Here is a 57238-nt window from a genome sequence, read left to right on the forward strand (position 1 = left end):
TTTGTTCGAGCCAGCCGAATGCAGAAACTTCTTCAAAGCTGCCGGATATGAGGCCAATTAATCGCGACACGCTTTAGCACCGGCGAGGGAATGCCCTTGAAGCGACGGGCGACCATCAGGGCAACGCCATAGGATAGCGAGGCGCCGATCAGTGCGAACTTCGCCCAGGCCGGGCCGCCAAGGCCGGCAAGCAGGCCGGGGCCGATCATGACGGCCGTGCCGGCGACGCCAAGCGCGATGCCGGCCAGCTTGTTCCACGACAGCTTTTCATCCGATGTCAGGGTGTTGGCGAGGATCAGCGTCCAGAACGGCGTTGTGGCGTTGAGCACCGAGGCAACGCCGGCGCCAAGCTCCGTCTGTCCGGCGAAGATCAGCGAGAAGGGAACGACATTGTTGGTGAGCGCCAGCAGGAAGAGCAGGCCGGCGTGGGGAAGAGCGAGGCGGAAGGACGGACCACGCAGGCCGAGATAGATTTGGAGTGCCAGTGCGGCGATGGCGACGCGGAACAGCACCAGCACCAGCGGATGAAGCTCCGCAACCGCGATGCGGGCGAAGAAGAACGAGCCGCCCCAGATGGCGCCGAGCAGCAGCAGTTGCGCCCAGTCCTTGAGCGCCATCGGTCCACGCGGTGCCGTTGCTGCCATCGCCATGTGATTCGTCCTCCTCAAAGGCGGCTCGAATGCCGGCCAGTCAGGCAGAAGCCATATCGGGATCGGCGACAAGGGCCACCCGAAAGCTGACCGGCAGCCAGCCTTCCCGGCAAAAGGCTATTGCCGCACCGTTTGGGGTGCGAGACATAGAATTGTTTCAATGCAGCACCGCGCGTTTCCAGAGACGCGCAAAGGACGCTGCAAAATTCATTCCTGGCGATGATCCTTTCCGAAAGTCGAAATTGGCTTTCAGGGTCATGCGCTAGCCGCTAGCTTGGATTAATTGTGCGCAGCCGAAGTCGAGGATTCGTCCATGCAGCGATTCGAGAATGCCCGCGAGGCGGCACTGGCGCTTCGCCCGGACGATCCGGTCTATTGCTTCCGCCCGCAGGTGCTGAAGGCCGATGCTAGGCAGTTCATGGGCATGTTCCCCGGCAAGACCGCCTATGCGGTCAAGACCAATGGCGAGCAGATCGTGCTGAAGACGCTGGTCGAAGCCGGCGTCAACGCCTTCGATGTCGCTTCACCCGGCGAGTTCGCCGCCGTGCGCGCCGTCTCGCCCGATGCCGAGATGCTCTACATGCACCCGGTCAAGGCGCAGTCGGACATCAAGCTGGCGCTGGAGAAATACGGCATCCGTGTCATCTCGCTCGACCATGAGGACGAGATCACCAAGCTGACCCGGGTGGTGCGGGCGCTGGATATCGACCCGGGCGCGATCAGCGTGTTCGTGCGGGTGCAGACCAAAGGTCACGCCGCCTATGAACTGTCGAAGAAATTCGGCGCCGGGCCGGCTTATGCGGTCGAACTCGCCGAGCGGCTGAACCGCACTGGCTACAGGGTCGGCCTCTGTTTCCATGTCGGCAGCCAGATCGAGGATCCCGACACCTATGAGCGGGCATTGGCCTCGGCCGACTGGGTGCGCAACCGGCTGACATTCGACATTGCCGGGCTGGACGTCGGCGGCGGGTTTCCGGCCGAATACGGACATGATCCGAACCGCAAGCAGATCGAGATGCCGTCGCTTGGCCAGATCATGTCGCGGCTGTCCGGCGACCTGAAGGAATACCAGTTCGACCAGATGCCGCTGGTGGCGGAGCCGGGCAGGGTGATCGTGGCGCGCTGCCTGTCGCTGATCGTGCGGGTGCTGCTGCGGAAGGGCAAGCGGCTCTACATCAATGACGGCATATGGGCGTCGCTGTCCGATTCCTGGACCGGCAAGATCACGCTGCCGGCCCGCTTCATTCCCGATCCCGCGATCCGCACGCGCAATGGCGACGAGAACACCATCGTGCCGTTCAAGGTGTGCGGCGCGACCTGCGATTCCGTCGACATCCTGTCCAGGCCGTTCTGGCTTCCCGAAACCGTCGATACCGGGGACTGGATCGAGATCGGCCATATCGGCGCCTACTCGCTGTCGCTCAGGACCCGCTTCAACGGCTTTTATCCCGATACATTCGTCGAGATCACGACGCCCTTCGACGAGGGCGACGCGCCGCAGGGATTCGCCAGCCTGGAGACGATGGCGGACTAGGAACAAGAAGTCAGTGGAGAGCAGTCGGTAGTCAGCAGGGAATTCTATATTCCGCTACTCGCTCTCTTCACAGCTTCGCCAACATCTCCGGCGTCGGCCAACCATCCACCGGCAGGCCGAGCCGCATCTGTTCCTTGCGGATGGCTTCGCGGGTGTTGGTGCCCAGGATGCCGTCGACGGTGCCGACATCGTAACCCCTGGCCTCAAGCTTGGTCTGCAGCGCCTTCATCTGCTCGTTGTTGAGGCCCGGTTCAGGATTGCGCGGGTCAAGCGGTGGCGCGCCGGCGAGCCGCGCGGCGAGGTTGGCCGCGGTCAGCGCGTAGGTGAAGGACTGGTTCCATTCGAGATAGACGTCGAAATTGTCGTAGGTGAGGAAGGCCGGGCCCTTGCGGCCCATGGGCAGCGCCAGGCCGGCTTTCAGGCCCTTGTCAGCCAGTGGCGAACCGTCCGGGTTGGTGACACCCCACTGCGCCCACTGTGTCAGCGGCAATTTGTTGCTGCGGCCGGTCTGGTCCCACGGCATCTCGTCGGGCACGCGCACTTCCTGGATCCAGGGCTCGTCGCGCTTCCAGCCGCGCGACAGCACCTTGTTGCCCGTGGTCATGATCACGTCCGGCACGGAGCCGCGCAGGTCGATCTTGCCGTCGCCGTCGCCGTCGACGCCGCGCGCGAGATAGTCGGACGGCAGGATCTGCGTCTGGCCGATCTCGCCGGCCCAGGCACCGGTGACGTCGGCCGGCAGCACGCCGCGATCGATCAGTTCCAGGAGCGGCACCAGTTGCTGGCGGAAGAGCTGTGGGCGGCGGCAGTCATGCGACAGCGTCACCAGTGCGCTCAGCGTATGGAAATCGCCCTGCACGGCGCCGAAATCCGTTTCAAGCGCCCAAAAGGCGGTGATGACAGGCGCCTGGACGCCAAACTGCTGGTCGGCGCGGGCGAAGATATCGGCGTATTTCTTCATGTTCGCCGCACCTTGCTTCAGCCGGTAGGCCGAGATCATGCGGTTGGAAAATTGGATGAAGGTTTGCGTGAAGACACCCTGCGCGCGGTCGCGCGCCAGGGCCCTCGGGTCAAAGTCGGCGTCCTCCAGCGCGTCGAGGCCGACAGCGCCGACACCGGCCGCCTTGGCTTCGGCGGCGACACCCTGCTTCCAGGTTTCGAAATCGCCGCCGCATTCCTGCGCCATCGCCGGCAAGGCCGTGGCGCACAGGAACAGCGCCGCGAGGGCTTGGGAACGCAGTCGCATCGGCTTCCTTTCGAAACGAAGAGGGCATTGTCGTGCCCGGCTGGAAGCCCAACGCCTTGGGTTACCAGCGGTTGCACTCTTTTGCCGCTGGCTGTGTCGAAAAGCAGGCGGCGGGCCCGGTGTCAACGGTCTTCTGCCGCAGCCCCTGTTCCAGGTGGCTGCGCTGCCATTGCCATGGTATCAACGGGTGTTCTGCCGCAACCACTTGTTCCATGCGGCTTCCGAGCCGTTGAAGACATTGATGTCGGACTTGCCGGTCATGCCGGGAACGATGCCGGTTCCGGTGTACTGCCAGAATGTGAAGGGGTGGCTGCCATATTTCTCGCGCGGGTGGCCGGCAACGGAGCGCAGCCAGTAGGGATAGCCGCGGAAGCTCGAGAGTTCGTTGTCGTCGAAGAAATCGACCGAGGTGTAGATGATCGGCTTCTTGCCGTAATGCCGCTCGACCATTTCGAGGAAGGTGGTCATTTCCGCGCGTACCGTGGCCGGGTCGGGGCGCAGGCGGCAGGTCGGCGATTTCGGGTTCCATTCCATGTCTAGCACCGGCGGCATGGCCGAGCGGTCGACAGGCACGTTCTGGATAAACCAGCGTGCCTGCTGGGCAGCGGGCGTGCAGAAATAGAAGAAATGGTAGGCTGCGCGGGGAACACCGGCAGCTCTTGTGCGTGCCCAGTGCTCGCTGAAATACTCATCGAAGCGGTCGCCGCCTTCGGTCGCCTTGATGAAGGCAAAGGAGATGCCGCTCGCCTTGGCCGTCGGCCAGTCTACCGAGGTCTGGTACTTGGAGACGTCGGTGCCGTGGACGGCATAGTTCCAGGGCGCGCCGCTGTCCCATTCATGTGGCTTGGAATCGGCAAAGCGCGGCGCGCGCACGGGCACCGTCGGGCTGCCCGAAGCGGACGGCGACAGCGGCGAGAGATCGTCCACGGTCGAGCAGGCGCCAAGCAGCGTCAGCATGAAAAGGACGGCAAGACGGCGCATCGCAACTTCCAGGCCGGAATCAGCCGGTCGCTGATGGGGTCGTGCACCGATGGCCGAAGTTGGTCTGGCCCCTCCAGGCGATCGCCCCACAGCATCGCCTGATAAGTGATTTCATGCATGTCGTTGTCCCAAAGCCGCTGCGCAGTTTTGGGCAACATGCATCATGTGATCGCCGATCATGGTTGATAATCGGTTGACGGCGCTCGACAAGAGCCCCGATTTTGCGGAAGCAATGGCGGCAATTCGATGACATAAGGGGCCGGGCGAAAGCCTGGGAGGAAGCGGATGCGGATCGTGGTCAAGATCGTCAAATGGCTGCTTGGCCTGGTTGTGCTGGCGGTTGCAGCGCTGTTTGCCTGGCTCTACATCGCACCGCCCGAACTGATCCGCGTCGGCTCGGGCTATTCGGCCAAGATCGTCTGCTCCAACGTCTTCATCGCCGGGCGGGACGCCAACGAGGTGTTGGCCGTCGACGTGCAGGCGCCCGGCCACCCGCTGCTGCGGCTGATGCGGGTCTCGGTCGACAAGAACCGGGGGACGGTCTCGGCCGGGCTGCTCGGCTTCCTCGGCGAAAGCGAGGCGGTTGCCCGCGACGGGCTCGGCTGCGCCTCGGTTCCTGACGGCGATGTCGGCAAGGCACGGCGCACGGCGGTCCATGCCGGACCCGCGGCGACAAGTCAGGATGCGTTATGGCCCGGGGGCGAGCGGGTCGATGCCTCTCAGAACCCCGATGTTACGAAGATCGTCGCGGATGACGCCATGGCCGGCATCGGCATGCGCGCGATTGTCGTGCTCAAGAACGGTCGCGTTGTCGCGGAGCGCTATGGTGACGGCTTTTCGGCCAAGACGCCGTTGCTCGGCTGGTCGATGACCAAGACGGTCAACGCCGCCATCATCGGCACGCTGGTCAAGGACGGCAAGATGGCGGTCGACAACAAGGGCCTTTTCGCGCCCTGGAAAGCCGACGGCCGCGCCGCGATCACCCTTGCCGACATGATGGCGATGTCGAGCGGCCTGGAGTTCAACGAGGACTATGGCGACGTCGCCGATGTCACGCGCATGCTCTATCTCGAACCCGACATGGCGGGTTTTGCCGAATCCAAGCCGCTCAGCGGCGAGGTCGGCAAGGTGTTTTCCTATTCCAGCGGCACGGCGGTGATGCTGTCGCGCCTCTGGCAGGACGCGATCGGCGACAAGGCCAAGGCATTGATGTGGCCACGCACCGCACTGTTCGAGCCGCTCGGCATGCACAGTGCGGTTTTAGAGACCGACGAGCAGGGCACTTTCGTCGGCTCGTCCTATCTCTACGCCACGGCGCGTGACTGGGCACGTTTCGGCCAGTTCCTGCTGCAAGGCGGGGTGTGGAACGGCAACCAGGTGCTGCCGGCCGGCTTCGTCGACTGGATGCGCGAGCCGGCACCGGCTTCGAAAGTCTATGGCAAGGGCCAGTTGTGGATCGAGGCGCCGGGCGACGAGGAAAACCCCGGCGCAGGCGTCGCCGCCGGTCTGCCCAAGGACACCTACTGGATGGAAGGACATGACGGGCAGACGGTCGCCATCATTCCCTCGGAGCAATTGGTGGTGGTGCGGCTGGGGTTGACGCCGGCGAAGCTCAATTATCGCCCGCAAGCGATGGTTGGGGCGCTGGTTAAGGCGCTGCACTAAGGGCTATTTGCCCGAACCAAGCACCGCTAGCCACGCGTAACCACGATAAAGCGTGCGAAAACGAAAGGTTGCGCCGGTACGCTGGGATTCCGAATCCAGGACGTTGCGCAAGGTCGCGCGCGGCGTGACGTGGAATTTCCGCAGCCAGCCGCGCAGCAGGGCCCGAAACCAGCGCGGCAGGCCTTCCTGCTGGCCGAAATCGACGATGTGCAGCGAACCGCCTGGCGCAAGCGCCGCAAGTGCCGCCGACACCGTCTTTTCCCAGCCCGGAATCATCGAGAGCGAATAGGACACGAAGACGCGGTCGAACCGTTCTGTGCGGAAAAGTGTCTTCGCATCGAAATCGGTGGCATCGCCGCGTGCCAGGCTGACCTTGGCCGAGAGACCTTCGCGGGCAACAGCTGTGCCGGCCGTCTCCAGCATTTCGGCCGAAATATCGAGGCCGAAGAACCGGGCGTTGGGATAGGCGCGGGCAGCAAGGATGATGTTGCGGCCGGTGCCGCAGCCGAGTTCCAGCACCGTGCCACCCGGCGGCACGTCCAGCCCCGCGATCAGCCGGTCGCGGCCGAGCAGGTAGTATTTGCGGGTCAGGTCGTAGATGTGGCGCTGCCAGCGGTAGACGCCGTCCATCAGTTCGGCGTGGCTGGCCGGCAGTTCCGTTGTGCTCATGCCGCGCGCTTCACATAGAGGTGGAAGCCGCCATAGATGGCGGAACGGTCGCGGGCCGAGAATTCGCGCGACGCTTCGTTCTGATAGTCCCATTGGTCGAGCAGCGAGGTCGAGACGCGCCCGGGCAGCAGGCTGGGCTCGGCGGCGGTGCGGAAGATGACGCGAGCCCCGGTGGAGGCGGTGCGGGTGATCTCCGACCACAGCGCGTTGAGCTGGTCGTCGGTCATCCAGTCCTGCGCGTCGAGCAGGATGAAGCGGTCGACGGCGCCGGCATCCTTGCCCGCAAGGAATTCGATCAGGTTGGCGTGGTGGATGGCGACGCGGTCGATGTTGCCGCGGATGGTTTCGTAGTTGCGCTTTTCCAGATAGGCGGGCAAAGCGGCCTCGCCAGGCTCGGGATAGCGGCGGGCAAAGGCTTGCCAGGCGAAATAATTGTTTTCCAAGGGGAAATCGCAGGCGAGCTTTTCCAGGCGGGCCTTCAGCACGCTGGCCATGGTGCCGTCGCCGGAGGTGATCAGCGAATCATACTGCGCCGGCGGGATGCCGAGACCGAACAGCGAGGCTTTTCGCGAGGTCGCCCATTTCAGGAGCTTCTTGTCGAAGACCGGCGCCAGTTCCTCATTGAAGAAGCGGCGCTGTTCGCCGATATTCCTGGCTTCCATCATGCGGGCTGGATTGACGCCGAAAAATTTCGCCGTGCGGTGGCCCATGGCGATGAACAGACCGAGCAGGCCGGTCTGGTAGAAATTGCGGTCGAAAACGCCGATGCGCCTGTTGCCGCGCCAGTTGCGGCGCTCCCAGTAGTGGCGGCTTACGGGATCGAGATGCGGAGCGATAAAGCGGTCGTAGGCTTCGGAATTGTGGCTTGTGTCAGTCGCACCGAAAAACCGGAACAGGTCCCCCTGAGAAGGCAGATGGCGAACCGCCTCCAGCTTCATGCGGTTCAGCGCTATGTGGGCGGCGTTGAGGTCGACGGCGTCGATTTGCGCCGGCGAGCGGGTGAGATAGGCCAATATGTTGCAGCCGCCCGAGGCGATGGTGACGACGCGGTGGCCCTGGCCAAGCTGCATCGCATCCATGTCGACGTCGGGGTCTTCCCAGATCTGCGGATAGACGAGGCCGGAGAACAGCAACGCGAACAGCCGCTCGGAGATGCCGGCTTTGGAAAGCGGCCGGTTCTGGTAGACGGCTTTTCCGACTTCCTTGCCGCGGCGAAAAACCAGATCCGAGGAGACGTCCGTCATGGCAAGGTGATTCCCCATTTGCTTTGGCGCAAGCGGGTAACCCAGGGTCATGACAGGCCGGTGACAGCCTGTTGACGGCTTCTTTACAGCTTCTCGAACCCGCCTGGCGTCGGCGTCGTCACGATGACGGCCTCGCCGGCGTCGAGCACGGTCTGGTCGCAAGCCTTCAGCACGTCCACCGTGCCATCGTTGCGGCGCACCTTGGTCGAGCCGACCTCGCCGTCGTCGCCGCCGTCCAGACCTTGCGGCGGGCGGTTGCGATGCGAGGACAGGATCGCGCATTCCATCTTCTCGAGGAAGCGGATGGTGCGTCTGGTGCCGTCGCCGGCATTCCATCTGCCCTTGCCGCCGGAACCCTCGCGGATATGGAAATCCTCCAGCATCACGGGGAAGCGCAGTTCGAGCACCTCCGGGTCGGTGAGGCGCGAATTGGTCATGTGGGTGTGGACGCCAGAGGTGCCGGCGAAGCCGCGGCCGGAATTCATGTGGCCGGCCGGCGAGCCGGAACAGATCGTCTCGTAATACTGGTAAGTCTTGTTGCCGAAAGTCAGGTTGTTCATCGTGCCTTGCGCGTTGGCCATCGCGCCCATGGCGCCGAACAACGCGTTGGTGACGTGCTGCGAGGTCTCGACATTGCCGGCGACGACGGCGGCAGGGTAGGCGGGCTTCAGCATGCAGCCATCGGGAATGACGATGTTGATCGGCCTGAGGCAGCCGGCATTCATCGGGATCATGTCCTCGACCATGACGCGGAAGGCGTAGAGCACGGCGGCCCGGGCGACCGGCTCAGGCGCGTTGAAGTTGTTCTTCATGACAGGTGACGTGCCGGTGAAGTCGACGGTCGCCTCGCGTTTTTGCCGGTCGACCGATATCTTGACCTTGATCACCTGGCCGGTGTCCGTGGGATATTCATAGTCGGAGGTATCCGGCAGCCGCTCCAGCACGCGGCGCACGCTTTCGGCGGCGTTGTCCTGGACATGGCCCATGTAAGCCTCGACGACGTCGAGGCCGAAATGCGCGACCATCTTGCGCAGCTCCGCCACGCCTTTCTCGTTGGCGGCGATTTGTGCCTTCAGGTCGGCGATATTCTGGTGCGGGTTGCGGGCAGGATAACGATGATCGGTGAGCAGCGTATGCAGCTCCTTCTCGCGGAATTTTCCGCGATCGACGATGCGGAAATTGTCGAACAAGACGCCCTCCTCGTCGACCGTGGTGGCGAGCGGCGTCATAGAGCCGGGGGCGGTGCCGCCGATATCGGCATGGTGGCCGCGCGAGGCAGCCCAGAAGAGGATGTTTTCCTGTGCATCGTCGAACACCGGCGTCACCACCGTGATGTCAGGCAGATGCGTGCCGCCATTATAGGGGGCGTTCAAGGCAAAGACGTCGCCGGCGTGAATGTCGCCGGAGTTCAGCCGGATGATGGTTTCGACCGAGCGATCCATCGATCCCAGATGCACGGGCATATGCGGCGCATTGGCGACCAGCGCCCCGGTGTGGTCGAAGACGGCGCAAGAAAAATCCAGCCTTTCCTTGATGTTGACGGAATAGGCGGTGTTCTGCAGCGTCACGCCCATTTGCTCAGCGATCGACATGAAGAGGTTGTTGAAGACCTCGAGCATCACCGGATCGGCTTGCGTGCCGAGTGCGGCGGCGCGCGCCTTTCTTTCCGTGCGGCGTATGACGACGTGGTTGAGGGTGGTGATTTCGGCCTGCCAGCCTGGTTCGACGACGATGGTCTGGTTCGGTTCGATGATGAGAGCGGGACCTGCGACCAGATTGGAAGGGCGAAGGTTTTCGCGACGATGGACGCCGGCTTCATGCCACCGTCCTTCGGTGTAGATGCGCCGCGTTCCAGAAGCGCCAGCTTCAATCCTCGCAGATCCTGCGGGCGCATGGGCTTCGGCGCTGCTCTCGCCGATTTCGCTGCCTTCGACGCCGACCGTTTCGACGATCATCGGCTTGTCGTCATAGACGAAGCCGAATTGCGCCTTGTGCGCAATTTCGAAATCGCGCCTGGCCTGGAAGATCGAGTCTGTCTCGAAATTCACCGGCAGTGCCGTGTCGGTGCCGTCATAGCGGATATGCAGCACCGGCCTGGTGGCAATTGTATTCTCGGCGATGCCTTGCGCCGTCAGCTCCGCGACCACTGCTTTCTTCAAAGTGGCGATGAGGCCGCCTATCTCCATTCTGGATTCCTCGGCGAGCGGCTTCAGCAGCGCCTGCTGGCGTGAGGCAAAGACCGAGGCTAGGCCGATGCCGTAGGCCGAAAGCAGGCCCGAGAAGGGATGGATCAGCACGGCCTCCATGCCGAGTGCGTCCGCGACCAGGCAGGCGTGCTGACCGCCGGCGCCGCCGAAGCAGTTCAGCAGATATTCGGTGACGTCGTAGCCTCGCTGCACGGAAATTTTCTTGATCGCATTGGCCATGTTCTCGACCGCGATCGTGACGAAGCCTTCGGCGACCGCTTCGGGCGGCCGGCCGTCGCCGATCTCGGCGGCCAGTGCCGCGAATTTTGTGCGCACCGATTCCAGGTCGAGCGGCTCGTCCTGGCCGGGGCCGAAGATCGAGGGGAAGAAATCGGGCTGCAGCTTGCCGAGCATGACATTGGCGTCGGTAACCGCCAGCGGGCCGCCGCGCCGGTAGGCAGCGGGCCCCGGATTGGCGCCCGCGGAGTCCGGTCCGACACGGAAGCGGCCGGCCTCGTAATGCAGGATCGAGCCGCCGCCGGCGGCGACGGTGTGGATGCGCATCATGGGGGCGCGGACGCGCACGCCGGCGACCTCGGTGTCGAAGGCACGTTCATACTCACCGTCATAGTGGGCGACGTCGGTGGACGTGCCGCCCATGTCGAAGCCGATGACCTTGTCGGAACCGGCAAGCTTCGCCGTCTCGACCATGCCGACGACGCCGCCCGCCGGACCCGACAGCAGCGCGTCCTTGCCCTGGAACATGTCGGCGGCGGTGAGCCCGCCAGAGGACATCATGAACATCAGGCGAGGGGATTCGTCGTGGCCTCCCGCCGCACCCAGTTCTCCCGCCACCCTTTGCACATAGCGGGACAGGATCGGCGACAGATAGGCGTCGACCACGGCGGTGTCGCCGCGGCCGACCAGCTTGATCAGCGGCGAGACCTCGTGGCTGACCGAGACCTGGCCAAAACCAAGCTTGCGGCAGACCCTTGCCACCGCCTTCTCGTGATCGGGATATTTCCAGGCATGCATGAATACGATTGCAACAGCATCGATGCCGTCGGCTTTCGCCTGCTCGATCGCCGGCCGGCAGGCGGCGATATCGAGCAGCCGTTCGACGCAGCCATCGGCGAGCACGCGCTCGTCGACCTCGATAACGCGCTCATAGAGCTGCTCGGGAAGAATGATCTCCTTGGCGAAGATGTCGGGCCGCGCCTGATATGCGATCCTGAGCGCATCGCGAAACCCCTTGGTGATAAGCAACAACACACGGTCGCCCTTGCGCTCCAGAAGTGCGTTGGTGGCCACCGTGGTTCCCATCTTGATGTCGCCGATCAGATCGGACGGGATGGCGGCGCCCGCTTCAAGACCGAGCAGGCCGCGGATGCCCTGGACGGCGGCATCGGTATAGGCTTCCGGGTTTTCCGACAAAAGCTTGCGCGGATGCAGTGCACCTTGGGGGTCACAGCCGATGATATCGGTGAAGGTGCCGCCGCGATCGATCCAGAAATCCCATTTCGCGGTCATGCGTCTGTCTCCGGTATTCCGTTTCCGGCGTCGTTGTTAATGCGCCCAAGCGCCGGCAGCAATGTCGCCTGGTTAGCATCGATGTTACGGATGGAAACGCAACGTTACGAAACCGATGCCCGCCCGGGGCATTTCTCTTTCGAGCGTTCACCGAAACGTGAGCGTTTGTTGAAGGAGAGATGTTATGAAAAAGCTCGTTCTTGCTTCCCTGTCCGCCCTTGCCCTGCTGGGCGTCGCGGCCTGCAGCGACAGCGGCACCGACAACACCACCACGCAGAGCACCAATCCGCCGGCTACGGAGCAGCCGATGAAACCTGCGGCCCCGGCCGATAATTCGACCAAGCCCGCCGAGCCGGCTCCGGCAGCGCCCGCTCCTGCACCCGCACAGTAGGTTGTAAGCAGCAGTAACCATCTTACGAGGAAGGCCGGCTTCATGCCGGCCTTCCCTATGGGATGGGACCGGCTTGGGAGCGGCAATCGCCTTTCGTTCACGTGCCCGGGAGCGGCCGTTATTGGCTTGATAGCGGGGACCGGTTGGCTTTATGAAGCTGGCCATGTCGATTTGGGACCGCCTCGGCGACTTCATCACGCGGGTTTCGTCTTCGACCACGTCTGGCGTAGCCGACGTGGTTGAGGCTGTACGTACGGTTTTCTCCGGCGACGCCGACCTGCGTCGCCGCGTCGCCTTCTCGGTGGCGATGATCGCGCTTTCGGCCAAGATGGCCAAGGCCGACGGCATCGTCACCCAGGATGAGGTGCGCGCCTTCCAGGAAATCTTCGAGGTGCCGCCGAAAGAGACGCGCAATGTTGCGCGGCTGTTCGATCTCGCCCAGCGCGACGTGGCCGGTTTCGAAATCTATGCCGAGCGCATGGCGCAGATGTGCGGCTCCGGGCACTCCAATTGCGTGATGCTGGAAGACATACTCGACGGCCTGTTCCACATCGCCAAGGCCGATGGGCTGGTGCATGAGCGCGAAGGTATGTTCCTGCACCGTATCGCCGAGATCTTCCGCATCGACGAAGCGCATTACGAATCGATCTTGGCCCGGCACGTCAATCTTGGCGCCGGCGATCCTTATGTCGTGCTCGGCATCGAGCGCGGCCAGCCGTTCGAGGAGGTCAGGAAACGCTATCGCAAGCTGGTGTCGGACAACCATCCGGACCGGTTGATCGCGCGTGGGTTGCCGCAGGAATTCATCAAGATCGCGACGACGCGGATCGCGGCGATCAACGCCGCCTACGAGATGATCGAACGGGGCCTGCGGCACGCATGAGCGGCTTCCTGCCCGACGAGCCTAGCGCCGAGGTCAGGGTATCGCCGAATTTCGGGCCGAGGCGTGACACGCTGACGCCTGACATGATCGTGCTGCACTATACCGGCATGGCGACCGGTGCCGGGGCCGAAGCCTGGCTGTGCGATCCGGCGAGTGACGTCTCGTCGCACTACCTTGTCCATGAGAATGGCCACATCGTGCAGATGGTCCGGGAAAGCGATCGCGCCTGGCACGCCGGCCAGAGTTCCTGGTTCGGACGCACCGACATCAATTCCTGCTCGGTCGGCATTGAAATCGTCAACCCCGGCCATTCGCTGGGCTATCCCGGCTTTCCGCAGCGCCAGATCAATGCGGTGATCGGGCTGTGCAAAAGTATTGCCGCGCGGCATGCGATCGCCGCCGAGCGGGTGCTGGCGCATTCCGACGTGGCGCCCGGTCGCAAGATCGATCCGGGCGAGAAGTTTCCATGGGCCGCGCTGTTCAAGGCCGGCGTGGGCCATCTCGTGCCAGCCGCTCCCGTCAGGCGCGGAGCCGCCTTGAAGCCTGGCGACCGCGGTGTCGATGTCGAGACACTGCAGTCGATGCTGTCGCTCTATGGTTATGGTGTCGACATATCAGGCATTTTCGACGATCGGACCAGGAGCGTTGTCGAGGCCTTCCAACGGCATTTCCGGCCGCGGCGGGTCGACGGGCTTGCCGACGGCTCGACGATGCGCACGCTGCAGAAGCTGCTCGCTTCCGTCAAGAATTGACCCAAGGTCAAGAACCGACCCAAGTAATCCTTCCCATCCTTAAAGTTACAACCTGTCACCGAAAGTGACTTGCGGCGCCTTCATTGACGCCAAATCGGGCTTCAAAGGGCTGTTCGTACAGTTTGTCGGACGTCCAGCCCCCCAGGTGTTCCGATATTGATCAAGCGATGCCACGTGAAAATCTTCGCGTGGTCCCAACAAAACAGGATCACATGCAGAAATTGACGGTTTTAACGGCAGCTCTTGCTGCCGGCGTAATGAGTTTTGCCTTCAGCGCGGCCGACGCCGCGCCGTTAAGCCCACGAGCCGATCAGGGGCTCGTCGCGACGTCCGCCAAAGGCAAGGCCATCTCGGCCAAAAGCAAAAGGAATGCGAAGGCGGCAACCAAGCAGGCTTCCGCGAAAGTGGAAAAGGCAAGCCGGGCCAAGGCCAGGAAATCCCCTGCCAAAAAGCAGCCGAAACGCGGCCGCAAAACCGTGGACATGTCGACGACCGCGTCGATCGATCCCAGGAATGTCGCCGTGGCGACCGGGGCGGTGGCGAGCGGCGGCCAGTATTCCGCGATTGTCGCCCGCTACGCGGCCAGCTATGGGGTTCCGGTGTCGCTGGCCCACGCCGTGATCAAGATCGAGAGCAATTTCCAGCCGAACATGGTCGGCGGCGCCGGCGAGATCGGCCTGATGCAGATCAAGCCGGCAACCGCGCGGATGATGGGTTACAGCGGGTCGGCCAAGGGCCTGTTCGATCCCGACACCAACATCAAATACGGTATGAAGTATCTCGCCATGGCGCGCGACCTCGGCGGCGGCACGACCTGCGGCACGATCCTGAAATACAATGCGGGCCATGGCGCCACGCGGATGAACCCGGTTTCGGCGGCTTACTGCAGCAAGGTCAAGGTCCAGTTGGCGGCTGTCGGCGCGCCGGCTTGACAAGAACCGGTCACCACGGGCTTTTTCGGTTGCGTTTTGCGGTGTGAACCCCTTTATACGCCCTGCCAGCTGGCCGGGCGGCCGCACCCGCAAACGCCGAAAGGCCGCGGGTGAGGAAAGTCCGGGCTCCATGGAGACACGGTGCCGGTTAATGGCCGGCGGGGGCGACCCCAGGGAAAGTGCCACAGAAAGCAAACCGCCCCGACTTTGTCGGGGTAAGGGTGAAAGGGTGGGGTAAGAGCCCACCGCGCGACTGGCAACAGGAGCGGCACGGTAAACCCCACCGGGAGCAAGACCGAATAGGGACGGTGCGGGGGGAAACCCTCGAGGGCTGTTTCCGGCTCACCGTCCGGGTAGGTTGCGTGAGGCGCATGGCAACGTGCGCCCAAGATGAATGGCCGCCACGTTCTCGCGCCGCAAGGCGCGAGGGCCATACAAAACCCGGCTTACAGGCCAGCTGGCAGCTTTCTCAAGGAGCAAGCATTAACCTTTCGATATCAGAAGGTTGCGCCCTCGGGTGCAGCCTCTGATTCAAGGGCGCGGCGCTGCTTTGCCCTACCACAGGAGACAGGGGCTTTCCGCCGGGTTCCTTGAAACTGGTACGATTAAATCGTACCATCATGGTTCATCATCGGGAGCCTACCATGGGTCAAGTCGACAAACGCAGCATCACGCTGTCGCCGGAACTGGCGCAGGCGGTCGATGATGTGGTCGCGGCGGGAGAATATGCCTCTGCGAGCGAGGTCATCCGTGACGCGCTGAGGCAATGGAAGGACCGCCGCGACCTGATGGGCTACACGGTCGAGGAATTGCGCAAGCTGGTGCAGGAGGGGATCGACAGCGGGCCTGGTCGGTTTGTTTCGATGGATGAAATCAAGGCGGAGGCCCGCAGGCGTCTGCGATCTGACGATGCGGCATGAAGTTGCTGCCTGTCGACCGCAGCGCTCGTGCAGAAGAGGATTTGGTTGCGATCTGGCTTCATATTGCGCGCGACAACGAGGCAGCAGCCGATCGGCTGCTTGATCGCTTCGCGGCAAGATTGGCGGCAATTGTCGACTTATCCCTTCTCAGGTGCGCCACGCGACGACATAGCGCCGGGTATCCGCCACCTGATTGTCGGCGAGTATCTAACCCTATACCGGGTCGGCGGTGATGCGATCGAAATTCTTCGCGTGCTGCATGGTCGTCGCAACATCGAAGCCGATGAACTCGGCTCGTAATCGATCTGTCAGCCGCTGATCCTGTCCAGCGAGGCCTCGATCGCCTCCCAGAGTTCTTCCACGGGCTCACAGCCGACCGACAGGCGTACGAAACCAGCCGGCACCGCGTCACCTCGCTTCAGACGCCGCTCGGCGGAGGTGTGGACGCCGCCGAAGGAGGTCGCGGCCTGCATCAGGCTGCAATTGTTGATGAAATCCTCGGCTTTCTGCTCTGAAGCGAGTTCGAAGGAGATCAGGAAGCCGAAGCGCTCCATCTGGGCTCGGGCAAGATTGTGGGACGGGTCGCCGTTCAGGCCAGGAAAACGCAGTCCGCGCACCGCGCGATGTTCCCTTAGCCGGTGTGCGATCGTTTCCGCCGACGAGCACATCCGGTCGAAACGCACCTCCAGTGTTTCAAGGCCGCGATGCACCAGCCAGGCTTCGAATGGCCCGGGAATGCCGCCGACCATTCCGCGCCAATCCGTCACCTTGGCGATGATGTCGGTGTCGCGACTGGCGACGTGACCGAACAACACATCCGAGTGACCGTTGACGGCCTTGGTGTCGGCGGAGACGACGATGTCCGCACCGAAATCGAGTGGACGCTGACCGAATGGCGTCATTGTCGTGTTGTCGACGACAAGGATCGCGCCCTGCTCGTGAACAGCTTTGGCGACGGCCGAAATGTCGCATATGTCCAGACGCGGATTGGAGGGGGTCTCGACGAAGACCAGCCTGTAGCCTTCGAAGCCGCCGTCAAGGAAAGTCGGCGTCGGCCTGGTGTCGCAGGCTATGCCGAGCGGCTTCAGGAAGCGTTCGGCCATCGCGCGCGTGGCATGGTAGCCGTCAGCGGGCAGGAGCACGCGATCGCCTGATTTCAGGAGTGCGAAAAACACCGAGGAAATTGCGCCCATACCAGAGGGAAAGGTCAGGCATTGTGCATTTTCCAAATGGCCGAGCGCATGTTCCACGGCGCGCCAGGTCGGGTTGTCGTAGCGGCCATATTGATCGAATCCGGTCTCGGTGCCCGGCGTGTGAAAGATCGAGGCCATGGTCAGCGGCAAGGGGATCGGATCGCCGTTGGCGAAATCGCGGCTACGCAAATGGGAAAGTTCGGCGGCGCGTGACCTTGCCGTCTCGGACATGAGTTCGATCCTTGTTGGTGCGCGGAAAACGCCGGTCGACGCTATGCGCGGGGATGATCCGCGGCAAGCCACGTCTTTTGGGCCAGAGGGTTCTAAACGCTTCGTTAGGCTTAATGGAACATAAAAAGGAGACGTGCTGTCAAAGCCGTTCCCATCGGCATGGTGCGCGTGTTTGTGAAGCCTATTCCCGTTGACGCCCATAGTGCCCCATGATATCCCATTTGCATACCAAAGCATTCGTTCCGTGTCAGAGTAAAGCGTACGCCAATCGGGCAGCCGCGGCGGCTGCGCTTTTGCCGGTTTTCGCCCGTATGGACGAGGTGGTTGCGGGGCAGGGAATGCGCGGCGGTGGCGCATGCGACACGATGAAAAGGGGTGCGGCGGCGCAAGCGGCCGTAACGTGTGATGGACCGGTTTCTGTCGAACACGGTGAGCAGGATCGATGCGAAGGGGCGGGTTTCCGTTCCGGCGCATTTCCGTGCCGTGGTGCAGAAGCGCGGCTATTCGGAACTCTATGCGCTGCGTTGCCTGGACCTGCCGGCGATGGATGTCGGTGGGCTCGACCTGCTCGACCGCTACGAGCAGCGCATCGCGCAGGAAGACCCCTTTCTGCGGACGGCGGACGACATGTCGTTCTTCTGCCATGGCGACGGAGCCTTCCTGAAAGTCGACCAGGACGGCCGTATAACCATGACCGATTTCATTCGCGAACATACCGGCATCTCGGCGGAGGTGGCCTTTGTCGGACGCGGCAATTTCTTTCAGATCTGGGAGCCGGGACGGCTTGCGACGTACGGGGCGCAGGCGCGGGCCAGGCTTTTGCAGCTTCGGCAGGGGACGGCTCACGAGGCCAAGGCTGGGGAGCGACCGGAATGATGGCGGGCCACGGCGATGATATCAACGCCGTTGGCGGATCGGTCCGCCACATTCCGGTCCTCCTTGGCGAAGTGCTGGAAGCGCTGGCGCCGGCGGAGGGCGAAATCATCATCGACGGTACGTTCGGTGCCGGCGGCTACACCAGGGCCATCCTGGCTGCTGGCGCCTCCGTGGTTGCCATCGACCGCGATCCCGACGCCATCGCGGCAGGCCGCGACCTCGAGGCGCGGTCAGGCGGCCGGCTGAGGCTGGTGCAGGCGCCGTTCTCGACGCTCGACGAGCATGTCGACAGCGCCGATGGCGTCGTGCTCGATATCGGCGTCTCCTCGATGCAGCTCGACCAGGCCGAGCGCGGCTTTTCCTTCCGCTCCGACGGCCCGCTCGACATGCGCATGGCGCAGGCCGGCGCGAGCGCCGCCGATGTCGTCAACAGTTTCAAGCCAGGCGACCTTGCCCGCATCTTCGGCTTCCTCGGCGAGGAGCGCCATGCCGGCCGTATCGCGCGCATGATCGAGGCCCGGCGCGAAAAGCGGCCGTTCGAGCGCACGCTGGAACTCGCCGACGCCATCGAGACGCATATCGGCCGCGCGCCGAAGGACAAGATCCATCCGGCGACGCGCGTCTTCCAGGCGCTGCGCATCTTCGTCAATGACGAGCTCGGCGAACTGGCCAGGGCCTTGCTGGCGGCCGAGCGCGCGCTGAAGCCGGGCGGACGCCTTGTCGTGGTGACGTTCCATTCGCTGGAAGACCGCATCGTCAAGCGCTTCATCGCCGACCGCGCCGACGCCGCGAGCGGCTCGCGCCACCTTCCCGAGGCGCAGGCGCGCAGTGCCACCTTCCGCAAGGTCGGCGGCGGCGTGACGGCGGGTGACGCCGAGGTCGCCGCCAACCCGCGCGCGCGTTCGGCGAGATTGCGCGCGGCGGTCCGCACCGAGGCGCCGGCGCGCAGCGGCGATTTTTCGATCTTCGGCCTTCCAAAACTTCCTGGCATCGACCGGCCGGGGGAGAGGTAAGCACGTGTTTCGTACCAGCGACATCGTCCTGATCGCCGTCATGGTTTCGGCGGCCGCCCTTACCTACAAGGCCAAGCGCGAGGCCGAGGACCAGTTGGCGGCCGTGCAGAAGATTCATGCCGAGATACGCTATGAGGAGGACACGATCGATCTGCTCAAGGCCGACTGGAGCCTGCTCACCCAGCCATCGCGGCTGCAGAAGCTGGCCGAGCTCTACAAATCGCAGCTCGCACTGGAGCCGGTCAGCGCCCGGCAGATCGTAGGCCTGGGCGACCTGCCGGCAAAGGCCCTCGACATCCAGGACATCCTGAACGGGCGCCAGGGCGCCATGGCCGACAATTCCGACAAGGCGCCTTCGGGCGACAAGGATCCCGTCGTGACCGGAGACATCGCCCAATGATCGGCAAACTGCTGAAGCGCTTCGCCACGGTAAGCCGCGCCAGGACGGGTGGGGACGGATCGATCGTGGTCGAGGGCGCCCGCAAGGCGACCGGCGGCAAGGGCAAAGCGCGCATCGTGATGACGATGGCGGTGTTCTTCGGCATCTTCTCGACGATATCGGGGCGGCTGGTCTATCTCGGTTTCCAGACTCCCGACCTGTCGGGCGGTCCGCAGAGCCGGGTGACCGCATCGCGTCCCGACATTGTCGATCGTAACGGCGAAGTGCTGGCTACCGATATCAAGACGGCGTCGCTGTTCGCCGAGCCGCGCCGTATCGTCGATGCCGACGAGGCGATCGAGAAACTGTCGACTGTGCTGCCCGACATCGATTACGAGCAGACCTACCACAAGCTGAAGAGCGGCGCCGGTTTCGTCTGGCTGCAGCGGCAACTGACGCCCAAGCAGCAGGCCGACATCTTGCAACTCGGCATTCCCGGCTTTGGCTTCCGCACCGAAAAGCGCCGTTTCTATCCGAGCGGCGAAACCTCGTCCTACATCGTCGGCCTGACCAACATCGACAACCAGGGCATCTCCGGCATGGAGAAATATATCGACGAGCAGGGCCTGAGCGACCTGCAGGCGTCGGGCCTTGCGGTGGCGAGGGACCTCAGGCCGGTGAAGCTTTCGATCGATCTGCGCGTCCAGCATGTGGTGCGCGACGAGATCGCCGCCGGCCTGGAACGCTATCGCGCCATTGGCGCTGGCGCGGTCGTGCTCAACGTCAAGACCGGCGAAGTGGTGGCCATGGCCTCGGTGCCGGACTTTGATCCGAACAATCCCTACAACGCACAGGACAAGGACCGGCTCAACCGGATGTCGGCGGGGCTCTATGAGATGGGCTCGACGTTCAAGAGCTTCACCTCGGCCATGGCGCTCGATTCCGGCAAGGCGACGATGTCGAGCCGCTTCGACGCTTCGCATCCAATCCGGGTCGGCCATCAGGCCATCCACGATTTCCACGGCAAGAACCGTGTGCTGTCGTTGCCGGAGGTGTTCCTCTATTCGTCCAACATCGGATCGGCCAGGGAGGCAGAGCTGGTCGGCATAGAGGCGCACCGCGAATTCCTGCATCGTCTCGGCATCCTGGAAAGGATGCAGACCGAATTGCCCGAAGTCGCGCGCCCGACTGAGCCGAAGGTCTGGAAACAGGTCAATTCGTTCACGATCGCCTTCGGCCATGGCGTCTCGACGACACCGCTGCAGGCTGCTGTCGGCTGCGCGGCGTTGATGAATGGCGGCTTCCTGATGAACCCGACCTTTCTGGTGCGTACGCAGCAGGAGGCCATGGCCACCGCCAAGAGGGTCGTGAGCGAAAAGACCGTCGAGGGCATGCGCTACCTCTATTCGCTCAACGCCGAGAAGGGGTCGGCCAGGAACGCCCGGGTCCCCGGCTACCGCGTCGGCGGCAAGACCGGAACAGCCGAGAAGGTCATCAACGGCCGTTACTCGAAGGAGTTGAATTTCAACACCTTCGTCGCCGCCTTCCCGATGGACGATCCGCAATATCTGGTGTTCACGATCGCCGACGCCCCGCATCCGGAAAAGCCCGGGATGACCGACGTCGCGGCCAACAATGCGGGGGTCATGGCCGGCAATATCATCAGGCGTTCAGCGGCCATGCTTGGCGTGAAGCCAGATTTCAGCCATGAAAATGGTGCAACGCTGGTTTCCTATCAGTGATTCTTGCGGCGCGCCGGCAACTGCGCGCTATTTTATTGCGGTGAACGGGACTCGATGAAGCTCAAAGATCTAGCCGGTATCCTGCCAGTCGAAGGAACAGCTTCCGCCGATCTGGAGGTTACCGGCCTCGCGTCCGATTCCCGCCAGGTAAAGCCGGGCGTCGTCTTTTTCGCGCTTGCCGGGACCAGGGCCGATGGCGCGACTTTCGCCGCCGACGCGGCCAGGCGCGGCGCCGCCGCGGTCGTCGCGGGCAAAGGAGGCGCTCTTGCCGATTTGCCGGTTCCGGTGCTGGCGGTCGATGATCCGCGCCTGGCGCTGGCGTTGAGCGCCGCCCGCTATTTCGGCAAACAGCCGCAAACCATGGTCGCGGTGACGGGCACCAGCGGCAAGACGTCGGTCGCCGCCTTCACCAGGCAGATTTGGGAGCAGGCGGGATACGCTGCCGCCTCGATCGGCACCACTGGCGTGGTCGCGCCCGGCCGCAACGAATATGGTTCGCTGACGACGCCGGATCCGGTTGCCCTGCACCAGTTGCTGAGGGAACTGGCCGATGCCGGCGTTACCCACGCCTCGATGGAGGCCTCCAGTCACGGGCTCGACCAGCGCCGCCTCGACGGAGTGAAGCTCGCCGCCGGCGGCTTTACCAATCTCGGCCGCGACCACATGGATTATCATCCGACGGTCGAGGATTATCACCGCGCCAAACTGCGCCTGTTCGACACGCTGCTGCCGAAGGGCGCGCCCGCCATCATCTTCGCCGACGATCCGTGGTCGGAACCGACTATAAGGGCGGCGCGGGCCGCCGGGCTCGACGTGCTGACGGTCGGCCGCCATGGCGATTTCCTGAGGCTGAAGCGGGTCGAGCACGAACGTCATCGACAGCGCGCCGAGGTCGAGGCCGACGGTGTGATCCACGAGATCGACCTGCCGCTCGCCGGCGATTTCCAGATAGCAAATGCGCTGGTTTCGGCGGGGCTTGCCATTTCCACCGGAACACCCGCCGTCAAGGCCTTGGCGGCATTGGAGAAATTGAAAGGCGCGCCGGGCCGGCTCGATCTGGTCGGCACCACGGCGAGCGGCGCTCCGGTCTATGTCGATTACGCCCACAAGCCCGATGCCCTGGAAAACGTGCTGGCCTCGGTGCGCCCGTTCACCACCGGTCGCGTGTTGGTGGTGTTCGGCTGCGGCGGCGACCGTGACCGTGGCAAGCGACCGATCATGGGCGAGATCGCCACCCGGCTCGCCGACGTCGTCATCGTCACCGACGACAATCCGCGCTCTGAAGTGCCAGAGACCATCCGTGCCGCCATTCTTGCCGCGGCGCCCGGCGCCATCGAGATCGGCGACCGGCGCAAGGCAATCCACGAGGCTGTCGGCATGCTGCATGCCGGCGACACGCTGATCGTGGCCGGCAAGGGCCACGAGGAAGGCCAGACGATCGGCTCGGAAACCCTGCATTTCTCCGACCACGAGGAAGTGCGCGCCGCGCTCAGGGAGCGTGCCGCATGAGTTTGCTGTGGACGTCGGAAGCGCTGGTTGCCGCCACGGACGGGCGGCCGTTGGGTCCCATGCCTGAAGGCATATCGGGCATTTCGATCGACAGCCGCAGCCTGCAGCCGGGCGATGCCTTCTTCGCCATCAAGGGCGAAGCGATGGACGGCCACGACTTCGTCACCGCGGCCATCAAGGCCGGCGCCGGCGTGCTGGTGGTGGCCGAAGGCAAGCTGCCGTCTCTCGGCCGTTTGACCGCGCCGATCATCGTCGTCGAGGATGTGCTGGTCGCGCTGGAAAAACTCGGTGTCGCGGCGCGCGCCCGCTCGCAGGCCAAGATCATCGCGGTCACCGGTTCGGCAGGCAAGACCACAACCAAGGAGGCGCTGCGCCACGTGCTTTCGGCCGTCGGCAAGGTGCATGCCTCGGCGCAGTCCTTCAACAACCATTGGGGTGTGCCGCTGACGCTGGCCCGTATGCCCGCCGATTGCGACTATGCCGTGTTCGAGATCGGCATGAACCATCCCGACGAGATCCGGCCGCTAGTGAAAATGGTGCGGCCGCATGTCGCCATCGTCACCATGATCGCCGCCGCGCATCTTGGCTTCTTCCGCAATCTGGACGAGATCGCCAAGGCCAAGGCCGAGATTTTCGAGGGACTTGAGCCCAACGGCGCGGCTATCCTCAACCGCGACGATGCGCGTTTCAAGCTGCTGGACAAGATGGCACAGGCTGCCGGTGTCGAACATGTCTATGGCTTTGGCGAGAATGCGCGCTCGACCTTCAAGCTGGTCAAATGCGAGTTGCATGCCGACCATTCCGACATCGCCGCCAGGATCAACGGCCATGACATGATCGCGCGTATCGGAGCTCCCGGCCGGCACATGGTACAGAACGTGCTGGCCGTGCTGGGCGCCGCGCATCTGGTCGGCGCCGATCTCGACAAGGTGGCATTGGCACTGGCCGATCTCTCGGCCGAGCGCGGGCGCGGCAAGCGCCACCTGCTGCGTTATCCAGGTGGCTCGGCTTCGGGTCATCCCGGCGGCCCGATCACGCTGATCGACGAGAGCTACAACGCCAACCCGGCCTCAATGGCGGCCGCCATGGCGCTGCTCAACGCGACGCCGGTGACGGGCGAGGGCAGACGCATCGCCGTGCTTGGCGACATGCTGGAGCTCGGCGATCACTCGGCCAAGCTGCATGCCGCTCTTGCCGATCTCATCGTCGACACGGGCACGCGGACGGTCTTTCTCGCCGGGCCGGAAATGCGGTCGCTGGCGCAAGCACTGCCCGGCGATATCAGGACGGAATACCGCGCCGGCGTCGAGGAATTGAAGCCGGTGCTGCTCGCCGCGCTGAAGCCGGGCGACGTGGTGATGATAAAATCGTCGAAGGGCATCGGTTTTTCAAAACTGGTCGATGCGCTGCTGGGCAAATTCCCGGCCGAGACGACAACCAGCAAGCTGACCTAGGTCAAGTCGGGGTACGAAACGCATGTTCACACTGCTGGTCGATTTCGCGGACAAGATCTCGGTCTTCAATGTCTTCCGCTACATCACGTTCCGCACCGGCGGGGCGCTGATCACCTCGGCGCTGATCGTCTTCATCTTCGGCCCGACCATCATCAATTCGTTGCGGCTCAGGCAGGGCAAGGGTCAACCGATCCGCGCCGACGGGCCGCAGACGCATTTCAAGAAGGCGGGTACACCGACCATGGGCGGGCTGATGATCCTGTCCGGCATTATCGGCTCGTCGCTTTTGTGGGCGAACCTGTCGAGCATCTATGTCTGGGTCGTGCTTTTGGTGACACTCGGCTTCGGTTCGATCGGCTTTTACGACGACTATCTGAAGGTGACCAAGCAGTCTCATCTCGGCTTCTCCGGCAAAGCGCGGCTTGCGTTGGAATTCGTTATCGCCGGCATCGCCGCCTGGGTGATCATCCGCAACGGCCAGGCGCCGTTTTCGTCGTCGCTGACATTCCCCTTCGCCAAGGAACTCATCATCAACCTCGGCTGGTTCTTCATTCCGTTCTCCTGCTTCGTCATCGTCGGCGCCGGCAATGCGGTGAACCTGACAGACGGCCTCGACGGCCTAGCGATCGTGCCGATCATGATCGCGGCTGCGTCCTTCGGCGTTATCGCCTATCTCTCGGGCAACGCGGTGTTCGCGGAATATCTGCAGATCCACTTCGTGCCCGGAACCGGCGAACTGGCGGTCGTGCTTGGCGCCGTGATCGGTGCCGGCCTCGGCTTTCTCTGGTTCAACGCGCCGCCGGCGGCGATCTTCATGGGCGACACCGGGTCGCTGGCCATGGGCGGCCTGATCGGCACGGTCGCGGTCGCCACCAAGCACGAGATCGTGCTGGTCATTGTCGGTGGCTTGTTCGTGGTCGAGATATTCTCGGTCATCATCCAGGTCGGCTATTTCAAGATGACCGGCAAGCGCGTGTTCCTGATGGCGCCGATCCACCATCATTTCGAAAAGCTCGGCTGGACCGAAAGCCAGGTGGTGATCCGCTTCTGGATCATCGCCGTCATCCTGGCGCTGGTCGGCCTCTCCACCCTCAAGCTCAGATAGGCCGGCATTTGATCCCCGCCGAATCCTTCGCAGGCAAGCGTGTTTCGCTCTTCGGGCTCGGCGGCTCGGGGATCGCCACGGCGCGCGCCCTGATCGAGGGCGGTGCCCAGGTGCTGGCCTGGGATGACAATCCCGACAGCGTCGCCAAGGCGGCGGCCACCGGCATCGCCACCGGCGACCTGCGTGGCGCCGACTGGGCCGGCTTTTCCGCCTTCGTGCTGTCGCCCGGCGTGCCGCTGACCCATCCCAAGCCGCACTGGACCGTGGAACTGGCGCGCGGGGCGGGCGTCGAGGTCATCGGCGATATCGAGTTGTTCTGCAGGGAGCGGACGCAGCGTGCGCCGGATGCCCCCTTCATCGCCATCACCGGCACCAACGGCAAGTCGACGACGACAGCACTGACCGCGCATATCCTTCAAGCCGCCGGGCGCGACACGCAGATGGGCGGCAATATCGGCCGCGCGGTGATGACGCTCGACCCACCCGAGCCCGGTCGGAATTATGTGGTCGAATGCTCGTCCTACCAGATCGACCTTGCGCCCTCGATCAATCCGACGGCCGGCATCCTGCTCAACCTGACACCAGACCATCTCGACCGCCACGGCACCATGCAGCACTACGCTTCGATCAAGGAGCGCCTGGTGGCGGGCAGTGATACGGCGATCATCGGCATCGACGATTCCTGGTGCGCGCAGATCGCCGAGCGGCTGGAGCGGGCGGGGCGGCAGGTCGTCCGCATTTCCAAGCGCCTGCCGCTGACCGACGGCTATTTCGCCGACGGCACCAACCTGATGGAAGCCGTGCATGGCCGCTACAGCCGTGTCGCCTTCCTCGAAGGCATCGGTTCGCTGCGCGGGCAGCACAATGCGCAGAACGCACTGGCCGCCGTCGCCGCCTGCCTCAAGGTCGGGCTCGACCTCGGCGAGATCCAGTCCGGGCTGGAAAGCTTCCCGGGCTTGGCCCACCGCATGGAGCAGGTCGGCCGCAAGAATCATGTGCTGTTCGTCAACGATTCCAAGGCGACCAACGCCGACGCCGCGGCACCGGCGCTGTCCAGCTTCAGCCGCATCTACTGGATCGCCGGCGGCCTGCCGAAGGAAGGCGGCATCGAGCCGCTGCGCGGCTTCTTCCCGCGTATCGCCAAGGCCTATCTGATCGGCGAGGCCGCCCCCGCCTTTTCGGCGACGCTCGGCGAGGCCGTGCCCTACGAGATATCGGGCACGCTGGCGGCCGCGGTCGAGCATGCCGCGCATGACGCGGCCCAGGACGACAGCGGCGAGGCGGTGGTGCTGTTGTCGCCGGCCTGCGCCAGTTTCGACCAGTTCAAGAATTTCGAGGTCCGCGGCGAAGCCTTCAGGCAAGCTGCGAGCGCTATAGATGGCCTCAAACCCATCGGAGGGGCACGATAATGCAGAGCCGTCTCGACAAAAGTCCGGTCGCAACCTGGTGGTGGACTATCGATCGCTGGTTCCTGGCGGCGTTCCTGTCACTGATGGGCCTCGGCATCGTGCTGTCCTTCGCGGCAAGCCCCGCGGTGGCCGAACGCATCGGCCTCGACAGTTTCCACTTCGCCACCCGACAGATCATCTTCACCGTGCCGGCGCTCGGCGTGATGCTGGCGGTCTCCTTCCTCGATGCCAGGCAGATCCGGCGCATGTCGCTGATCATGCTGTGCCTGATGCTCGTATTGATGGTGGCGGTGCTCTATATTGGCGTCGAGGTGAAGGGTGCCCGCCGCTGGGTGTCGCTCGCTGGCCTGTCGATCCAGCCCTCGGAATTCCTCAAGCCGGCCTTCGTCATCATGTGCGCCTGGCTGTTCGCCGAACACAAGCGCCAGCCCGACATTCCCGGCAACCTGTTCGCCATGCTGCTGCTGGTGCTGGTCGTGTCGCTGCTGGTGGCGCAGCCGGACCTTGGCCAGACGATGCTGACGACAGGCACATGGGGCATCATGTTCTTCATGGCGGGGCTTCCCTGGCTGTGGATCATCGTGCTGGGCGCTGCCGGCGTCGGCGGCGTCTTCGCCGCCTATACGGTGTTTCCGCATGTCGCGCTGCGCATCGACAAGTTCCTAACCGGCGAAGGCGACACCTTCCAGGTGGACATGGGCCGCGATGCCCTGATCAATGGCGGCTGGTTCGGCGTCGGACCGGGCGAGGGTACGGTCAAGCGGGTCATCCCGGACAGCCATGCCGACTTCGTCTTCTCGGTCGCGGGCGAGGAATTCGGGCTGATCATGTGCTTCTTCATCATGTCGATCTTCGCCTTCATCGTGCTGCGCGGCCTCAACAGTGCGCTGAAGGAGCATGACGACTTCACGCGCTATGCGGTTGGCGGTCTGGTCACCGTGTTCGGCCTGCAGGCCGTCATAAACATGTGCGTCAACCTGCAGCTGGTGCCGGCCAAGGGCATGACGCTGCCGTTCATCTCCTATGGCGGCTCCTCGCAGATCGCCATCGCCATCTCGATGGGCATGGTGCTGGCGCTGACGCGCAAGCGGCCGGAAAAGCGCAAGCAGATGGGCTTTACGCTGCCGCAGCGCGCCATGCCGGCGGAGTGACATGGCCAGAGGCGTTATCCTTCTCGCGGCGGGCGGGACCGGCGGGCACCTTTTCCCAGCCGAAGCGCTGGCGCATGAACTGAACGAGCGCGGCTGGGCGGTGCATCTGGCGACCGACACCCGCGCCGAGCGGTTTGCCGGCCATTTTCCGGCCGCAGCCATTCATCCAATCCAGTCGGCGACGTTGGGCTCGAAAAATCCTTTCGCCCTGCTTGGCGCCTTCTGGAAAATCTGGAGCGGCGTGCGCCAGGCTTCCGCCATCATCGGCAGGATCAAGCCGGAGGCCGTCGTGGGCTTTGGCGGCTATCCGACCTTGCCGCCGCTCTATGCGGCGACGCGGCGCAAGGTGCCGACGCTGATCCATGAGCAGAACGCGGTAATGGGGCGCGCCAACCGGGCGCTGTCGGGCCGTGTCGATGCGATCGCCGGCGGCTTCCTGCCGCAGGATGAGAGTGCGGCCGGGGCCAAGACGGTGACCACGGGCAATCCGGTCAGACCGGCGGTACTCGAAGCGGCCAGGACACCTTACGTGGCCTCAACCGGGGAGGAACCTTTCCGCCTGCTGGTGTTCGGCGGTAGCCAGGGCGCGCAATTCTTTTCGGATGCGATGCCGCCGGCGATCGCGTTGCTTTCCGATGCACAGCGCAGGCGGCTTGTCATTACCCAGCAAGCTCGGGCCGACGACGTGGCCCGGGTGAAGAATGCCTATGCCGCACTTGGCGTCGCCGCCGAGGTCTTGCCGTTTTTTACCGACATGGCAGCCCGCATGGCGGGCGCGCATCTGGTGGTCTCGCGTTCCGGCGCCTCGACCGTGTCGGAGATCGCCGTCATCGGCCGGCCGGCACTGCTGGTGCCCTATCCCTATGCGCTCGACCACGACCAGGCGGCGAATGCGGCAGCGCTCGCGGCCGCCGGCGGCGGCGAGGTGTATGTGCAGTCCTCGCTTTCGCCGGAGCGCATTGCATCCCTCGTCAGCGGACTGATGGACAACCCTGAACGGCTCGCGGCCATGGCCGCGGGCGCGAAGTCGGCCGGCAGGCCGGACGCGGCACGGTTGCTCGCCGATCTCACAGAGGCTATTGCGTCCCGCAAAACAGTATCGGATTTGAGGAAGGGGACGCACGCATGAAGATGCCGCAGACGATCGGCCTTGTGCATTTCATCGGCATTGGCGGCATCGGCATGAGCGGCATCGCCGAAGTGCTGCACAATCTCGGCTACAAGGTGCAAGGGTCGGACCAGGCCGACAGCGCCAATGTGCAGCGGCTGCGCGACAAGGGCATCGAATGTTTCGTCGGCCACAAGGCCGAGAATCTCGGCGATGCCGAGGTCGTCGTCGTTTCGACGGCGATCAAGAAATCGAACTCGGAACTGAAGGCGGCGCGTGAAAAGCTGCTGCCGATCGTGCGCCGCGCCGAAATGCTGGCCGAATTGATGCGCTTCCGCCAGGCTGTCGCGATCGGCGGCACGCATGGCAAGACGACGACGACGTCGATGGTGGCGACACTTCTCGAAGCCGGCGGGCTCGACCCGACCGTCATCAACGGCGGCATCATCAATGCCTATGGCACCAATGCCCGCATGGGCGACGGCGAGTGGATGGTGGTCGAAGCCGACGAGAGCGACGGCACCTTCCTCAAGCTGCCTGCCGACATCGCCGTCGTCACCAACATCGATCCCGAACATCTCGATCATTATGGCAGTTTCGACAATGTGCGCGAAGCGTTCCGCCAGTTCGTCGAGAACGTACCGTTCTACGGCTTCGGCGTGATGTGCACCGATCACCCCGAAGTGCAGGCCCTGGTCGGGCGCATCGAGGACCGCCGCGTCATCACCTATGGCGAGAACGCACAGGCCGATGTGCGCTTCACCAACCATCGCATGGCGGGGGCGACCTCGGAGTTCGACGTAATCATCCGCGACCGCAAGGGGCGCGGCCAGACGACGATACCGGGCCTGCGCCTGCCGATGCCCGGCCGCCACAATGTCTCCAACGCGACCGCCGCGATCGCGGTCGCGCATGAACTCGGCCTGTCGGCCGAGGCGATCAAGAAAGGCCTGTCGTCCTTCGCCGGCGTCAAGCGCCGCTTCACTCAAACCGGCTCCTGGAATGGCGTCGAAATCTTCGACGACTACGGCCATCATCCGGTCGAGATCGCGGCGGTGCTGAAAGCGGCGCGCAGCGCCACCAAAGGGCGCGTGATCGCCATTGCCCAGCCGCATCGCTTCACCCGGCTGCACGATCTGTTCAACGAGTTCTCCGCCTGCTTCAACGATGCCGACACGGTGATGGTGGCCCCGGTCTACGCCGCCGGCGAAGAGCCGATCGATGGCGTGACATCGGATGCGCTGGTGTCGCGCATCCGCGCCGGCGGCCACCGTGACGCGCGCTATATCGAAGGTCCGGCCGATATCGCGCCGATCGTTCGTGACCTCGCCAAGCCCGGCGACTTCGTCGTCTTCCTCGGCGCCGGCAACATCACCCAATGGGCCTATGCGCTACCGAAGGAGCTTGCCGCCTCATGACGAACGGCCAGGCCCTGATCGACAGACTTGGCGACGGGTTGGCCGGCCTGCGCGGCCGCATCACGCCGAATGCCGAGATGGACAAGATCACCTGGTTCCGTGCCGGCGGCCTCGCCGAGGCGCTGTTCCAGCCGGCGGACGAGGATGACCTTGCCGCGTTCCTCAGGGCGGTCCCCGAAGACGTTCCCTTGACCATCGTCGGCGTCGGCTCGAACCTTCTGGTCCGCGACGGGGGCATTCCGGGCTTCGTCGTCAGGCTTTCGGCCAAGGGCTTTGGCGAGGCCGAGGTCGTTTCCCCGATCCGGATCAAGGCAGGCGCCGCCACGCCCGACAAGCGTGTGGCGGCGGTGGCGCTCGAGGCAGGTATCGGCGGCTTCCATTTCTACCACGGCATTCCCGGCGCCATCGGCGGTGCACTGAGGATGAATGCCGGCGCCAATGGTGTCGAGACGCGCGAGCGCGTCGTCGAGGTGCGTGCGCTCGACCGCAGGGGTAATGTCCAGACATTGAGCAATGCCGAGATGGGCTATGCCTACCGCCATTCGTCGGCGCCGTTCGGGCTGATCTTCACCTCGGCCGTTCTCGAAGGCTTTGCCGAGGACAAGGCGGTGATCAAGACAGCGATGGACGCTGTGCAGAACCATCGCGAGACCGTGCAGCCGATCCGCGAGAAGACCGGCGGCTCGACCTTCAAGAATCCGGAAGGCACCTCGGCCTGGAAGGAGATCGACAAGGCGGGCTGCCGCGGCCTGATGATCGGCGGTGCACAGATGTCGCCGATGCACTGCAACTTCATGATCAACACCGGCATCGCGACCGGCTACGACCTCGAATATCTCGGCGAGACGGTGCGCGCGCGGGTGCTCGAGCATTCGGGCATCCGGCTGCAGTGGGAGATCAAGCGCATCGGCAATTTCCGCCCCGGACACGCCGTTCAGGAGTTCCTCGGCCAGCTTCTCTAGCGCATCTTGAAGTTCACGTGATGCGTGAACTTCAACGGGATCGAAATGCCGTGAAATCGTTGCCGCAAAGACTCAGCGGAACGGTTTTCGCAGCCATTTTCTCAGAAAGTGAATCTCTCGGAATCATAGGTACTTGCCAGTGAATCAACTCTCTGATTCTCTGCCCTGAAGCGTTTCCTGATTTGAGTCGTTCGACGCGTTCCCGCGTTTTCCGTCTGGGGGGCAACCTGCCGGGAGACTCGGACTCAATGTTGCGGAAATCTTGGATTTTTGGTCCGCCATGAGAGGGGATGACGGGGAATGAAGAGCAAGCATGTGGCCGTATTGCTGGGAGGTTTCTCGTCCGAGCGGCCCGTGTCCCTGTCTTCCGGAAAGGCCTGTGCCGATGCGCTTGAACAGGAAGGCTACTGGGTCACCCGCGTCGATGTCGGGCGCGATGTCGGATCGGTGCTTGCCGAACTCAAGCCCGATGTGGCCTTCAATGCGCTGCACGGGCCTTTCGGCGAGGACGGCACCATCCAGGGCATCCTTGAATATCTCGGCATTGCCTACACTCATTCCGGGGTGCTCGCCTCGGCGCTCGCCATGAACAAGGAGCAGGCGAAGAAGATCGTCAAATCGGTCGGCGTTCCGGTCGCCGAATCGAAGGTCGCCAATCGTTTCTCCATCCAGAACAAGCATCCGATGAAGCCGCCCTATGTGGTCAAGCCGGTCAGCGAGGGGTCGAGCTTCGGCGTCGTCATCGTGTCGGAGGGGCAGTCGCACCCACCGCAGGTCATCGGGTCGTCCGAGTGGAAGTATGGCGATACCGTCATGGTCGAGCGCTACATCCATGGACGCGAGCTGACTTGCGCCGTCATGGGCGACGTGGCGCTTGGCGTCTGCGAGATCATCCCGACGGGTCACTCCTTCTACGATTATGATTCAAAATATGTCGCGGGCGGATCAAAACACGAATGCCCCGCAAAAGTTTCACCGAATATTTACCAAAAAATACAGACACTGGCGCTCAAGGCTCACCAAGCTGTCGGCTGTCGGGGCGTCTCCCGGTCGGACTTCCGTTATGACGATCGTCACTCCGAAAATGGCGAGGTTGTATGGCTCGAGGTCAACACTCAGCCGGGCATGACGCCGACGTCTCTGGTGCCTGAAATTGCCGCCCATGCCGGGCATACGTTTGGTGAACTGTTGAGTTGGATGGTGGAGGACGCTTCGTGTCTGCGTTGAAATGGGGACAGGGCAAGGTGAGGGGCGCGGCCGGGCCGTCGCTGTTCGGCCTGCCATTGTCGTTGGACCATTTCGTTCTGCCGCGCGCGCTTCGCCGCCCGGTGCGCATCCTGGCGCGCCTTGGCAATGGTGAATTCCAGGCGCCGAGGTTCTCCGCCGCGATCATGTCGTCGGTGCTGCTGGCCTCGAGCGGGGCCTATGGCGCTTATCTTGGCGGTCATGCCGACGGCATCATTCAGAGCATCACCGCCCGCACCGGCTTCGCCGTCGATCAGGTCAAGGTGGTCGGCAACCGGCAGACTTCGGAGATCGACATTCTCGACAGGCTCGAGCTCGATGGCTGGACGTCGCTGATCGGTTTCGATGCTGAGGCCGCGCGGGAACGCATCGCGACCTTGCCGTGGGTCCAGGTTGCCGCGGTGCGCAAGGTCTATCCGCACACGCTGGAAGTGCGCGTCGAGGAGCGGGAGGCCTTCGCGCTCTGGCAGCAGGGCAACGATCTCTCGGTCATCGAGAAGGATGGCGCCGTCATCGCGCCGTTTTCGGGCGGCAAGCAGGTGCTGCTGCCGCTGTTGATCGGCACCGGCGCGCCCGCCAAGGCGCCTGCTTTCCTGGCCAAGATCGAACAATATCCCGACCTCGCCAGCCGCATCAAAGGCTATGTCCGCGTCGGTGAGCGGCGCTGGGACCTGAAGCTGGACAACGGCATCACCGTCAAGCTGCCCGAGGATGGCGAGGACAAGGCGCTCGCCGAACTCGTCAGGATGGACCACGACAAGGGCCTGTTGTCGCGCGATATCACCGCTGTCGACATGCGCCTGTCAGACCGGCTGGTCGTGGAATTGACACCCGAGGCCGCGACCCAGCGCGAGGCGGCGCTCGACGAGAAGCCGAAGACTTTCAAGCGCAAGCCGGAGACGAAGATATGAGCTGGCTTGGCGGTTCTGGCGATGCCTCGCGCCGGTCCGGCACCCTGACGGTGCTGGATGTGGGCTCGAACAAAGTCTGCTGCATGGTGGCGAAGCTGAAGCCGAACGATGACGGCAAGCTTTTGCGCGGCCGCTCGCATCGGATACGGGTGATCGGCATCGGCCATCAGAAATCGCAAGGCGTGAAGTCGGGGGTCGTCGTCGATCTCGACCGCGCCGAGCACGCCATCCGCCTCTCCGTCGACGCCGCCGAGCGCATGGCCGGGCTGACGGTCGATTCGCTGATCGTCAACATGACCGCCGGCCGGCTGAAGAGCGAAAGCTTCTCGGCCACGATCAATCTTGGCGGGCACGAGGCCGACGAGGCCGACATCAAGCGCGTGCTCGGCGCCGGCGCCAAGCAGGCGCTCAAGGCCGAGCGCGAGGTGATCCATTCGCTGCCCGTTGGCTTCTCGCTTGACGCCGAGCGCGGCGTGCGCGATCCGCGCGGCATGGTGGGCGATGCGCTTGGCGTCGACATGCATGTGCTGACCGGTGACGCGGCGCCGATGCGCAACCTGGAGCTCTCCATCAACCGTTCGCATTTGTCGGTCGAGCGCATGGTGGCAACGCCTTATGCCAGTGGGCTGGCCGCCCTGGTCGATGACGAACTGGAAATGGGGGCCGCCTGCATCGACATGGGCGGCGGCACGACGACGATCTCGGTGTTTTCGGAAGGCAAGTTCGTTCATGGCGACGCCATCGCTATCGGCGGCAACCATGTGACGCTCGACATGGCCAAGGGGCTTTCGACCTCGCTCGACGCCGCCGAGCGGCTGAAGGTGATGCACGGTTCCGCACTGCCGGGCAGCGCCGACGATCGCGACCTGGTCTCGATCCAGCCGATCGGCGACGATGGCGACGTGCCGCTGCAGATACCGCGTTCGGTGATGACGCGCATCGTGCGCGCCCGCATCGACGAGACGCTCGAACTCCTGCGCGACCGGCTCAACAAGTCCGGCTACGGCAATGCGGTCGGCAAGCGCGTCGTGCTCACCGGCGGCGCCAGCCAGCTGGCCGGCCTGCCGGAAGCGGCGCGCCGCATCCTGGGGCGCAATGTGCGCATCGGCCGTCCGCTCGGCGTGGCGGGCCTGCCGGAAGCGGCGAAAGGCCCGGCATTCTCGGCCGCGGTCGGGCTTCTGATCTATCCGCAGATGGCGAGCTTCGAGAGCCATCCGGCGAAAGGCATTTCCGGTCTCAGGATGACCGGAACGGGCGGAAAACTGCATCGCATGAGTCAGTGGTTGAGAGACAGTTTCTAATTGACGGGGACAGCCCCATAGGCGGCCGCGGCGGCGAAGCGGCGTGAAAGGCAAAGGACGGAGACAATGACGATCAATCTGCAGAAGCCGGACATCACCGAGCTTAAGCCGCGCATCACCGTATTCGGTGTCGGCGGCGGCGGCGGCAATGCCGTCAACAACATGATCACCGCCGGTCTGCGCGGTGTCGAGTTCGTTGTCGCCAACACCGACGCGCAGGCGCTGACCATGTCGAAGGCCGACAGGCTGATTCAGCTCGGCGCGCATGTCACCGAGGGGCTTGGCGCCGGCTCGCAGCCGGAAGTCGGCCGCGCCGCGGCGGAAGAGTGCATCGACGAGATCATCGACCATCTCACCAACACCCATATGTGCTTCGTTACCGCCGGCATGGGCGGCGGCACCGGCACGGGTGCTGCTCCGGTTGTTGCCCGCGCAGCCCGTGAGAAGGGCATCCTCACCGTCGGCGTCGTCACCAAGCCGTTCCACTTCGAAGGCCAGCGCCGCATGAAGACGGCCGACATGGGCATCGAGGAACTGCAGAAATGCGTCGATACGCTGATCGTCATTCCCAACCAGAACCTGTTTCGGCTGGCCAATGACAAGACCACCTTCGCCGATGCCTTCGCCATGGCCGACCAGGTGCTTTACTCCGGTGTCGCCTGCATCACCGACCTGATGGTCAAGGAAGGCCTGATCAACCTCGACTTCGCCGACGTGCGTTCGGTGATGCGCGAGATGGGCAAGGCGATGATGGGCACCGGCGAGGCTTCGGGCGAGGGCCGCGCGATGGCGGCAGCGGAAGCCGCGATTGCCAACCCGCTGCTCGACGAGACCTCGATGAAGGGTGCCAAGGGGCTGCTGATCTCGATCACCGGCGGCCGCGATCTCACCCTGTTCGAAGTCGACGAAGCCGCAACCCGCATCCGCGAGGAAGTCGACCAGGACGCCAACATCATCCTGGGCGCCACTTTCGACGAGGAGCTCGAAGGCGTCATCCGCGTCTCGGTGGTTGCCACCGGCATCGACAAATCGGCGGCTGAAATCGCCGCCGCGCCGATCTCGATCCGTGCGGCGCCGCCGAAGCCGACCGCCCGTCCGGCCGTCGCCGCGGTGGAGAGCCGCCCGGCGCCGGTCCAGCAGACGGTGTATGAGCCGCGCGCCGCCGATCCGGTTGCTGAAGCCATCCAGTTGGCTGAAGCGAACGCCGCCGCCATGGCGCAGGCTCGCCCGGCACCGGTCGCCCATGCGGACGATTTCCGCCCGCAGAGCAAGATCTTCCAGGCGCCGCCCGCTCAGCCGCAGCCGATGCCTCAGCCTGTCGTCCAGCAGATGATGCACCCGGCCCCGCAGCCGCGCGAGATGCTGCGTGAGGTTCACCAGCCGGTGGCGATGGCGCCGCAGCGCATGCCGCGCGTCGAGGACTTTCCGCCGGTCGTGAAGGCGGAGGTGGATGCCAAGAGCCGTCCGTCCGACCACGAGAACAGCGGGCCGATGGGGCTCCTGAAGCGCCTGACCAATGGCCTGACCCGTCGCGAAGAGGAGCCCGCACGGCTGCAGCCGGCGCAGCCGCGGGAACCCAAACTGCGCCAGGCCGCACCGGAAGTGCGACGCCTCGCCAGCCAGGATGCCCAGCTCTACGCGCCGCGGCGCGGCCAGTTGGACGACCAGGGCCGCCTGACGCCGCAGGTGAGGACGACTCAGGACGACGATCAGCTGGAGATTCCGGCGTTCCTGCGCCGCCAGGCCAACTGAGCGGTTAACGGACCGTAACAATTGTTAACAGGCAGGCAAGAAATTGCTTGCCTGTTAACGTTTAAAACGCTGTATGATCAATCGGTTATGAGGTCGTTTGCGCCCCGGTTCGCGGTTACAATGGGTAAGAAACCGTGATTTGGAGTCTCCCTGCCGGGACATTATCTTCGCTGCCTACCACAGTCGGTCTGCCGGGATTTCGGGGAAGTGGCCCTGCCTGCCGATTTAACAAGAGCCGCGCCCTCGGGCTGGAGAAGCGGACCTCGGCATTTCGGGCTATGGGGATTGTCTTGCACGACCACCAGACGACAGTGAAGACGCGCGCGTCGCTTACGGGCACCGGCGTTCACAGCGGCAAAGAAGTTTCCATCAGTTTCCTGCCCGCGGATGCCGACACCGGCATCGTTTTCCAGCTCCTCAATGGCGACGGTGAGGGCCGTGAGTTCCGCGCCCTGTTTTCTGAAATCGGCGCCACCGACCTTTGCACCATGCTTGGCGATCCCTCGGGCGAGCACATCGCCACGGTCGAGCACATCATGGCCGCCCTGTTCGGGCTCGGCATCGACAATGTCATCATCGAGATCGACGGCCACGAGGTCCCGATCCTCGACGGCAGCGCCATGGCGTTCGTGGAAGCCATCGACCAGGCCGGCATCGAGACGCTGGCCGTCAAGCGCCGCTACATAAGGGTGGTCAAGCCGGTCCGCATCGAGAACGGCGCCTCCTGGGCCGAGTTCAGGCCTTATGACGGCACCCGCTTCGAAGTCGAGATCGATTTCGAAAGCCCGGCGATCGGCCGTCAGCTCTTCGCATCGGACATCAATGCCAATATTTTCCGCCGCGACATCGCGCGGGCCCGCACCTTCGGCTTCATGAAGGACGTCGAACGGCTGTGGGCCGCCGGCTATGCGCTGGGATCCTCGCTGGAAAATTCCCTGGTGATCGGTGACGACAACCGCGTCATCAACGTGGGCGGACTGCGCTACCCCAACGAATTCGTGCGCCACAAGACGCTCGACGCCATGGGCGACCTGGCGCTGGCCGGCACGCGCTTCATCGGCTGTTTCCGTTCCTATCGTGGCGGCCACAGGCTGAACGCCGCCGCGCTGCGGCGCCTGCTGTCGGACCGCACGGCCTTCGAGATCGTCGAGACGACCCGCCGCGAGCGTGGTCGTGCGGCGGAAATGAATGCCGTCAATGCGCCGCTCTATGCGCCCTGGATGATCTGATTTTCTTAGTCTTTTTCGGATTCCATGGCGGTTCGGGTGTTGCATGAATGCATCATCCATCAGCGAAATCGCATGGATTTTTACGCCGCAATCCGCCGCCACAAAAATGTGCGATTGGCTGGACATAGCGTTGCCGGGCAAGGCGGTTATGGTTTATGGCTGCTGCCGTCGATTATTGCATGTCGCTCAAAAGTGGGGACCAGTTTTGGGACAACAGCATGCAAGAGGCATTAAAATAACGCCGAAAGGGCGCAACCCAATCATGTTCTTCAAGCGAGTCGGTCAATCGAAGGCGCCGCAGCGGTCTGTTTTCCTGGCGCTTTCGGTGGTTGTTCCATCGCTCTTTCTGTCGGCCTGCATGTCGTCAGAGAAAGACATCGACCTGTCGACCTATGTCGACCAGACCGAGCCGGCCGACGTCCTCTACAATCAGGGCCTCGCCAACATGAATGCGGGACGCCTGGACGAGGCGAGCAAGAAGTTTGACGCCGTCGACCGCCAGCACCCCTATTCGGAATGGGCTCGCAAATCGATGGTCATGGGCGCGTTCGCCGACTATCGGAAGGGCAGCTACGACGACGCGATTCAGTCGGCAAAGCGGTATCTGGCCCTCTATCCGTCGACGGATGACGCGCCCTACGCCCAGTACATCATCGGTCTCAGCTACTATCGCCAGATCAAGGACGTGACGCAGGACCAGAAGGAAGCACGCCAGACCCTGCAGACGATGCAGGAGCTGGTGACGCGCTGGCCGACGTCGGAATATGTCGACGACGCCAAGGAAAAGATCCGCTTCGCCAACGACCAGCTCGCCGGCAAGGAAATGCAGATCGGGCGCTACTATCTCGAGCGCCGCGAGTACATCGCCGCCGTCAAGCGCTTCCGCACCGTTGTCGAAAGCTATTCCAATACCCGCCATGTCGAGGAAGCGCTCGCCCGCCTCACCGAAAGCTACTACGCGTTGGGCTTGACCTCGGAGGCCCAGACGGCCGCCGCCGTGCTCGGTACCAACTATCCCGACAGCTCGTGGTACAAGGATTCCTACAAGCTGCTGCAGAGCAACGGGCTGGCGCCGCGCGAAAATGCCGGATCGTGGATATCCAAGGCCGGGAAGCTGATCACCGGCGCCTGACCGCGGAGCGCCCGGGCGAAGCACGCGTAAGCGCTTTTCGGATTGATCCGAAGCTCAAACAAAAAGATAGTGCGGCGCTGCGACTCCAACTGTCGGGTGCCGCCTTAAATCTTTTTGTTTCGTGCCTGCCGTATCCCGAAACCGGGGTCCACTTTTGGGCGGCATGCAATAGGTCCGGGTTCTGATGCTTTCCAGACTGTCGATCCGAGATATCGTCCTGATCGAAAAGCTGGACATCGACTTCCAGCCGGGTCTTTCCGTGCTGACCGGCGAAACCGGCGCGGGTAAATCCATCCTGCTCGATGCCCTGTCGCTGGCGCTCGGCGCGCGCGGCGATGCCTCGCTGGTGCGCCATGGCGCACCCCAGGGCCAGGTCATTGCCGTGTTCGATGTTCCGCGAAACCATCCGGTGCGCGCGCTGCTGGCCGAAAACGCTATCGAGGATGATGGCGACGTCATCCTGCGCCGCGTGCAGACGGCGGACGGCCGTACCCGCGTTTTCGTCAACGACCAGCCGTCCAGCGTGACGCTGATGCGCGATGTCGGCCGCGCGCTGGTCGAGATTCACGGCCAGCATGATGAACGCGCCCTGGTCGATCCCGGCGCGCACCGCGATGTGCTCGATGCTTTCGGCGGCCATTTCGGCGCCGTCCGCTCGACCGGCGAGGCGTGGCGGCACTGGCGCGCCTGCGAGCAGGAGCTGACGCGCCATCGCGCCAAGGTGGCGGCCGCAGCGCGCGAGGCAGACTATCTACGCGCCGCGGTTGCCGAACTGACCAGGCTCGATCCGCAGCCCGGCGAGGAAACCGAACTTGCCGAACTGCGCGCTCACATGATGCGCGCCGAGAAGATCGCTTCCGAAATTAACGACGCGCAGGATGTGTTGTCGGGCCCGTCCTCGCCCTTGCCGCAACTGGCAAGCTTGCTGAGGCGACTGCAGCGCAAAGCGACGGAGGCGCCCGGACTGCTCGAGGACGTGGTCAAGTCGCTGGATGAAGCGATGTTGTCGCTCGACGCGGCGCAATCGGGGGTCGAGGCAGCGCTGCGCGCCACGGAATATGACCCGCAGCGGCTGGAGAAAGCGGAAGAGCGTCTGTTTGCACTGCGCGCGGCGTCGCGCAAGCACAGCGTCGCCGTCGACGACCTGGCGCAGCTGCGCGACACGATGGTTGCCGACCTCGCGGACCTCGATGCCGGCGAGGAGCGCTTGCACGGACTGGAAACGCAGGCGGCCGCCTCGCGCGAAACCTACGATATCGCCGCCGCACAGCTGTCCTCGCTTCGCCATGCCGCGGCGGTCGGCCTGACCAAGGCGGTGATGGCCGAATTGCCGGCGCTGAAGCTCGAGCGCGCTGCCTTCATCGTCGAGATGAAGAGCGAGGCTGAGAGCCGCATGGAAGAGGGCATCGACCAGATCGAGTTCTGGGTGCGCACCAATCCGGGCACGCGGGCCGGGCCTATGATGAAAGTCGCGTCCGGCGGGGAGCTGTCACGCTTCCTGCTGGCGCTGAAAGTGGCGCTTGCCGATCGCGGCTCCGCGCCGACACTGGTGTTCGACGAAATCGACACCGGCGTGGGCGGCGCGGTCGCGGACGCCATCGGCCAGCGGCTGGCGCGGCTGTCGAAGCGCGTCCAGGTGCTCTCCGTCACCCACGCGCCGCAAGTGGCAGCGCGCGCGGCAACACATTTCCTGATCTCCAAATCAGGCAGCACCGACCGCGTCGCGACCGGAATTGCCGAGATGGACAGGACGGCGCGGCAGGAGGAGATCGCCCGCATGCTGGCCGGCGCCACGATCACCGACGAGGCGCGTGCCGCCGCCGAGCGGCTGCTGCGGGAGAACACCAACGCGGCATGAGAAATAACCGGCGTCTGGACCGAGTCAGGATATGGCTCCATCCTGCTGTTCAGGAATGATTTTCCCGAAATGCTGATTTAATGTGGCGCGCCATTGTCCAAGGAAGCTTCCCATGTCGGAAAAACCAGTCGATTCGCTTGATGAAAGCGAGGCGGAAGCCGAGCTGAAGCGCCTTGCGGCGGAGATCGCCGAGCACGACCGGCGCTATCATACCGAGGATGCGCCTGTTATCACGGACGCGGAGTACGATGCGCTGCGGCGGCGCAACCTTGCCATCGAGGAGCGCTTTCCCGGGTTGGTGCGTGAGGATTCTCCCTCGCGAAGGGTCGGCGCGCCGCCGGCGGAGGGCTTCGCCAAGGTGCGCCATGCCGTGCCCATGCTCAGCCTCGCCAAGGCCTATACCGACGCAGACGTCGCCGATTTCATCGAGCGCGGCCGGCGCTTCTTCGACCGCGACAAGGACCTCGACATCGCCTTCACCGCCGAGCCGAAGATCGATGGCCTGTCGGCTTCGCTGCGTTACGAAAAGGGTGTGTTCGTGCAAGGCGCGACGCGCGGCGACGGCACTGTGGGCGAGGACATCACCGCCAATTTGAGGACAATCGCCGACATTCCAGCGCGGTTGAAGGGTTCGGGCTGGCCCGAAACCATCGAGATTCGTGGCGAGGTCTATATGACCTACGCGGAATTCGAGGCGCTGAAGGCGCGCTCGGCAGCCGTCGGAGGCCAGGACTACGTCAATCCGCGCAACACGGCGGCCGGGTCGCTGCGCCAGAAGGATCCCTCCGTCACCGCCAGCCGCAATCTCAAATTCTTCGCCTATGCCTGGGGCTACACCACGGAAGATCCAGCCCCGACGCAATACGATTCGGTCCAGAAATTCGCCGACTGGGGGTTCAAGGTCAGCCCGCTGATGGTGCGGGCGAAGTCGGTCGAGGAACTGGTCGCGCACTACCACTTGATCGAGGAGCGGCGGTCCTCGCTGGGCTATGACATAGACGGCGTCGTCTACAAGGTCGACCAGCTGGAACTGCAGCGCCGCTGGGGTTTCGTCACCGGGGAGCCGCGCTGGGCGGTCGCGCACAAATTCCCGGCCGAGCAGGCGATGACGACCGTGCAGAAGATCGACATCCAGGTCGGCCGAACGGGCACGCTGGCCCCGGTCGCGCGGCTTGCGCCGGTGACGGTCGGTGGCGTCGTGGTGGAAAACGTTACCCTGCACAACGAAGACTACATCAAGGGCCTGGACAGCACCGGCCAGCCGATCCGTGACGGTATCGACGTGCGCGTCGGCGACACGGTCGTGATCCAGCGGGCAGGGGATGTCATCCCACAGATCGTCAGCGTCGTCATCGACAAGCGCCCGTCCGACGCGGTGCCTTACGAATTTCCGCACACCTGTCCGATCTGTGGTTCGCCGGCGACGCGCGAGATCAACGAGAAGACCGGCAAGGAGGATTCGCGTCGCCGTTGCACCGGCGAGCTGATCTGCCCGGCGCAGGCCGTGGAAGGGCTGCGCCACTTCGTGTCGCGCGGCGCCCTGGATATCGAAGGCCTGGGCGCTGAGAACATCGATATCTTCTTCAATGCCGGGTTGATCAAGACAGCCGCTGACATCTTCACGCTCAGGGAGCGCCGCCCCGCCGTGACCAGGGCGCTGGCCGAGCGGCGCGAGGAGCAGGCCAGGCAGCGCGAGGCGGCGTCCGGCAAGACCCGCAAGAATGTGCGCAGCGTCGAGGACCGCAACTATGAAGGGCTCGACAAGCTGTTTGCCGCCATCGAATCGCGCCGCGAGCCGGAGCTCGACCGCTTCATTTTCGCGCTTGGCATCCGCCATATCGGCGAAACCACGGCGGCCGTGCTGGCGCGGACATTCTCCACGATCGAGGAGTTGATCCGCGTCGGCAAGGAGACCGCGGCGGCGGAGGATCCGCATGCCGTCTTCCCATCGATCAACGGCATTGGCGACACGGTCATCGGTGCGCTTCGCGATTTCTTCGGCAATGAGCGCAACGACGACGTGCTCGAGAATCTGCTCCAACAGATCAAGCCGAAGCCTTATATCGTCACCGTCTCGTCCGACAGCGAAGTCGCCGGCAAGACGATCGTCTTTACCGGCTCGCTGGAAAAGATGACCCGTTCCGAAGCCAAGGCGATGGCCGAACGGCTCGGCGCCAAGGTGGCCGGCTCGGTTTCGGCCAAGACCGATCTGGTCGTGGCGGGACCGGGGGCGGGCTCCAAGCTCAAGCTTGCCGGCGAACTCGGCGTCGAAGTCATCGACGAGGACACCTGGCTGCAACGGGTCGGCAAGTCGTGACTGGCGAAGCGTTCAAAGGATTCGGCCCCAAGGCCATTCCGTTCCTGAAGGCGCTCGATTTCCACCAGAGCCGGGAGTGGTTCCTGGAGAACCGCGACCTGTTCGAGAAGGAATTGCGCGACCCGCTGGGCGATCTCGTCGACACCCTCACGCTGCGTTTTGCGCAAGCCGGCCTCGGCCTGCGTGGCGATCGCAGGAAGTCGCTGTTCCGCATCAATCGCGACGTACGCTTCGCCAAGGACAAGCGGCCGTACAACCGGCATCTCTCCGCGATCCTGTCGCCGGACGGCAGCAAGGCGGTGCAGGGCGTCTTCTATGTCCATATCGGGCTGGAGGGTTGCTTTGCCGGGGTCGCCTGGTGGCAGCCGGAGCCGGCACTGCTGTTGTCGATGCGCCGGGCCATCGAGACATGGCCCGAGAGGTTTCGCGCCATGGTGAAGGTGTTGAACAAGAATGGCCTCGAACTTGATGCCGAAGGCGGCATGAAACGCACGCCGCGCGGCTTCGAACACGTCGTGGACAAAGATCTTGTCGCTGCCATCCGCAGCCGGCATTTCGCCGTTCGCCACGTCATCGATCCGGCTGGTATCCACGGGCCGGAACTGGTCGAGGAACTCGTCGATTTCACCCTGCGCGCCAAGCCGCTGCTCGACTGGGGCAGGGCGATCGAAGGCAAGACAGCGAAGGACTGAGATTCCACGCAAGCGCGACGACGATCATTTCCGCTGATCGTTTGGCTCAAGCGAATTCGTGTGACACGGCAAGCCACGCCACCTAAATACCGCCACTCCCTATGTTGTCGTGCGTGTCGTTGTCCCAAAACCGCTACGCACTTTTGGGCAACATGCACCAGGAGTGGCCGATGGCGACGGACGTGATTTCAGAGAGCGGCGGCAAAAGCGATTTCTGGCAGGGTGTGCGGCTCTCCATGCCGGTCGTGGTGGCGTCGGCGCCGTTCGCGGTGCTGTTCGGGGCGCTTGCCGTGGACCAGGGCTTCACGGTCTTCGAAGCCTTCCTGATGAGCGCATTGGTGTTCGGCGGTGCCAGCCAGATGGTCGGCATCCAGCTGTTCGGCCAGCATGTCGCGCCTTGGCTGATCGTGCTGTCGATCTTCGCCGTCAACTTCCGCCATGTGCTCTATTCCGCCGGCATCGGCCGGCGCATCGCGCACTGGCCTGTCCTCAGCCAAGCCCTCGGCTATTTCATCCTCACCGATCCGCAATACGCCGTGGCCGAAGCGCGGGCGCAATCCGGGCAGACCGTCGGCTTCGCCTGGTATCTGGGGCTCGGCCTGCCGGTCTATGTGTTCTGGATCGTCGAAAGCGCGCTCGGCGCGCTGTTCGGCAAGCTCATCCCCAACGCGCATGCGCTGGGCATCGATTTCCTGCTGCCGATCTATTTCCTCGGCCTCGTGATGGGCTTCCGCAAGCGTCCGCTGTGGCTGCCGGTCGTCGTTGCCAGTGCGTGCGCGTCGATCATCGCCTACAAGACGGTCGGCTCGCCCTGGCATGTCTCGATCGGCGCCGTCGCCGGCGTGCTGCTTGCCGTCATCCTGCCGCCACATCATAGCGGCGTGGAGACAAGGTGATGAGCACCACATTCTGGATCATCATCGCCGGCGCGATCGCCACCTATCTCACGCGCATCGGCGGCCATCTGGTCATCTCCCGCTTCGACAACATCCATCCGCGTGTCGAGGCCGGCCTCAATGCCGTGCCGGCAGCGGTGCTGACGACACTGGTGGCACCGGAGCTGCTGCATGCCGGACCGGCGGAATGGGCCGCGCTGGTGGTTACCGCCGCCGTTTCGCTGCGCGGCGGGCTGATGGCGATGTTTCTGGCGGGCGCGGCGGTGTTGATCCTCGCGCGGCAGTTTGTCGGATAGGGCGTATCGATATTCAGGTGATGACGGCCTGCAAACGGCGGCTTCCTGCGCTTCCGGTGCTCACGTACGAAAAAGTACGCTCCGCTCCGGTTCTCGGAACCCCCCGTTTTCGGCTCGTCCTGACCTGAATCTCGACACGCCCTCAGCGCTTCGGAAAATCAAATCTTCGCGTCGTGCGGCAGCGGCGCGGTCGCCTTTTCCAGCCAGGCCAGCGTTTCGCCGTCGAGCATCGGGCCGATTTCCGCCAGCACGCGGGCGTGGTAGGCGTCGAGCCAGTGCAATTCGTCACGCGTCAGCAGATCGCTGCGCACCAGCCTGACGTCGATCGGGGCGAGCGTCAGCGTCTCGAAGCCATGCATGGCGATGTCGCCGCCCTGGATCTGTTCGGCCGGCGTCACCAGGATGAGGTTCTCGATGCGGATGCCGTAGGCGCCTTCCTTGTAATAGCCGGGCTCGTTGGACAGCATCATGCCTTCGAGCAGCTTTTCGGTGCCGGTGCGTGCGATGCGCTGTGGGCCCTCATGCACGGCCAGATACGAGCCGACGCCATGGCCGGTGCCATGGGCGAAGTCGCAGCCATGCTTCCACAGCGCCATGCGGGCGACGGCGTCGATTTCCGAGCCCCGCGTGCCGGCGGGAAAGCGCAGCGTCGAAATGCCGATCATGCCTTTCAGCACCAAGGTGAAGCGCTCGCGCATTTCCTGCGTCGGCTGGCCGATCGGCACGGTGCGGGTGATGTCTGTCGTGCCGTCCTGATATTGCGCGCCGGAGTCGAGCAGGAACAGTTCGCCGTCCGCAAGCTTGCGGCTGGTGGCGCGCGAGACGCGGTAATGCATGATCGCGCCGTTCGGGCCGGCGCCGGAAATGGTGTCGAAGGAGATGTCCCGCAGCGGCATCTGGGTTTCCTCGCCGGTCTGCCGACGGGTCTCTTCCAGCCTGGTGACGACCGCGATCTCGTCGAGGGAGCCGGGTTTCTGGCGCTCCAGCCAGCACAGGAGCTTCGCCACCGCCGCGCCGTCGCGGCGATGCGCGGCGCGCGAGCCGTTGATCTCGGCCTGGTTTTTGGTGGCGCGCGGGATGCGGGCAGGGTCGGGTGCGGCAATCACCGTGCCGCCATTGTCCTCGATCAGCATGCGCAGCCGGTCGGCCGCGAGCACCGGATCGAGCGCGATCCTGGCGCCGCCCTTGGCAAGGGCCGCGATCGCGGCTTCGAATTCGGCGGGCTCATGCAGATCGGCGAGCTGCGTGAGATAAGCCGCGACCTGGCGCGAGAATTTGCGCTTGTCCATGAACAGCTGGTGCGATCCGTCGGCGGCGAGGATGGCGAAGCCGAGCGCCAGCGGCGTATGCGGCACGTCGCCGCCACGGATATTGAAGGCCCAGGCAATGGAGGATGGGTCGGTCAGCACCGCGTGCGTGGCGCCGTCCTTGCCGATCACCACCGCCAGCCGAGCCAGCTTGTCCTTGGCGAGTTCGCCGGCAAAGCCGATCGGGTGAAGCTCGACCGGAGTCACGGGTGCGGCGGGCTGATCCTTCCAGATGATGTCGATCGGGTTCCGGTCGAGCGGCACAAGCACCGCGCCGGTCTTGTCGGCGGAGGCCTGCAGCGCCTTGACCTCGCCGATCGTGTGCAGCCAGGGATCGAAGCCCAGCCGCGCGCCCTTGCCGATATTCTCGCGGAGCCAGACGGCGGGCGGGTTGTCGACCAGGCTTTCAATCGAAAAGACGTCGAGGTCGACCTCATTGCGCACCTGCAGCGTGTAGCGCCCGTCGACAAAGACGAAGGCGCGGTCGCGCAGCACGATGGCGACACCGGCCGAACCGCTGAAGCCGGTCAGCCATTTCAGCCGTGCCGAGCGGTCGGCCACATATTCGCCCTGATGCTCGTCGGCGCGCGGAACGATGAAGCCATCGAGACCATTCGCGCCCAGCCACTGGCGCAGCAGTGCCACGCGCGGCTTGCCGACCGCCGGGTCGCCCGCTGAATCGAAGGTCTGGAACATTGTGGGCCTCCTTGGTCTTCGCGACCGTAATCCATGGACAGGGAAAGCGGAATCGATTTCCAGCCGGCGCAAACTGCTACAGTGTCGCCCGGGTGACAACCAAATGAAGCTGGTCCAGCCGTGGGAGCGTCGCCGGCATTCTCTTGGCGATACCGCATTGCCGACCCGCATCGAGGACCGGCAATGGCACTGTCGGCCTCAATGCTTGAGGTGGATCGTCACCCAGCCCTCACGGTGCAAGGTGCGCACATGGCGGAAGTTCTGGCCGACATAAGCCGAGATCACCGCGTCGCGCTGGCGATCGAGGATGCCCGACAGCACGATCGAGCCGCCAAGCGCAATGTGCCGCGCCATTTGCGGTGCCAGCCGCATCAGCGGCCGCGCCAATATGTTGGCCACGATGAGGTCGAAGGGCGCGCGCCTGGCAAAGATCGGGTGGTGAAAGCCCGGCGCGGTCACCGTCTCGATGAGCGCCTTGACGTGGTTGAGCCTCGCATTGGCGGCGGCGACCCTGACGGCCACCGGATCGATGTCGGTGGCCAGCACCGGAATATGCGCCAGCTTGGCGACGGCGATCGCCAGCACGGCGCTGCCGGTGCCGAGGTCAAGCGCGTTGCGCGGGTGCTCGCGCCGCACGACTGTCTCCAGCATTTCGAGGCAGCCGGCAGTGGTGCCGTGATGGCCAGTGCCGAAGGCAAGGCCCGCCTCGATTTCGATGGCGAGTTCGCCGTTGTGGCGTTTCCGGCTGTCATGCGCGCCATGGACGAAAAACCGGCCGGCGCGCACCGGCTTCAGGCCTTCCAGGGAACGTGCCACCCAGTCGATGTCGGGCAGCGCTTCGCGCTCGACCGGCCTCGACAGAGCGAGACCGGCGAGAATACCCGTCAACCGCGCTTCGACCGCGTCGACGTCGCCTTCGGCGTAGAGCGAAACCTCGTGGATGTCGGCGTCTTCATCGATCTCCAGCACGGCAACCGGCAGGCCTTCATCCTCGAAGGCCGTTCCGAGCGCCGCGAAAATGCGTTCCGCCTCGATCTTTCCGGTGGTGAAATGGAGTCGGGTCTGGGTCATGCGAATTTCTGTCAGCCCTTCGCGGCAAGGCGCTTCAGCTTCTCCACCGCGGTGCTGGCATTCTCGCCGTAGGCGATCGTGCCCGCGAAGTCGCCCTTGGCATCGAGCAGCAGCACCGAGGCGGTGTGGTCCATGGTGTAATCACCGTCGCCGGTGTCGACCTTTTTCCAGTAGATACCGAACGCCTTGGCCATGGCATGGACCTTGTCCGGATCGCCTGATATGCCCGTGATGCGATCGGAGAAATTGCTGACATAGGCATTCATGACCTGCGGCGTGTCACGCTCCGGATCGACCGAGACGAAATAGGCATGCAGGTTCTTGCCGTCGTCACCGAGCGTCTTCAGCCACCCGGCGAGTTCGAACAGCGTTGTCGGGCAGACCTCCGGGCAATGGGTGAAACCGAAGAAGACGACGCTGGGCTGGCCCCGGAAAGCGGCCTCGGTGATCGGTGCGCCTTTCTGGTCGACCAGGGTGAACGGAGCGCCGAACGGCTCGCCGCCATAGTGGCCGCGATACCAGTCGAAGGTCAGCCAGCCGATGCCGGCCACCATCAGGATGAGAATGCCGACCAGGATAGAACGCATCATAAGAAATATCCGTCTGTAGCGTCATGGCGCGCTCCGACCAAATCCGTGCGCCCCCTTGTTCGGCCACAGTCTTAGCGGTTCGGCCCCGCGCAGGCAAAGTGCCGCGTTGCCGCAACCGCTGCGATGTTGACGCATCCGCTTGCAAAGCCGCACAGTCCGCCCCACCTGAAACCGGCAACTCGGACCGAGGAGGCTTCTTTGCTCGAATTGATTGGGCTCGACCGGATTGGGCGAAAACGGGCTGGGCGTAAACTGATCTGCGGCGCGTTTGCCGCCTGCGTCATGTTTGGCGCCGGTAGCGCCGTCGCCGAGGAAGTCGGCAAGGTCGGTGTCGACTGGGTCGGCAACGACATCATGATCGATGCGATCAAGGATCCCAAGGTCGATGGGGTGACCTGCCATGTCGCCTATTTCGACCGCAGCATCATCGACCGCCTGCACAAGGGTAACTGGTTCGAGGATCCCAGCGATTCCTCGATCTCGTGCCGCCAGACAGGCCCAATCACCATCGGCGACATCGACATGAGCGAGTCCGGCGAGGAGGTGTTCAAGCAAGGCCTCAGCCTGATCTGGAAGAAGCAGGTGGTGAACCGCATCTATGACAAGAAGAACGAGACGCTGATCTATCTGTCGCACTCGCGCCAGGTGCAGAACGGCTCGGCCAAGATGTCGGTTACGACGGTGCCGCTCTACGGCCAGAGCGTGGTGTGGAGCAACAGCAAGCCGAAATAGGCTGGCTGAACTCTTCCCGGTGCCGCTCTGATGGATGATCGGCCCCGGCTTGCGGGACCAATCGCTCTGACGTAAAGCCGCCGGCATGGACCGTTCCGAAGATCTCGTTGCGAAAGACCCTGAGCCGCGCATCCATCCAACCGCGGAGATGAAGGGCTGCAGGCTTGGCCGATACGCCGCGATCGGCGAACGTGTCGTGCTGCGCGAGGTCGTTGTCGGCGATTTCTCCTATTTCGAACGCCATGCCGAGGCGATCTATACGACGATCGGAAAATTTTGCTCCATCGCCGCCAACAGCCGCATCAATGCGCTGGAGCATCCGATCGAGCGGCTGACACAGCACAAGGTCAGCTACCGGCCGAACGAATATTTCCGCTGGCTGGGCGTCGATGCCGCATTCCGCGAGCGGCGGCGGTCGAAGGCCGTGACCATCGGCCATGATGTCTGGATCGGCCACGGCGCGGTCATCTTGCCCGGCATCGCCATCGGCAATGGCGCGGTTATCGGCGCCAATGCGGTGGTGACGCGGAACGTACCGTCCTACACCATCGTCGCCGGCGTGCCGGCGGCGCCGCTCAGGCCGCGCTTCCCCCAGGCCGTCGCCGCTCGGATCGAGGCTCTCGCCTGGTGGGACTGGCCGGTGGAGAAACTCGCCAGGGCAGTTCCCGACATGCAGGCGCTGCCGATAGAGGCCTTCCTCGATCGCTGGGAAAACGACGCCGTTTAAGCTTCCCGGAGAACGGTGTGGGGCTCGCCGTCACCGCTGCGCAGGAAATCATGCCCGCGCTCTCCGGAATGAAACCCCTTCCGCCATGCGGGGGTGGCGCGGCGGAAGGGGCTGGAGGTAAACCGCTGTGAAGCGGAAGGAACAGGCTCTCTGCCTGCACGGTTAGAATGGCACAAAAGCGATAAGGTGCGTTTTGCACCGGATGCGCGCTCCGCGTGTATTCAATTGTGCCGGTTGTATTCGTTTCCCGGTGGGAACCCGAACGGCTGCCGCTTGTTTCTGATGGCGGCAGACATAAAGGGCGCTTGAGACATGGAAAGAACTTTCACCAAGGTGGCCAATTGGGTCGCCCATATAGCCGGCCTGCCGCTGACCTTCGCCGGCTGCTGTCTGATCGTCGTCGTCTGGGCGGTCAGCGGGCCGTTGTTTGGTTTCTCGGACACCTGGCAACTGGTGATCAACACTGGAACCACGATCATCACCTTCCTGATGGTGTTCCTGATCCAGAACACCCAGAACCGCGACGGCGCGGCGATTCAGGCCAAGCTCGATGAACTGATTCGGGTCAGCAAGGGCCACAACCACTTTATCGGCATCGAGCATCTGACTGAATCCGAGGTCGAGGAAATCCGCGACAAGTGCGAGCGGGCGGCGCGCCGGCACGATGAGAAGATCGCCGCCATGGCCGCAAAGAAGGCCGTGACGCAAAAACGAACCCCGAAAAAGCGCGCGGCCTAAGACTCGAACTCAATCTTTCATGAAGGCCGCGAACGCATCCTTGTAGTTTGGATGCCAGCGTGACAAAGCGGGGCGGTTTTCGATGATGTCTCCGGCCGCCCACGCTATGCGCTTCTCGTCCAGCGGCCGCGCCGCCTCGTTGTCGGGGCACAGAATGTAGAAGTCGCCCCTGACCAGCGATTCCAGCATGAAATCAATCACCTGCTCATCGGTCCACGCTCCCGCCGGCTTTTCCGTCGCGCCTTCGGTCAAGCCGGTATAGGTGAAGCCGGGGATGAGCAGATGGGCCGACAGGCGGGCGCCGGGCTCGTTGCGCAGCGCATGCGCCAAGCCCTCGGTAAAGGTCTTCACGCCAGCCTTGGAAACATTGTAGGCGAGGTTGCCAGGCGGTGTGGTGATGCCTTGCTTGGAGCCGGTGTTGACGATCAGGCCCGTCCTGGCCGACGCCAGCATGCGTGGCGCGAAGGCTTCGACGCCATGCACGATGCCCCAGAAATTGATGTCGAGCAGCCGTTTCCAGCCGTCGCGGTTTTCCCAGGGCTTTCCAGGGTTGTCGCCGACGCCGGCATTGTTCATGAGCAACGAGACCCCGCCAAAGGCGCCGAATGCCCGTTCGGCGAGACGATCCACCTCGTCGGCCTTCGACACATCCGATGCAACGGCCAGCACGGCGTCGTCTCCGGCGATGGCGGAGACGGCTCGCGTGGCATCGACGAGGCGCGGGCCGCCAATGTCGGCGAGCACGATCTTCATGCCCATCAGCGCCAGCCGTTTGGCCGCCGCGAGGCCAATGCCGCTGGCGGCGCCGGTGATGACGGCGGTATTGCCTTGGCCAAGCGCCGGCAGGGCGATCTGGATCTCGGTGTCGGGGATCATCGGCGACGGTTTCCTTTTTCGATGGCGCCGAACTTAGCGCCGGAACGGGCTTGTGCAAGCCTCTGTCGGCCTGTCGGGTTGACCGGTCTGGTCGCGGCTGTGCATGCTGGGATGCCAAAAGGGAGATTTCCGATTGACGGATTGGGTTGCAATTCTCAAGGAGCAGACCGCCACCGGCGACCAGATGGGGCGCGAGGTGCCGCAGATGCTGGCCAACCCGGATATCAGCGAAGCGCAGGTGAAAACCTTGTTCTCCGCATTGGAAAAGCAAGCGGAGTTCGTCGAGAAACTGCGCATGGCGCTGGAGAAATTCGGCCATGATTTCTCGATCATCAAGGCAGCGGAACGGCTGGAAGAGCGCTACGCCGACCTTGCGGCTTCAGTGGCGGAAAAGCTGAAGGCGATGCGCGGTTAGGTCAGGCGGTTCCGTCTGGAATTGCGACGGACAGCGAGCAAGAAACTACTTCTCCAGGACGCGCGCAAAGCGCGTGTCCGGCACCAGCCAGACCAAGGCGACGGCAACATAGAGTCCCACGCCGATCCACCGGTTGAGGAAGGTCAGTCCAACCGCCGCGATATAGACGGCGAGCGAAAGCCTTCCCTTGCGGTCGCCGCCGATTGCCTTGGCGAAAGCGGTATCCGGTCCATGCAGCCGATGCAGCGCCATGACGAGGATGCTGTAGGCGGTCGCACACATTGCAAGGTCGAATCCGTAGACCGCGACAGGGACCGTGGCGAAATGGTTCTCGCCCATGAAGGCGGTCGTCACCGGCATCAAGGACAACCAGAACAACAGATGCAGGTTCGCCCATAGTACGCGCCCATCGACGCGCTGCACGGTGTGGAACATATTGTGCAGATTGTTCCAGTAGATGCCGACATTGACGAACGAAAGCACGTAGCAGAGGAAGACCGGCCACTGCGGCAGCAGCGCCGAAAAATCCTCGCCCTCCGGCACCTTCAGGTCCAGCACCATGATGGTGATGATGATCGCCACCACGCCATCGGTGAATGCCTCGACCCTGCCTTTGCCCATGATCACCGCCCTGCCTAAAAGAAATTGTCGAAAGACAGCGAATTGTCAGCCGATCTTGCCATAAACGGCATGCGACAAATCCTCAACTATGCCGGGGAAAACTTTCGCGCCAGGCCGATGGCAATGGGCCAGGTCGGTTCTTTTCGGTTCGGGATTTCCTCTCCAGGCTTCCGCCCTTTGGTGTCAGGAGCCTGCCAAGCGGCCGGAACGCCGCGGATGAAAGCGCGTTAGGGCTTCGATCCCCCAAACCGGAACGAGGTCGGCCATGGGCCTTAGCAATTTGGCGCATAAGCAAGAGGCAACACGTCCAGACGGGCTTGCCATACCGGCCGTCGCCGCGATGATCGCCGTGCTGTTTGCCGGCAGCACGGTGCTTACGCCGCTCTATATCGTCTACAAGCAGCAATTCGGCTTTTCACAGATCACGCTGACTTTGATCTACGCAGTCTATGTCGTGGGCAACCTTGGAGCCTTGCTGCTGTTCGGCGGCGTGTCGGATGTTGTGGGGCGCCGGCCAGCCGCCCTCGCGGCCATGATCGTTGCCATCGGCAGCGCGATTGTCTTCCTGTTCTCCGAGAACGTTCTTTCGCTGGACATAGCGCGCATCCTGAGCGGGCTCGGCATCGGTATTGGCGCGGGGACCGGGACCGCGTGGATTGCTGAACTTCTCTCCCGTGCCGACAAGTCGCGCGCCAGCGTGATTGCTACCAGCACCAATTTCCTCGGCCTCGGCTTTGGCGCTCTTGTCTCGGGACTGTTGGCTCAATATGAGCCCTGGCCTTTGCGCCTCGTCTTCGTAACCTATCTCTTGGCGCTCGCATTGGTGACGATCCTGGTCTGGCGCACGCGCGAAACCGTGGCGAAGCCAGGCGGTCTCAGGCGCATTTCCATACGGCCGCAATTCTCCGTGCCGCAGGAAATCCGCACGCGCTTTGTTGCGCCGGCGGTTACCGGCTTCGGCGCCATGGCGTTGGTCGGCTTCTATGCGGCAGTGGCGCCAAGCATCCTGGCGCAGCAGCTTCATGAGACCAACCACGCTGTTGCCGGTGCGCTGTTTTTCGAACTGGCCATCGTCGCGGCGGCCAGCATCGTGGCGCTGATGCACGTGCAGAGCAACAGGGCCATGCTGGCTGCGCTAGGCTTGATGATCCCGAGCGTCCTGCTGGTGGTCGCGGCACAGATATTGGCCTCCATGGCGCTGATGATCGTGGCCACCGCCTGCTGCGGCGTCGTGGCGGCGCTTGGCTACCGGGGCGGCCTACAGGTGGTAAACGAGATCGCGCCGAAGGATCGCCGGGCGAAAGTCGTCTCCAGCTTCTTCATCTGCTGCTTTGTCGGCAACGCCTTGCCTGTCATCGGCATCGGCATCGTCTCTACCTATGCCGGTGCCGTCGCCGCAAGCCTTGCCTTCGCCGGCGTCATCGTCGTGTTTGCGCTGGTGGCGCTGGGCTTCGGGTTGAAGCACAGCCGGTAAGACGCGGGGTCCGGCCTCAGACGTCCGGCGTTTCAGGTGTCATGTTCGCGCGCTGGCGCGGCACGCCAAGGCCGGTATCGGGCGGCTCGCCGGCAGCCGGCCTGCTCTCGATCATGTGCAAGGTGCGCCAGCCGCCGAAGCGGTAGTAGGCCGCGGCCAGAAGCAGGGAAGTGATCGAACCAGCCGGGAAGCTCCACCACAGCGCCTCTTCGCCGATCACGCCGCGCATGAAATAGGCAAAGCCGGTGCGCACGACGAGCACGGAGATCACCAGGATGATCAGCGGCGGCATGACGGCGCCCGTGGCGCGCACCGTGGCGAACAGCACGATGGTGATGCCGAACAGGATGAACGACCAGGACGCGACACTGTTGATGTGGGCGGCGATGTCGATCGCGGCGCTGTCGTTGCTCAGGAACAGGCTCAGGATCGAGCGGTCGAAGAACCACAGCAATGCGACGAGGGCGCCGGTCAGGATGAGGTTGAAGCCGACGCCGGATGCGGCGACGCGGCCGATCCGGTCCCAGCGGCCGGCGCCGACATTCTGAGCCGCCATGGAAGAAACCGCGGCGCCGATGGCGAGCGCCGGCATCTGGATGTAGGTCCAGAGCTGCGCGGCGATGCCGTAGGCGGCCGCGACCCGCGAACCGTAGGAATTGACGATGCCCATAACCGTCAGTGCAGCCGCCGAGATGACGATCATCTGCAGGCCCATCGGAACGCCCTTGAAGACGACGATGCGCAGCAATGCCGGATCCGGGCGCAACAGAGCAAGATTGGCGCCTGCCAGCCGTAGCGGATGCTTGCGCGCATAGAGCACGACGAGAATGGCAATGACGCTTACGGTCTGGCCGATCAGCGTCGAGGTGGCGGAGCCGGCGATGCCGAGTTCGGGAAACGGGCCGATGCCGCGGATGAGCAAGGGATTGAGCACGATGTCGAGCACGACCGCGAGCGCCATGAAGATGAAGGGCGTGCGTGAATCGCCGGCGCCACGCAGCACGGTCATGACGAAAGACAGAAGGTTCATCATCGGCACGGCCACGAAGATGATGCGCAGGTAGGAGCGTGCGAGCGGCAAGGCGTCGGCCGGTGTGCCGAGCGTGCCGAGGATGGCGTCGACCCAGATCCAGCCGCAGACCGCGAACACCACCGAAACCAGGAAAAAGAAGGTGGCGCTGGTGCCGACGATGCGGCGCGCCTCGGGCAGGTCGCGGGCGCCGATCGACTGCGCCACCAGGATGGTGGCCGCCATGCCGATGCCGAACACGGTGCCGAGGATCAGGAACAGGACGAGATTGGCGTTGGAGGTTGCGGTCAGCGCCGATTCGCCGAGAAAGCGGCCGACCCAGACGGCATTGACCGAACCGTTCAGCGATTGCAGCACGTTGGAGCCGAGCACCGGCAAGGCGAAGAGCAGCAGCGTGCGTGGGATCGGGCCACTGGTCAGGTCGCCGGTGCGCCGACGCGCGGGTAATTTTTCGTCCATTGCCAAGGCCTGCCTCGAGTCCGGTGTGCTATGATCGCAGATTCAACCGGACAGGTCGATGTAGGCGGGAGTGTCGGTCCAAGGCGCTCGCGACAGGTCCTCGTGCGCCCCCGACCTGTCGGCTGCCGGCAAGATCACGACCGTGTCGAGCGAGACCGCGGGGCGATCGATGCCGGCGTGCGGAAGGAGGCAGCGTTTTTGAAAAGGGCTTCGCCACCTGCCGGGCGGACGCGCCAAACGACGCGCCCGCCCGGCAGTGATCGTTACTTCTTGCCGAGACCCGGCAGAGTGACCTGATAGACCAGGAACATGGTGTCGACATCGGCGCCGTCGTCGGCCTTGTAGGGGGCGCCGACCTGGAAGCCGTCCTGGGCGAGGAAGTCATTGTCGTTGGCGACGAACAGGAAATAATCGTCGGGCAGCTTCGGGTCGAGGACGCTGGCAACCGACATCGCTTCCCACTTTTCCGAAAGCTCGTTGCGGTCCTTCGCCCCACCATTGTGGAGGCCGAAGCGGCCAAGCTGCGCGGCGTCGTTGATGTCGATGAACGGCGTCAGCTTGGCCGGCGTGATCGAGGGATCAAGCACGCCCTTGGGCGCCACCGGCTTGTCGGCGGCGTCGAAGGGGCCGCCTGCGATGTCGGTTGCGCCGGACACGTCGACTATGTTGATCTGGCGGTAGAGCGAGGCGTCACCCTTCTTCAGGCCCTGGCCGTTGCCGCTGTCGCGCGCCAGCATCAGGAAGGCCGTGTCGGAAAGCGCCATGATCTCGCTCTGCGCGGCGACCTTGGTCTTGCCCTTGGCATCCTTGAACACCGGCAGCGGCACGACATACTCGTGCGCGAGCTTGAGATGGGCGAGGTCGGAGGCGTCGTATACCAGCGCCCGGGTGTTCTGCCTGGTAGCAGGGGAATCACCGCCGTCCTGCCTTGTCGCCGACTGCAGCACGGCGATCAGGAACTTGCCGTCCGGCGTCATTGCCATGCCTTCGAGGCCCTGGTTGTTCTGGCGGCCGGTTTCGGGATCCTTGGGATCAGGGTCGGCGGCGCCAGGGCCGGGGTTGTCGGAGGAGAAGTTCGGCGTTCCCTTGCGCATCGGCACAAGCGCCGCCGGCGGCTGGGTCGCCGACATCAGGCGGCCTTGCGCGGAGAACCTGTAGATGTTGGGACCGTACTCGTCGGAGATGAACATCGAACCGTCGGGCAGCCGCGCGATGGCCTCGTTGTCGAGAGCGAGCTTGCCGTTGGTGGCGACGGGCAGCATCGGCATGTCGCCGGCGGCCGGGCGTACATCCGACAGCGGATCGAGGCCGGTGGCATCGGCGCCCTTGTCATCGGTGAGCAGTATCGTGTCGGCAAGCGTCGCCTTGACGCCCGTCTGTTCCTGGCCGGCCGCGGGAGCGGCACTCGGGGCGACAGGCGTGAATTCGATGCCGACGGTGTTGAGGCGCGGGCGATAGTCGGTGGTGCCCTCGACGTTGTAACCACGGTCGGGCAGCAGCCAGAGCGACCCCTTGTAGGTACCCGCTTCATGCGTCCAGCCTGATGTGTCGATCGCCATGCCGGAGGCGGAGCCAAAGGTCTCACCGAACTTGTCGCGCTGGTCGGCCGGCATGCGGCCGACGCCGACAAGGCCCTTGTTGATGTAGGCCACGCCTTCGGCAAGCGCCGGCGTCAGATCGGTGAACAAGGCCAGCGCGATGCCGAGCGATGCGGTTCGGTGCAGGTGTTTCATGGACAAT

The 57238-nt window shown here is 63.9% G+C and carries 49 protein-coding genes, 1 other RNA gene and 2 pseudogenes; 38 read left to right on the forward strand and 14 right to left on the reverse strand.

Annotated elements, in window-relative coordinates; genetic code table 11:
• Window positions 1-74: 74 nt before the first annotated feature.
• Window positions 75-650 (reverse strand): annotated as a pseudogene (locus tag LB556_RS28085) (DMT family transporter); the annotation flags it as partial.
• Window positions 651-963: 313 nt separating this feature from the next.
• Between LB556_RS28085 and LB556_RS28090 the strand changes: the two are divergent.
• Window positions 964-2184, forward strand: coding sequence for an alanine racemase (locus LB556_RS28090; RefSeq protein WP_224570830.1), 1221 nt, complete (start codon window positions 964-966; stop codon window positions 2182-2184).
• Window positions 2185-2251: 67 nt separating this feature from the next.
• On the opposite strand, the gene LB556_RS28095 is transcribed toward LB556_RS28090, so the two are convergent.
• Together LB556_RS28095 and LB556_RS28100 are read right to left on the reverse strand one after the other, a co-directional pair.
• Window positions 2252-3430 carry a lytic murein transglycosylase gene (locus tag LB556_RS28095; protein ID WP_224570831.1) on the reverse strand — a complete coding sequence of 393 codons (1179 nt, stop codon included), beginning with the start codon at window positions 3428-3430 and terminating at the stop codon, window positions 2252-2254.
• A 180-nt stretch (window positions 3431-3610) separates the two neighbouring features.
• A complete protein-coding gene (locus tag LB556_RS28100; protein WP_224570832.1) occupies window positions 3611-4411 on the reverse strand; it encodes a GH25 family lysozyme in 801 nt (266 codons plus the stop codon).
• A gap of 285 nt (window positions 4412-4696) precedes the next feature.
• Here LB556_RS28100 and LB556_RS28105 point away from each other — a divergent pair, with 285 nt between their 5' ends.
• The gene (locus tag LB556_RS28105; RefSeq protein WP_224570833.1) at window positions 4697-6076 is read left to right on the forward strand and encodes a serine hydrolase domain-containing protein; all 1380 of its coding nucleotides are present in this window, start codon (window positions 4697-4699) and stop codon (window positions 6074-6076) included.
• Between the two features lie 3 nt (window positions 6077-6079).
• On the opposite strand, the gene LB556_RS28110 is transcribed toward LB556_RS28105, so the two are convergent.
• Genes LB556_RS28110 through LB556_RS28120 form a run of 3 tightly spaced genes read right to left on the reverse strand, consistent with a single transcriptional unit; the run spans window position 6080 to window position 11705 of the window.
• Entirely contained in the window at window positions 6080-6745 is a 666-nt protein-coding gene (locus LB556_RS28110) for a class I SAM-dependent methyltransferase (RefSeq protein ID WP_224570834.1), read from the reverse strand.
• A complete protein-coding gene (locus LB556_RS28115; protein ID WP_224570835.1) occupies window positions 6742-8040 on the reverse strand; it encodes a DUF3419 family protein in 1299 nt (432 codons plus the stop codon). The genes LB556_RS28110 and LB556_RS28115 overlap by 4 nt, the downstream gene beginning before the upstream one ends.
• A 32-nt stretch (window positions 8041-8072) precedes the next feature.
• On the reverse strand, window positions 8073-11705 hold the full coding sequence (locus LB556_RS28120) for a hydantoinase B/oxoprolinase family protein (RefSeq protein ID WP_224570836.1): 3633 nt from the start codon (window positions 11703-11705) through the stop codon (window positions 8073-8075).
• Window positions 11706-11889: 184 nt separating this feature from the next.
• Here LB556_RS28120 and LB556_RS28125 point away from each other — a divergent pair, with 184 nt between their 5' ends.
• From LB556_RS28125 to LB556_RS31760, 8 genes and pseudogenes are all read left to right on the forward strand, one after another.
• Window positions 11890-12096, forward strand: coding sequence for a hypothetical protein (locus LB556_RS28125; protein ID WP_224570837.1), 207 nt, complete (start codon window positions 11890-11892; stop codon window positions 12094-12096).
• 163 nt (window positions 12097-12259) lie between these two features.
• Window positions 12260-12979: a J domain-containing protein gene (locus LB556_RS28130; RefSeq protein ID WP_224570838.1), complete on the forward strand. Its 720-nt coding sequence runs from the start codon at window positions 12260-12262 to the stop codon at window positions 12977-12979.
• Complete coding sequence (locus tag LB556_RS28135; RefSeq protein WP_224570839.1) at window positions 12976-13731, forward strand: N-acetylmuramoyl-L-alanine amidase; 756 nt, start codon at window positions 12976-12978, stop codon at window positions 13729-13731. Before LB556_RS28130 ends, LB556_RS28135 begins: the two co-directional genes overlap by 4 nt.
• Before the next feature lie 212 nt (window positions 13732-13943).
• On the forward strand, window positions 13944-14663 hold the full coding sequence (locus LB556_RS28140; RefSeq protein ID WP_224570840.1) for a lytic transglycosylase domain-containing protein: 720 nt from the start codon (window positions 13944-13946) through the stop codon (window positions 14661-14663).
• Between the two features lie 65 nt (window positions 14664-14728).
• An RNA gene (gene rnpB, locus LB556_RS28145) (RNase P RNA component class A) lies at window positions 14729-15128 on the forward strand.
• Window positions 15129-15307: 179 nt separating this feature from the next.
• Window positions 15308-15583 (forward strand): type II toxin-antitoxin system ParD family antitoxin, encoded by a 276-nt coding sequence (locus LB556_RS28150; protein ID WP_224570841.1) that lies wholly within the window; start codon window positions 15308-15310, stop codon window positions 15581-15583.
• Window positions 15580-15648 (forward strand): annotated as a pseudogene (locus LB556_RS32100) (type II toxin-antitoxin system RelE/ParE family toxin); the annotation flags it as partial. The gene LB556_RS28150 and the pseudogene LB556_RS32100, both read left to right, overlap by 4 nt.
• Before the next feature lie 64 nt (window positions 15649-15712).
• Window positions 15713-15883, forward strand: a complete 171-nt coding sequence (locus LB556_RS31760) for a type II toxin-antitoxin system RelE/ParE family toxin (protein WP_263485573.1) — start codon at window positions 15713-15715, stop codon at window positions 15881-15883.
• An 8-nt stretch (window positions 15884-15891) separates the two neighbouring features.
• On the opposite strand, the gene LB556_RS28160 is transcribed toward LB556_RS31760, so the two are convergent.
• Window positions 15892-17007, reverse strand: coding sequence for a cystathionine gamma-lyase (locus LB556_RS28160; protein ID WP_224570843.1), 1116 nt, complete (start codon window positions 17005-17007; stop codon window positions 15892-15894).
• Window positions 17008-17412: 405 nt separating this feature from the next.
• Between LB556_RS28160 and mraZ the strand changes: the two genes are divergently transcribed.
• The 23 genes from mraZ to LB556_RS28275 all read left to right on the forward strand — a co-directional run bounded on the left by mraZ (window position 17413) and on the right by LB556_RS28275 (window position 44762).
• Entirely contained in the window at window positions 17413-17883 is a 471-nt protein-coding gene (gene mraZ, locus LB556_RS28165) for a division/cell wall cluster transcriptional repressor MraZ (protein WP_224570844.1), read from the forward strand.
• Window positions 17880-18896: a 16S rRNA (cytosine(1402)-N(4))-methyltransferase RsmH gene (gene rsmH / locus LB556_RS28170; protein ID WP_224570845.1), complete on the forward strand. Its 1017-nt coding sequence runs from the start codon at window positions 17880-17882 to the stop codon at window positions 18894-18896. The genes mraZ and rsmH overlap by 4 nt, the downstream gene beginning before the upstream one ends.
• Window positions 18897-18900: 4 nt before the next feature.
• The gene (locus tag LB556_RS28175) at window positions 18901-19296 is read left to right on the forward strand and encodes a hypothetical protein (protein ID WP_015317203.1); all 396 of its coding nucleotides are present in this window, start codon (window positions 18901-18903) and stop codon (window positions 19294-19296) included.
• Window positions 19293-21017, forward strand: a complete 1725-nt coding sequence (locus tag LB556_RS28180; protein ID WP_224570846.1) for a peptidoglycan D,D-transpeptidase FtsI family protein — start codon at window positions 19293-19295, stop codon at window positions 21015-21017. The genes LB556_RS28175 and LB556_RS28180 overlap by 4 nt, the downstream gene beginning before the upstream one ends.
• Before the next feature lie 54 nt (window positions 21018-21071).
• The gene (locus LB556_RS28185) at window positions 21072-22526 is read left to right on the forward strand and encodes a UDP-N-acetylmuramoyl-L-alanyl-D-glutamate--2,6-diaminopimelate ligase (protein WP_224570847.1); all 1455 of its coding nucleotides are present in this window, start codon (window positions 21072-21074) and stop codon (window positions 22524-22526) included.
• On the forward strand, window positions 22523-23980 hold the full coding sequence (locus LB556_RS28190) for a UDP-N-acetylmuramoylalanyl-D-glutamyl-2,6-diaminopimelate--D-alanyl-D-alanine ligase (RefSeq protein WP_224570848.1): 1458 nt from the start codon (window positions 22523-22525) through the stop codon (window positions 23978-23980). The genes LB556_RS28185 and LB556_RS28190 overlap by 4 nt, the downstream gene beginning before the upstream one ends.
• Window positions 23981-24002: 22 nt before the next feature.
• A complete protein-coding gene (gene mraY, locus LB556_RS28195) occupies window positions 24003-25085 on the forward strand; it encodes a phospho-N-acetylmuramoyl-pentapeptide-transferase (RefSeq protein WP_224570849.1) in 1083 nt (360 codons plus the stop codon).
• Between the two features lie 8 nt (window positions 25086-25093).
• On the forward strand, window positions 25094-26494 hold the full coding sequence (gene murD, locus LB556_RS28200) for a UDP-N-acetylmuramoyl-L-alanine--D-glutamate ligase (protein WP_224570850.1): 1401 nt from the start codon (window positions 25094-25096) through the stop codon (window positions 26492-26494).
• Window positions 26494-27645 carry a putative lipid II flippase FtsW gene (gene ftsW, locus LB556_RS28205; protein WP_224570851.1) on the forward strand — a complete coding sequence of 384 codons (1152 nt, stop codon included), beginning with the start codon at window positions 26494-26496 and terminating at the stop codon, window positions 27643-27645. Before murD ends, ftsW begins: the two co-directional genes overlap by 1 nt.
• A gap of 1 nt (window position 27646) precedes the next feature.
• Window positions 27647-28774, forward strand: coding sequence for an undecaprenyldiphospho-muramoylpentapeptide beta-N-acetylglucosaminyltransferase (murG, locus tag LB556_RS28210; RefSeq protein ID WP_224570852.1), 1128 nt, complete (start codon window positions 27647-27649; stop codon window positions 28772-28774).
• Window positions 28771-30171 (forward strand): UDP-N-acetylmuramate--L-alanine ligase, encoded by a 1401-nt coding sequence (gene murC / locus LB556_RS28215; RefSeq protein ID WP_224570853.1) that lies wholly within the window; start codon window positions 28771-28773, stop codon window positions 30169-30171. Before murG ends, murC begins: the two co-directional genes overlap by 4 nt.
• Window positions 30168-31133: a UDP-N-acetylmuramate dehydrogenase gene (gene murB, locus LB556_RS28220; RefSeq protein WP_224570854.1), complete on the forward strand. Its 966-nt coding sequence runs from the start codon at window positions 30168-30170 to the stop codon at window positions 31131-31133. The genes murC and murB overlap by 4 nt, the downstream gene beginning before the upstream one ends.
• Window positions 31134-31433: 300 nt before the next feature.
• Window positions 31434-32360 carry a D-alanine--D-alanine ligase gene (locus LB556_RS28225; protein WP_224570855.1) on the forward strand — a complete coding sequence of 309 codons (927 nt, stop codon included), beginning with the start codon at window positions 31434-31436 and terminating at the stop codon, window positions 32358-32360.
• A complete protein-coding gene (locus LB556_RS28230) occupies window positions 32348-33289 on the forward strand; it encodes a cell division protein FtsQ/DivIB (protein ID WP_224570856.1) in 942 nt (313 codons plus the stop codon). The genes LB556_RS28225 and LB556_RS28230 overlap by 13 nt, the downstream gene beginning before the upstream one ends.
• Window positions 33286-34590, forward strand: a complete 1305-nt coding sequence (gene ftsA, locus LB556_RS28235) for a cell division protein FtsA (RefSeq protein WP_224570857.1) — start codon at window positions 33286-33288, stop codon at window positions 34588-34590. The genes LB556_RS28230 and ftsA overlap by 4 nt, the downstream gene beginning before the upstream one ends.
• A 66-nt stretch (window positions 34591-34656) precedes the next feature.
• Window positions 34657-36342, forward strand: a complete 1686-nt coding sequence (gene ftsZ, locus LB556_RS28240; RefSeq protein WP_224570858.1) for a cell division protein FtsZ — start codon at window positions 34657-34659, stop codon at window positions 36340-36342.
• Between the two features lie 278 nt (window positions 36343-36620).
• Window positions 36621-37571: a UDP-3-O-acyl-N-acetylglucosamine deacetylase gene (lpxC, locus tag LB556_RS28245; protein ID WP_224570859.1), complete on the forward strand. Its 951-nt coding sequence runs from the start codon at window positions 36621-36623 to the stop codon at window positions 37569-37571.
• Window positions 37572-37833: 262 nt separating this feature from the next.
• Complete coding sequence (locus tag LB556_RS28250; protein ID WP_224570860.1) at window positions 37834-38703, forward strand: outer membrane protein assembly factor BamD; 870 nt, start codon at window positions 37834-37836, stop codon at window positions 38701-38703.
• A 184-nt stretch (window positions 38704-38887) separates the two neighbouring features.
• Window positions 38888-40561, forward strand: a complete 1674-nt coding sequence (recN, locus tag LB556_RS28255) for a DNA repair protein RecN (protein WP_224570861.1) — start codon at window positions 38888-38890, stop codon at window positions 40559-40561.
• A 112-nt stretch (window positions 40562-40673) separates the two neighbouring features.
• Window positions 40674-42878 carry an NAD-dependent DNA ligase LigA gene (ligA, locus tag LB556_RS28260; protein WP_224570862.1) on the forward strand — a complete coding sequence of 735 codons (2205 nt, stop codon included), beginning with the start codon at window positions 40674-40676 and terminating at the stop codon, window positions 42876-42878.
• On the forward strand, window positions 42875-43570 hold the full coding sequence (locus LB556_RS28265; RefSeq protein WP_224570863.1) for a DUF2461 domain-containing protein: 696 nt from the start codon (window positions 42875-42877) through the stop codon (window positions 43568-43570). Before ligA ends, LB556_RS28265 begins: the two co-directional genes overlap by 4 nt.
• Before the next feature lie 170 nt (window positions 43571-43740).
• Window positions 43741-44466 carry an AzlC family ABC transporter permease gene (locus LB556_RS28270; protein ID WP_224570864.1) on the forward strand — a complete coding sequence of 242 codons (726 nt, stop codon included), beginning with the start codon at window positions 43741-43743 and terminating at the stop codon, window positions 44464-44466.
• Window positions 44466-44762 carry an AzlD family protein gene (locus tag LB556_RS28275; RefSeq protein WP_224570865.1) on the forward strand — a complete coding sequence of 99 codons (297 nt, stop codon included), beginning with the start codon at window positions 44466-44468 and terminating at the stop codon, window positions 44760-44762. The genes LB556_RS28270 and LB556_RS28275 overlap by 1 nt, the downstream gene beginning before the upstream one ends.
• Before the next feature lie 158 nt (window positions 44763-44920).
• On the opposite strand, the gene LB556_RS28280 is transcribed toward LB556_RS28275, so the two are convergent.
• The 3 genes from LB556_RS28280 to LB556_RS28290 form a co-directional block, all read right to left on the reverse strand.
• Window positions 44921-46765, reverse strand: coding sequence for an aminopeptidase P family protein (locus LB556_RS28280; protein ID WP_224570866.1), 1845 nt, complete (start codon window positions 46763-46765; stop codon window positions 44921-44923).
• 198 nt (window positions 46766-46963) lie between these two features.
• Window positions 46964-47836, reverse strand: coding sequence for a 50S ribosomal protein L11 methyltransferase (locus tag LB556_RS28285; RefSeq protein ID WP_224570867.1), 873 nt, complete (start codon window positions 47834-47836; stop codon window positions 46964-46966).
• 11 nt (window positions 47837-47847) lie between these two features.
• The gene (locus LB556_RS28290; RefSeq protein ID WP_224570868.1) at window positions 47848-48426 is read right to left on the reverse strand and encodes an SCO family protein; all 579 of its coding nucleotides are present in this window, start codon (window positions 48424-48426) and stop codon (window positions 47848-47850) included.
• A gap of 282 nt (window positions 48427-48708) precedes the next feature.
• Here LB556_RS28290 and LB556_RS28295 point away from each other — a divergent pair, with 282 nt between their 5' ends.
• The 3 genes from LB556_RS28295 (at window position 48709) to LB556_RS28305 (ending at window position 50623) form a co-directional block, all read left to right on the forward strand.
• Window positions 48709-49158, forward strand: a complete 450-nt coding sequence (locus LB556_RS28295; protein ID WP_224570892.1) for a CreA family protein — start codon at window positions 48709-48711, stop codon at window positions 49156-49158.
• Between the two features lie 85 nt (window positions 49159-49243).
• Window positions 49244-49885, forward strand: coding sequence for a DapH/DapD/GlmU-related protein (locus LB556_RS28300; protein WP_224570869.1), 642 nt, complete (start codon window positions 49244-49246; stop codon window positions 49883-49885).
• A gap of 312 nt (window positions 49886-50197) precedes the next feature.
• Entirely contained in the window at window positions 50198-50623 is a 426-nt protein-coding gene (locus LB556_RS28305; RefSeq protein ID WP_224570870.1) for a low affinity iron permease family protein, read from the forward strand.
• A 9-nt stretch (window positions 50624-50632) separates the two neighbouring features.
• On the opposite strand, the gene LB556_RS28310 is transcribed toward LB556_RS28305, so the two are convergent.
• Window positions 50633-51499 carry an SDR family NAD(P)-dependent oxidoreductase gene (locus tag LB556_RS28310; RefSeq protein ID WP_224570871.1) on the reverse strand — a complete coding sequence of 289 codons (867 nt, stop codon included), beginning with the start codon at window positions 51497-51499 and terminating at the stop codon, window positions 50633-50635.
• A 133-nt stretch (window positions 51500-51632) separates the two neighbouring features.
• Here LB556_RS28310 and LB556_RS28315 point away from each other — a divergent pair, with 133 nt between their 5' ends.
• Complete coding sequence (locus LB556_RS28315) at window positions 51633-51914, forward strand: hypothetical protein (RefSeq protein WP_023792142.1); 282 nt, start codon at window positions 51633-51635, stop codon at window positions 51912-51914.
• Window positions 51915-51959: 45 nt separating this feature from the next.
• Here LB556_RS28315 and LB556_RS28320 read toward each other — a convergent pair whose 3' ends face one another.
• Window positions 51960-52535: a TMEM175 family protein gene (locus LB556_RS28320; RefSeq protein ID WP_224570872.1), complete on the reverse strand. Its 576-nt coding sequence runs from the start codon at window positions 52533-52535 to the stop codon at window positions 51960-51962.
• A gap of 265 nt (window positions 52536-52800) precedes the next feature.
• On the opposite strand from LB556_RS28320, the gene LB556_RS28325 reads away from it, so the two are divergent.
• Window positions 52801-54009, forward strand: a complete 1209-nt coding sequence (locus tag LB556_RS28325; protein ID WP_224570873.1) for an MFS transporter — start codon at window positions 52801-52803, stop codon at window positions 54007-54009.
• A 16-nt stretch (window positions 54010-54025) separates the two neighbouring features.
• On the opposite strand, the gene LB556_RS28330 is transcribed toward LB556_RS28325, so the two are convergent.
• Window positions 54026-55498, reverse strand: a complete 1473-nt coding sequence (locus LB556_RS28330) for an MATE family efflux transporter (RefSeq protein ID WP_224570874.1) — start codon at window positions 55496-55498, stop codon at window positions 54026-54028.
• Between the two features lie 263 nt (window positions 55499-55761).
• Window positions 55762-57231: an esterase-like activity of phytase family protein gene (locus tag LB556_RS28335; RefSeq protein ID WP_224570875.1), complete on the reverse strand. Its 1470-nt coding sequence runs from the start codon at window positions 57229-57231 to the stop codon at window positions 55762-55764.
• Window positions 57232-57238 lie beyond the last annotated feature (7 nt).

The sequence above is a fragment of the Mesorhizobium sp. ES1-4 genome, from assembly GCF_020164745.1.
Taxonomy (GTDB): Bacteria; Pseudomonadota; Alphaproteobacteria; order Rhizobiales; family Rhizobiaceae; genus Mesorhizobium.

What these genes read in the sequence shown, in the direction of transcription:
- LB556_RS28090 (WP_224570830.1), top strand. Translation starts at nt 964, where the DNA reads ATGCAGCGATTCGAGAATGCCCGCGAGGCGGCACTGGCGCTTCGCCCG.
- LB556_RS28095 (WP_224570831.1), bottom strand. Translation starts at nt 3,430, where the DNA reads ATGCGACTGCGTTCCCAAGCCCTCGCGGCGCTGTTCCTGTGCGCCACG.
- LB556_RS28100 (WP_224570832.1), bottom strand. Translation starts at nt 4,411, where the DNA reads ATGCGCCGTCTTGCCGTCCTTTTCATGCTGACGCTGCTTGGCGCCTGC.
- LB556_RS28105 (WP_224570833.1), top strand. Translation starts at nt 4,697, where the DNA reads ATGCGGATCGTGGTCAAGATCGTCAAATGGCTGCTTGGCCTGGTTGTG.
- LB556_RS28110 (WP_224570834.1), bottom strand. Translation starts at nt 6,745, where the DNA reads ATGAGCACAACGGAACTGCCGGCCAGCCACGCCGAACTGATGGACGGC.
- LB556_RS28115 (WP_224570835.1), bottom strand. Translation starts at nt 8,040, where the DNA reads ATGACCCTGGGTTACCCGCTTGCGCCAAAGCAAATGGGGAATCACCTT.
- LB556_RS28120 (WP_224570836.1), bottom strand. Translation starts at nt 11,705, where the DNA reads ATGACCGCGAAATGGGATTTCTGGATCGATCGCGGCGGCACCTTCACC.
- LB556_RS28125 (WP_224570837.1), top strand. Translation starts at nt 11,890, where the DNA reads ATGAAAAAGCTCGTTCTTGCTTCCCTGTCCGCCCTTGCCCTGCTGGGC.
- LB556_RS28130 (WP_224570838.1), top strand. Translation starts at nt 12,260, where the DNA reads ATGTCGATTTGGGACCGCCTCGGCGACTTCATCACGCGGGTTTCGTCT.
- LB556_RS28135 (WP_224570839.1), top strand. Translation starts at nt 12,976, where the DNA reads ATGAGCGGCTTCCTGCCCGACGAGCCTAGCGCCGAGGTCAGGGTATCG.
- LB556_RS28140 (WP_224570840.1), top strand. Translation starts at nt 13,944, where the DNA reads ATGCAGAAATTGACGGTTTTAACGGCAGCTCTTGCTGCCGGCGTAATG.
- LB556_RS28150 (WP_224570841.1), top strand. Translation starts at nt 15,308, where the DNA reads ATGGGTCAAGTCGACAAACGCAGCATCACGCTGTCGCCGGAACTGGCG.
- LB556_RS28160 (WP_224570843.1), bottom strand. Translation starts at nt 17,007, where the DNA reads ATGTCCGAGACGGCAAGGTCACGCGCCGCCGAACTTTCCCATTTGCGT.
- mraZ (WP_224570844.1), top strand. Translation starts at nt 17,413, where the DNA reads ATGGACCGGTTTCTGTCGAACACGGTGAGCAGGATCGATGCGAAGGGG.
- rsmH (WP_224570845.1), top strand. Translation starts at nt 17,880, where the DNA reads ATGATGGCGGGCCACGGCGATGATATCAACGCCGTTGGCGGATCGGTC.
- LB556_RS28180 (WP_224570846.1), top strand. Translation starts at nt 19,293, where the DNA reads ATGATCGGCAAACTGCTGAAGCGCTTCGCCACGGTAAGCCGCGCCAGG.
- LB556_RS28185 (WP_224570847.1), top strand. Translation starts at nt 21,072, where the DNA reads ATGAAGCTCAAAGATCTAGCCGGTATCCTGCCAGTCGAAGGAACAGCT.
- LB556_RS28190 (WP_224570848.1), top strand. Translation starts at nt 22,523, where the DNA reads ATGAGTTTGCTGTGGACGTCGGAAGCGCTGGTTGCCGCCACGGACGGG.
- mraY (WP_224570849.1), top strand. Translation starts at nt 24,003, where the DNA reads ATGTTCACACTGCTGGTCGATTTCGCGGACAAGATCTCGGTCTTCAAT.
- ftsW (WP_224570851.1), top strand. Translation starts at nt 26,494, where the DNA reads ATGCAGAGCCGTCTCGACAAAAGTCCGGTCGCAACCTGGTGGTGGACT.
- murG (WP_224570852.1), top strand. Translation starts at nt 27,647, where the DNA reads ATGGCCAGAGGCGTTATCCTTCTCGCGGCGGGCGGGACCGGCGGGCAC.
- murC (WP_224570853.1), top strand. Translation starts at nt 28,771, where the DNA reads ATGAAGATGCCGCAGACGATCGGCCTTGTGCATTTCATCGGCATTGGC.
- murB (WP_224570854.1), top strand. Translation starts at nt 30,168, where the DNA reads ATGACGAACGGCCAGGCCCTGATCGACAGACTTGGCGACGGGTTGGCC.
- LB556_RS28225 (WP_224570855.1), top strand. Translation starts at nt 31,434, where the DNA reads ATGAAGAGCAAGCATGTGGCCGTATTGCTGGGAGGTTTCTCGTCCGAG.
- ftsA (WP_224570857.1), top strand. Translation starts at nt 33,286, where the DNA reads ATGAGCTGGCTTGGCGGTTCTGGCGATGCCTCGCGCCGGTCCGGCACC.
- ftsZ (WP_224570858.1), top strand. Translation starts at nt 34,657, where the DNA reads ATGACGATCAATCTGCAGAAGCCGGACATCACCGAGCTTAAGCCGCGC.
- lpxC (WP_224570859.1), top strand. Translation starts at nt 36,621, where the DNA reads ATGGGGATTGTCTTGCACGACCACCAGACGACAGTGAAGACGCGCGCG.
- LB556_RS28250 (WP_224570860.1), top strand. Translation starts at nt 37,834, where the DNA reads ATGTTCTTCAAGCGAGTCGGTCAATCGAAGGCGCCGCAGCGGTCTGTT.
- recN (WP_224570861.1), top strand. Translation starts at nt 38,888, where the DNA reads ATGCTTTCCAGACTGTCGATCCGAGATATCGTCCTGATCGAAAAGCTG.
- ligA (WP_224570862.1), top strand. Translation starts at nt 40,674, where the DNA reads ATGTCGGAAAAACCAGTCGATTCGCTTGATGAAAGCGAGGCGGAAGCC.
- LB556_RS28270 (WP_224570864.1), top strand. Translation starts at nt 43,741, where the DNA reads ATGGCGACGGACGTGATTTCAGAGAGCGGCGGCAAAAGCGATTTCTGG.
- LB556_RS28275 (WP_224570865.1), top strand. Translation starts at nt 44,466, where the DNA reads ATGAGCACCACATTCTGGATCATCATCGCCGGCGCGATCGCCACCTAT.
- LB556_RS28280 (WP_224570866.1), bottom strand. Translation starts at nt 46,765, where the DNA reads ATGTTCCAGACCTTCGATTCAGCGGGCGACCCGGCGGTCGGCAAGCCG.
- LB556_RS28285 (WP_224570867.1), bottom strand. Translation starts at nt 47,836, where the DNA reads ATGACCCAGACCCGACTCCATTTCACCACCGGAAAGATCGAGGCGGAA.
- LB556_RS28290 (WP_224570868.1), bottom strand. Translation starts at nt 48,426, where the DNA reads ATGATGCGTTCTATCCTGGTCGGCATTCTCATCCTGATGGTGGCCGGC.
- LB556_RS28295 (WP_224570892.1), top strand. Translation starts at nt 48,709, where the DNA reads ATGTTTGGCGCCGGTAGCGCCGTCGCCGAGGAAGTCGGCAAGGTCGGT.
- LB556_RS28300 (WP_224570869.1), top strand. Translation starts at nt 49,244, where the DNA reads ATGGACCGTTCCGAAGATCTCGTTGCGAAAGACCCTGAGCCGCGCATC.
- LB556_RS28305 (WP_224570870.1), top strand. Translation starts at nt 50,198, where the DNA reads ATGGAAAGAACTTTCACCAAGGTGGCCAATTGGGTCGCCCATATAGCC.
- LB556_RS28310 (WP_224570871.1), bottom strand. Translation starts at nt 51,499, where the DNA reads ATGATCCCCGACACCGAGATCCAGATCGCCCTGCCGGCGCTTGGCCAA.
- LB556_RS28320 (WP_224570872.1), bottom strand. Translation starts at nt 52,535, where the DNA reads ATGGGCAAAGGCAGGGTCGAGGCATTCACCGATGGCGTGGTGGCGATC.
- LB556_RS28325 (WP_224570873.1), top strand. Translation starts at nt 52,801, where the DNA reads ATGGGCCTTAGCAATTTGGCGCATAAGCAAGAGGCAACACGTCCAGAC.
- LB556_RS28330 (WP_224570874.1), bottom strand. Translation starts at nt 55,498, where the DNA reads ATGGACGAAAAATTACCCGCGCGTCGGCGCACCGGCGACCTGACCAGT.
- LB556_RS28335 (WP_224570875.1), bottom strand. Translation starts at nt 57,231, where the DNA reads ATGAAACACCTGCACCGAACCGCATCGCTCGGCATCGCGCTGGCCTTG.